Annotated in this window: 49 protein-coding genes, 1 tRNA gene and 3 pseudogenes (1 of these 53 running past the window's edge); 28 read left to right on the plus strand and 25 right to left on the minus strand. The window is 73.1% G+C overall.

Translation table 11 applies throughout. From position 1 onward, the window contains the following. A pseudogene (locus EAO77_RS29890) lies at positions 1-281 on the plus strand (hypothetical protein); the annotation flags it as partial. A 261-nt stretch (positions 282-542) separates the two neighbouring features. Here EAO77_RS29890 and EAO77_RS29895 read toward each other — a convergent pair. The 4 genes from EAO77_RS29895 to EAO77_RS29910 all read right to left on the minus strand — a co-directional run bounded on the left by EAO77_RS29895 (position 543) and on the right by EAO77_RS29910 (position 3,742). Continuing rightward, positions 543-956, minus strand: coding sequence for a DUF4259 domain-containing protein (locus EAO77_RS29895; protein WP_147991462.1), 414 nt, complete (start codon positions 954-956; stop codon positions 543-545). Positions 957-1,128: 172 nt separating this feature from the next. Beyond that, positions 1,129-1,929 (minus strand): ABC transporter permease, encoded by an 801-nt coding sequence (locus EAO77_RS29900; protein WP_147991463.1) that lies wholly within the window; start codon positions 1,927-1,929, stop codon positions 1,129-1,131. Positions 1,930-1,934: 5 nt separating this feature from the next. After that, positions 1,935-2,774, minus strand: coding sequence for an ABC transporter permease (locus EAO77_RS29905; protein WP_261994191.1), 840 nt, complete (start codon positions 2,772-2,774; stop codon positions 1,935-1,937). After that, a complete protein-coding gene (locus EAO77_RS29910) occupies positions 2,771-3,742 on the minus strand; it encodes an ATP-binding cassette domain-containing protein (protein WP_147991464.1) in 972 nt (323 codons plus the stop codon). The genes EAO77_RS29905 and EAO77_RS29910 overlap by 4 nt, the downstream gene beginning before the upstream one ends. Positions 3,743-4,223: 481 nt before the next feature. Here EAO77_RS29910 and EAO77_RS29915 point away from each other — a divergent pair, with 481 nt between their 5' ends. From EAO77_RS29915 to EAO77_RS29940, 6 genes are all read left to right on the plus strand, one after another. Beyond that, on the plus strand, positions 4,224-5,126 hold the full coding sequence (locus EAO77_RS29915; protein ID WP_147991465.1) for an ABC transporter ATP-binding protein: 903 nt from the start codon (positions 4,224-4,226) through the stop codon (positions 5,124-5,126). Continuing rightward, positions 5,123-5,908 carry an ABC transporter permease gene (locus EAO77_RS29920; protein WP_147991466.1) on the plus strand — a complete coding sequence of 262 codons (786 nt, stop codon included), beginning with the start codon at positions 5,123-5,125 and terminating at the stop codon, positions 5,906-5,908. The genes EAO77_RS29915 and EAO77_RS29920 overlap by 4 nt, the downstream gene beginning before the upstream one ends. Positions 5,909-5,934: 26 nt before the next feature. Then, positions 5,935-7,233 (plus strand): sensor histidine kinase, encoded by a 1,299-nt coding sequence (locus tag EAO77_RS29925; protein WP_147991467.1) that lies wholly within the window; start codon positions 5,935-5,937, stop codon positions 7,231-7,233. Further along, positions 7,223-7,876, plus strand: a complete 654-nt coding sequence (locus EAO77_RS29930; RefSeq protein WP_147991468.1) for a response regulator — start codon at positions 7,223-7,225, stop codon at positions 7,874-7,876. Before EAO77_RS29925 ends, EAO77_RS29930 begins: the two co-directional genes overlap by 11 nt. 259 nt (positions 7,877-8,135) lie before the next feature. After that, the gene (locus EAO77_RS29935) at positions 8,136-8,762 is read left to right on the plus strand and encodes a DUF6000 family protein (RefSeq protein ID WP_147991469.1); all 627 of its coding nucleotides are present in this window, start codon (positions 8,136-8,138) and stop codon (positions 8,760-8,762) included. 137 nt (positions 8,763-8,899) lie between these two features. Beyond that, complete coding sequence (locus tag EAO77_RS29940; protein ID WP_410088738.1) at positions 8,900-9,463, plus strand: AAA family ATPase; 564 nt, start codon at positions 8,900-8,902, stop codon at positions 9,461-9,463. A 27-nt stretch (positions 9,464-9,490) separates the two neighbouring features. Here the strand turns inward: EAO77_RS29940 and EAO77_RS29945 are convergent, their stop codons facing one another. Next, positions 9,491-9,985 carry a MerR family transcriptional regulator gene (locus tag EAO77_RS29945; protein WP_147991470.1) on the minus strand — a complete coding sequence of 165 codons (495 nt, stop codon included), beginning with the start codon at positions 9,983-9,985 and terminating at the stop codon, positions 9,491-9,493. 28 nt (positions 9,986-10,013) lie between these two features. On the opposite strand from EAO77_RS29945, the gene EAO77_RS29950 reads away from it, so the two are divergent. Next, the gene (locus tag EAO77_RS29950) at positions 10,014-10,790 is read left to right on the plus strand and encodes a methyltransferase domain-containing protein (RefSeq protein ID WP_147991471.1); all 777 of its coding nucleotides are present in this window, start codon (positions 10,014-10,016) and stop codon (positions 10,788-10,790) included. 177 nt (positions 10,791-10,967) lie between these two features. Here EAO77_RS29950 and EAO77_RS29955 read toward each other — a convergent pair whose 3' ends face one another. Further along, positions 10,968-12,086 (minus strand): fatty acid desaturase family protein, encoded by a 1,119-nt coding sequence (locus tag EAO77_RS29955; protein ID WP_147991472.1) that lies wholly within the window; start codon positions 12,084-12,086, stop codon positions 10,968-10,970. Between the two features lie 7 nt (positions 12,087-12,093). Further along, a complete protein-coding gene (locus tag EAO77_RS29960; protein ID WP_261994193.1) occupies positions 12,094-13,149 on the minus strand; it encodes a ferredoxin reductase in 1,056 nt (351 codons plus the stop codon). Positions 13,150-13,235: 86 nt separating this feature from the next. Here EAO77_RS29960 and EAO77_RS29965 point away from each other — a divergent pair, with 86 nt between their 5' ends. Together EAO77_RS29965 and EAO77_RS29970 are read left to right on the plus strand one after the other, a co-directional pair. Beyond that, positions 13,236-14,375 carry a PucR family transcriptional regulator gene (locus EAO77_RS29965; protein WP_147991473.1) on the plus strand — a complete coding sequence of 380 codons (1,140 nt, stop codon included), beginning with the start codon at positions 13,236-13,238 and terminating at the stop codon, positions 14,373-14,375. A 112-nt stretch (positions 14,376-14,487) separates the two neighbouring features. Continuing rightward, complete coding sequence (locus EAO77_RS29970) at positions 14,488-14,826, plus strand: thioredoxin family protein (RefSeq protein ID WP_147991474.1); 339 nt, start codon at positions 14,488-14,490, stop codon at positions 14,824-14,826. Between the two features lie 152 nt (positions 14,827-14,978). Here EAO77_RS29970 and EAO77_RS29975 read toward each other — a convergent pair whose 3' ends face one another. Next, on the minus strand, positions 14,979-16,010 hold the full coding sequence (locus tag EAO77_RS29975; protein WP_261994194.1) for a hypothetical protein: 1,032 nt from the start codon (positions 16,008-16,010) through the stop codon (positions 14,979-14,981). Positions 16,011-16,408: 398 nt separating this feature from the next. Here EAO77_RS29975 and EAO77_RS29980 point away from each other — a divergent pair, with 398 nt between their 5' ends. Both EAO77_RS29980 and EAO77_RS29985 read left to right on the plus strand, forming a co-directional pair. Then, positions 16,409-16,861, plus strand: coding sequence for a hypothetical protein (locus EAO77_RS29980; RefSeq protein ID WP_147991476.1), 453 nt, complete (start codon positions 16,409-16,411; stop codon positions 16,859-16,861). Positions 16,862-17,096: 235 nt separating this feature from the next. Then, a complete protein-coding gene (locus EAO77_RS29985) occupies positions 17,097-17,615 on the plus strand; it encodes a TspO/MBR family protein (RefSeq protein ID WP_261994195.1) in 519 nt (172 codons plus the stop codon). A gap of 30 nt (positions 17,616-17,645) precedes the next feature. On the opposite strand, the gene EAO77_RS29990 is transcribed toward EAO77_RS29985, so the two are convergent. Further along, on the minus strand, positions 17,646-19,193 hold the full coding sequence (locus EAO77_RS29990) for an FAD-dependent oxidoreductase (RefSeq protein WP_147991478.1): 1,548 nt from the start codon (positions 19,191-19,193) through the stop codon (positions 17,646-17,648). 364 nt (positions 19,194-19,557) lie between these two features. Between EAO77_RS29990 and EAO77_RS29995 the strand changes: the two genes are divergently transcribed. The 7 genes and pseudogenes from EAO77_RS29995 to EAO77_RS30025 all read left to right on the plus strand — a co-directional run bounded on the left by EAO77_RS29995 (position 19,558) and on the right by EAO77_RS30025 (position 30,351). Beyond that, a tRNA-Trp gene (locus EAO77_RS29995) sits at positions 19,558-19,634 on the plus strand. Positions 19,635-20,093: 459 nt separating this feature from the next. Further along, the gene (locus EAO77_RS30000; RefSeq protein ID WP_261994196.1) at positions 20,094-21,320 is read left to right on the plus strand and encodes a cation:proton antiporter; all 1,227 of its coding nucleotides are present in this window, start codon (positions 20,094-20,096) and stop codon (positions 21,318-21,320) included. Between the two features lie 786 nt (positions 21,321-22,106). Continuing rightward, positions 22,107-22,226, plus strand: a pseudogene (locus tag EAO77_RS40525) (RING finger family 4 domain-containing protein); the annotation flags it as partial. 1,833 nt (positions 22,227-24,059) lie between these two features. Then, entirely contained in the window at positions 24,060-25,478 is a 1,419-nt protein-coding gene (locus tag EAO77_RS30010; RefSeq protein ID WP_147991480.1) for a family 2B encapsulin nanocompartment shell protein, read from the plus strand. 263 nt (positions 25,479-25,741) lie between these two features. Continuing rightward, on the plus strand, positions 25,742-27,085 hold the full coding sequence (locus tag EAO77_RS30015) for a family 2 encapsulin nanocompartment cargo protein terpene cyclase (RefSeq protein ID WP_222723710.1): 1,344 nt from the start codon (positions 25,742-25,744) through the stop codon (positions 27,083-27,085). After that, entirely contained in the window at positions 27,016-27,981 is a 966-nt protein-coding gene (locus tag EAO77_RS30020; protein WP_410088736.1) for a geranyl diphosphate 2-C-methyltransferase, read from the plus strand. Before EAO77_RS30015 ends, EAO77_RS30020 begins: the two co-directional genes overlap by 70 nt. Before the next feature lie 804 nt (positions 27,982-28,785). Then, complete coding sequence (locus EAO77_RS30025) at positions 28,786-30,351, plus strand: polysaccharide lyase family 1 protein (RefSeq protein WP_147991482.1); 1,566 nt, start codon at positions 28,786-28,788, stop codon at positions 30,349-30,351. 202 nt (positions 30,352-30,553) lie between these two features. On the opposite strand, the gene EAO77_RS30030 is transcribed toward EAO77_RS30025, so the two are convergent. From EAO77_RS30030 to EAO77_RS30050, 5 genes and pseudogenes are all read right to left on the minus strand, one after another. Beyond that, positions 30,554-31,198 carry a TIGR03086 family metal-binding protein gene (locus tag EAO77_RS30030; RefSeq protein ID WP_147991538.1) on the minus strand — a complete coding sequence of 215 codons (645 nt, stop codon included), beginning with the start codon at positions 31,196-31,198 and terminating at the stop codon, positions 30,554-30,556. Next, a complete protein-coding gene (locus EAO77_RS38975; protein ID WP_187283476.1) occupies positions 31,185-31,766 on the minus strand; it encodes a hypothetical protein in 582 nt (193 codons plus the stop codon). Before EAO77_RS38975 ends, EAO77_RS30030 begins: the two co-directional genes overlap by 14 nt. A 137-nt stretch (positions 31,767-31,903) precedes the next feature. After that, positions 31,904-32,548, minus strand: a complete 645-nt coding sequence (locus EAO77_RS30040; protein WP_147991483.1) for a TetR/AcrR family transcriptional regulator — start codon at positions 32,546-32,548, stop codon at positions 31,904-31,906. A 22-nt stretch (positions 32,549-32,570) separates the two neighbouring features. Continuing rightward, positions 32,571-35,420, minus strand: a complete 2,850-nt coding sequence (locus EAO77_RS30045; protein WP_261994197.1) for a LuxR family transcriptional regulator — start codon at positions 35,418-35,420, stop codon at positions 32,571-32,573. 720 nt (positions 35,421-36,140) lie between these two features. Further along, positions 36,141-36,308: pseudogene (locus tag EAO77_RS30050) on the minus strand (Lrp/AsnC ligand binding domain-containing protein); the annotation flags it as partial. Positions 36,309-36,338: 30 nt separating this feature from the next. On the opposite strand from EAO77_RS30050, the gene EAO77_RS30055 reads away from it, so the two are divergent. From EAO77_RS30055 to EAO77_RS30075, 5 genes are all read left to right on the plus strand, one after another. Further along, on the plus strand, positions 36,339-37,031 hold the full coding sequence (locus EAO77_RS30055) for an HAD family hydrolase (protein WP_147991485.1): 693 nt from the start codon (positions 36,339-36,341) through the stop codon (positions 37,029-37,031). Between the two features lie 264 nt (positions 37,032-37,295). After that, entirely contained in the window at positions 37,296-37,790 is a 495-nt protein-coding gene (locus tag EAO77_RS30060; protein WP_147991486.1) for a DUF2617 family protein, read from the plus strand. Beyond that, positions 37,787-38,203: a DUF4247 domain-containing protein gene (locus EAO77_RS30065; RefSeq protein WP_147991487.1), complete on the plus strand. Its 417-nt coding sequence runs from the start codon at positions 37,787-37,789 to the stop codon at positions 38,201-38,203. Before EAO77_RS30060 ends, EAO77_RS30065 begins: the two co-directional genes overlap by 4 nt. Before the next feature lie 82 nt (positions 38,204-38,285). Beyond that, a complete protein-coding gene (locus tag EAO77_RS30070; protein WP_147991488.1) occupies positions 38,286-38,723 on the plus strand; it encodes a DUF350 domain-containing protein in 438 nt (145 codons plus the stop codon). Between the two features lie 5 nt (positions 38,724-38,728). Next, positions 38,729-40,324, plus strand: a complete 1,596-nt coding sequence (locus EAO77_RS30075) for a polyamine aminopropyltransferase (RefSeq protein ID WP_147991489.1) — start codon at positions 38,729-38,731, stop codon at positions 40,322-40,324. 30 nt (positions 40,325-40,354) lie between these two features. Here the strand turns inward: EAO77_RS30075 and EAO77_RS30080 are convergent, their stop codons facing one another. Continuing rightward, complete coding sequence (locus tag EAO77_RS30080) at positions 40,355-41,263, minus strand: EamA family transporter (RefSeq protein ID WP_147991490.1); 909 nt, start codon at positions 41,261-41,263, stop codon at positions 40,355-40,357. An 80-nt stretch (positions 41,264-41,343) separates the two neighbouring features. On the opposite strand from EAO77_RS30080, the gene EAO77_RS30085 reads away from it, so the two are divergent. After that, complete coding sequence (locus tag EAO77_RS30085; protein WP_147991491.1) at positions 41,344-42,336, plus strand: LysR family transcriptional regulator; 993 nt, start codon at positions 41,344-41,346, stop codon at positions 42,334-42,336. 154 nt (positions 42,337-42,490) lie between these two features. Here the strand turns inward: EAO77_RS30085 and EAO77_RS30090 are convergent, their stop codons facing one another. Both EAO77_RS30090 and EAO77_RS30095 read right to left on the minus strand, forming a co-directional pair. Then, on the minus strand, positions 42,491-43,312 hold the full coding sequence (locus EAO77_RS30090) for a siderophore-interacting protein (RefSeq protein ID WP_187283477.1): 822 nt from the start codon (positions 43,310-43,312) through the stop codon (positions 42,491-42,493). 113 nt (positions 43,313-43,425) lie between these two features. Continuing rightward, complete coding sequence (locus tag EAO77_RS30095; RefSeq protein ID WP_147991492.1) at positions 43,426-45,387, minus strand: acyl-CoA dehydrogenase; 1,962 nt, start codon at positions 45,385-45,387, stop codon at positions 43,426-43,428. Positions 45,388-45,582: 195 nt separating this feature from the next. Between EAO77_RS30095 and EAO77_RS30100 the strand changes: the two genes are divergently transcribed. Both EAO77_RS30100 and EAO77_RS30105 read left to right on the plus strand, forming a co-directional pair. Beyond that, entirely contained in the window at positions 45,583-46,809 is a 1,227-nt protein-coding gene (locus EAO77_RS30100) for a metallophosphoesterase (RefSeq protein WP_147991493.1), read from the plus strand. Between the two features lie 201 nt (positions 46,810-47,010). Then, positions 47,011-47,544 (plus strand): EF-hand domain-containing protein, encoded by a 534-nt coding sequence (locus tag EAO77_RS30105; protein WP_147991494.1) that lies wholly within the window; start codon positions 47,011-47,013, stop codon positions 47,542-47,544. A gap of 47 nt (positions 47,545-47,591) precedes the next feature. On the opposite strand, the gene EAO77_RS30110 is transcribed toward EAO77_RS30105, so the two are convergent. The 4 genes from EAO77_RS30110 to EAO77_RS30125 are packed head-to-tail and all read right to left on the minus strand — an operon-like array spanning position 47,592 to position 51,850. After that, positions 47,592-48,578, minus strand: a complete 987-nt coding sequence (locus tag EAO77_RS30110) for a class I SAM-dependent methyltransferase (protein WP_147991495.1) — start codon at positions 48,576-48,578, stop codon at positions 47,592-47,594. Next, entirely contained in the window at positions 48,575-49,681 is a 1,107-nt protein-coding gene (locus EAO77_RS30115) for an NAD(P)-dependent alcohol dehydrogenase (protein ID WP_147991496.1), read from the minus strand. The genes EAO77_RS30110 and EAO77_RS30115 overlap by 4 nt, the downstream gene beginning before the upstream one ends. Continuing rightward, a complete protein-coding gene (locus EAO77_RS30120; RefSeq protein WP_147991497.1) occupies positions 49,678-51,087 on the minus strand; it encodes an aldehyde dehydrogenase family protein in 1,410 nt (469 codons plus the stop codon). The genes EAO77_RS30115 and EAO77_RS30120 overlap by 4 nt, the downstream gene beginning before the upstream one ends. A gap of 7 nt (positions 51,088-51,094) precedes the next feature. Continuing rightward, positions 51,095-51,850 carry a (5-formylfuran-3-yl)methyl phosphate synthase gene (locus tag EAO77_RS30125; RefSeq protein WP_147991498.1) on the minus strand — a complete coding sequence of 252 codons (756 nt, stop codon included), beginning with the start codon at positions 51,848-51,850 and terminating at the stop codon, positions 51,095-51,097. Between the two features lie 477 nt (positions 51,851-52,327). Here EAO77_RS30125 and EAO77_RS30130 point away from each other — a divergent pair, with 477 nt between their 5' ends. Continuing rightward, positions 52,328-53,206, plus strand: coding sequence for a MurR/RpiR family transcriptional regulator (locus EAO77_RS30130; RefSeq protein WP_147991499.1), 879 nt, complete (start codon positions 52,328-52,330; stop codon positions 53,204-53,206). A gap of 80 nt (positions 53,207-53,286) precedes the next feature. On the opposite strand, the gene EAO77_RS30135 is transcribed toward EAO77_RS30130, so the two are convergent. From EAO77_RS30135 to EAO77_RS30150, 4 genes are all read right to left on the minus strand, one after another. Beyond that, a complete protein-coding gene (locus EAO77_RS30135) occupies positions 53,287-54,576 on the minus strand; it encodes a cyanophycinase (RefSeq protein ID WP_147991500.1) in 1,290 nt (429 codons plus the stop codon). Positions 54,577-54,708: 132 nt separating this feature from the next. Beyond that, positions 54,709-55,926, minus strand: a complete 1,218-nt coding sequence (locus EAO77_RS30140) for a M20 family metallopeptidase (protein WP_147991501.1) — start codon at positions 55,924-55,926, stop codon at positions 54,709-54,711. Next, positions 55,923-56,687: an amino acid ABC transporter ATP-binding protein gene (locus tag EAO77_RS30145; protein ID WP_147991502.1), complete on the minus strand. Its 765-nt coding sequence runs from the start codon at positions 56,685-56,687 to the stop codon at positions 55,923-55,925. Before EAO77_RS30145 ends, EAO77_RS30140 begins: the two co-directional genes overlap by 4 nt. After that, positions 56,684-56,825, minus strand: the end of a protein-coding gene (locus EAO77_RS30150; RefSeq protein ID WP_147991503.1) for an amino acid ABC transporter permease. It continues 824 nt past the right edge of the window; only the last 142 of its 966 coding nucleotides appear in the window; the start codon falls outside the window, past its right edge; its stop codon occupies positions 56,684-56,686. Before EAO77_RS30150 ends, EAO77_RS30145 begins: the two co-directional genes overlap by 4 nt.

Here is a 56,825-nt window from a genome sequence, read left to right on the forward strand (position 1 = left end):
CCGAGTTCGCCGACTGCGTTGCCCGGACCACGGCTCATCTCGAGAAGCAGCAGGCGAAGTACGTCGTCCTCGAGACCGGGGAGATCGTCTCGCTGACGGACGACGACCCGGCGGCGAGCGTGCGGCGTCTGGCGTCCGACGACATCCCCGACGCCGTCGCCCGGGCCGAGGCGGCGATCGCCGGCCGGAACGACGACTGGCTGGCAGCCGTCCGAGCCGACTGGCAGAAGCACTTCGCGTCCTTCTACAGCGAGGCGCTCTACTTCTCCTTCCCCGGCTGACGGGCCCGCGGCGTCGCGGCCGCCCGGCAGCAACTCCCCGCCGGGCGGCCGCGCTGCGACGCGTCGCGCCATGTCCGGGACCGCTTCGAAGGCGGTCTCCTCAACGACGAACTCCCGCTGAACGGCGGCACGACACCTGTCGCCGGACGCCGGGGAACGAGGTGGGGCGAGTCCTGCGGCAGGCCGGTGCCGTCGTCACATCGGAGCAGTCGGGAGGGAGCCCACGCCGGGTGTTGCATCCCGGCTGCGCACTCCTGCCTCTCATGCGCCGAGCTGCCCTTCGTCCTGAGCCGTCCGGCCCGGCGTCGTACGCCCGGCGGCTGCTTCGGCCAACTCGTCGAACGTACGGTTCAGCACCGACCGCCGGTCCTCCTTGAAGCCCGGCGTGGGCTCCAGACCGTCGATGGTCCGTTCCCAGACGTCCATGAAGGCTCTCTTCCATTCCTCGACCACCCCGGCCTCCGGCAGGTTGCCGTGTGCGTAGCCGGCCTGGGCGAGGACGCGCAGCAACTCCAGGTTGCACGGCACGGCGACACCCCAGTACTCGTCGGGTTCCACGACGACGGGATCGCCTGCCATGGCCTCGGCGACTTCGGTGACGAGCCGGTCGACGACCGCCGACAGGTGATCCAATGCCGTGTCGCTCTCGAAGTTCCCGCTGCCCCATGTGCCCACAAGGTCTCCTTCGACGGGTGCTGCCGTGTCTTCGGGTCATCGAACCAGTCCGGTGTGACAGTGCCGGCCCGACACCATGACGCCGTGACGAGGCGAGGGCGGGGGAGCGGCATGCCCCTCGTCCCGCCGGTGGAGCGGAGCGTCGTGCCCTTCGGCGGGCCCGGCGGCCCGCTCAGTGCCCGCTGCTCTCGTAGTGGCGGGACTGCCGCTCCCAGAAGCGGTACGCGGCGTACATCAGCAGGACACCGATGCCCGGAGCGCCCCAGGCGAGCCACTCCGGCACGGCGAGTTCCTCCTCCCGGTCCATCAGCACGGTCGCCGGCAGATAGGCGACGAAGGCCAGCGGGAAGACGAAGGTCAGCCCGAAGCCGGCCACCGGGCCGAAGATCTTCAGCGGGTAGTTGCCGAAGTCGCTGAAGATCATGTCGATGGCGAACTTGATGGGGGAGACCCTCTTCATCCTGAAGACCAGTGCGGAGGCCGCCAGTTGCAGCGAGCCTTCCACCAGCGCACCGCCCACCACCGCGAGCAGGAGGAAGCAGACGGCCCCCACCGACCAGTCGACCGGCGCGGCGGCCGAGGCGATGCACAGCAGAACCACCCCGCCCGCCAGGTCGCCGAGCGAGCTCAGCCGCACCCTGCGGGTGAGGAGCTGCACCAGAGGCGACACCGGACGCACGAGATAGCGGTCGTACTCTCCCTCGATGACGACCTCGTCGACATGGACCAGCTGGTGACCGGGGAGCAGCCACAGGCCGTGGGCGGTGAGCCTCATCCCGTAGAGGAACGCGATCTCCCCCAGTCCCCAGCCGCCGACCTGGCCGAAGCGGTCCAGGACCGCCCAGATGAAGGCCAGCCCCACGCCCTGGTAGAACAGCCCGCCGATGATGTTGATGAACAGGTTCCCCCGGTACTGGAACTCGGCGCGGAACGCCGCACCGGCCAGCAGCAGATAGACACGCGGACCTCGCATCGCCCCTAACCCCCCTGCGACATGACGCGGTGCCGGGCGCGCGACCAGACGAACGCGGCCAGTGCGCCGAGGCCGACGATCCACACCAGCTGGACGCCGAGGGCGGCCGCGATGCCGACGCCCTCCACCTCGCCCAGGTAGACGGCCGCCGGCGTGTACGCGGTGGCCTGGAAGGGCAGCCATTCCGCGGCCGCCCTGACCGGGCCCGGCATGAACCACAGCGGGACCAGGGCCCCGGAGAAGAACTGTGCGACGAAGCGGTAGGCCATGAGGGCGCCGCTCACCTCCAGGGTCCAGAAGGAGACCATGCCGAGCAGCAGCCCGAGCAACTGGTTCACGAGCAGTGCCCCGATCAGCGCCACGGGGTAGGCGAACCCCGCGGCCGCCGATGCGGGCGCCCGGCCCGCACCGATCAGCAGCGCGAACGGCAGCGCCACCACCAGGACCGGCACCGCGGCCGAGGCCCACCCGAGCTGGCCGGCGAGCATCTGCCCGGGAAAGCCGATGGGCCGCAGCAGGTCCACGGCGACCTTGCCCTCCCGCACCCGCTGGTCGATGGGCGAGGACCGCCACGGGCTGACGAGCTGGTACTGGAGCGTGGTCAGCGTCGCGTACGCCGTCATCGTGGTGAGGGTGAGTCCGTCCACCTCCTCACGGCCGTCGTAGAAGGCCCTCCACACCACCGTCAGCAGCCAGATCTGGAGGAGCATCATCACGAAGGACGACAGATAGGCCGTGCGGTAGGTGAGAGCGGCGCGGAACTCCATCCGGGCGCAGGCGAGATGGGCCCTCAGCCGCGTCCTGGGCAGCTGCTTCGGGGTGGCGCGGGCCGGCGGCGCGATCATCCGCGGTCCGCGTAGATCCGGTGGATGACGCTCTCCAGCTCGGGTTCCACGATCGACAGATCGGTCACCCGGTGCTCCGCCAGTACCGCGGCCACCAGCTCGGCGGGCGGTGTGCGGACGGGGTCGAAGCGCAGCCACACCTTGCCGCCCTCACGGCGGACGACCTCCGCACCCTCGACGCTCTCCAGCCGGTCGGTCTGCACCACGAGTTCGCGGTGCGGGGCGTAGCGGGTCTTCAGCTCGTCCACCGCGCCGTCGTAGGCGACCTTCCCGTGGTCGATGAGGATGATCCGCTCGCAGAGTTCCTCGACGTCGTCGAGGTCGTGGGTGGTGAGGACGACCGTGGTGCCCGACTCGCGGTTCAGGTCCCCGACGAAGGTGCGTATCCGCTCCTTGGCGATGACGTCGAGGCCGACGGTCGGCTCGTCCAGGTAGAGGATGTCCGGGTCGTAGAGCATCGCGGCGGCGAGGTCGCCGCGCATCCGCTGGCCGAGGGAGAGCTGGCGGACGGGGGTGTCGAGGAACGGGCCGAGGTCGAGCACCTCGCCGAACTGCCGCTGCTTCTCGCGGAACCGCGCCTGCGGCACGTCGTAGAGACGGCCGATCAGCCAGAGCGAGTCGCGCAGGGGCAGGTCCCACCAGAGCTGGCTGCGCTGGCCGAAGACCACGCCGATCCGGCGGGCGTTGCGGGACCGGTCACGCCAGGGCGTGGCGCCCGCCACCGTGACCGTGCCGGACGTGGGCACGAGGATGCCGGTGAGCATCTTGATGGTGGTGGACTTCCCCGCCCCGTTGGGACCGAGATAGCCGACCATCTCGCCCTGCCGGACCTCGAAGTTCACGCCGTCGACCGCACGCTTGACGGTCTGCTCCCGTGTCAGCAGCGTGCGGATGCCCGCGAAGGCCCCCTCCTGCCGTTTCGGTCGCCTGAACTCCTTGACGAGGTCAGCCACCTCGATGACGGGCATGTGTGCCTTTCCGGAGCGGGCGGGGCCTTGTGGGGCCTGGTCGAGCAGAGAGTGTGCACACGGAGGCTTGGTCTAGTCCAATCAATTTCCGTGAGGCGGCGCAGCCCAGCCCTTCGGCGAGGGTCCGGAGCCGCCACGGGCCTCGGCGGGTCCGCGGGCTCGGGAGACGCATGGTCCGCCGCCGCGCTCGCGTCGGCGCTTCTTCCTTGCGCGTCCTGAGGCCGCCGGGAGGACCCGACGGGGCAGCCCCGACGACCGCTTCGCCCCGCGGGAAGCCGGGGCGAGGGGGGCTGCGCCCCGCGTCGAGCCGCAGACGGACGCCGGCGGAGGCGGGCCCCGGCTCTCGCTGAGGGAACCCCGAGGCGACGTCAGGGTCGTAAGGGTTGTGCGGTGGAGGGCGTAGGGGAGTCAGCCGATCGGCTGCCCTCATGCGAGCGCGACGGGTGATGTACCGGCCCGCCCGTCCCGGCACCGTGGGGGCATGGCTCTCATCGAAGTGAACGACCTGCGCAAGAGCTACGGCGGACGCCCCGTCGTGGACGGCGTCTCCCTCGCGGTGGAGGAGGGAGAGATCTTCGGGGTCCTCGGCTCCAACGGCGCCGGCAAGACCACCACCGTCGAGTCCGTCATGGGACTGCGCGTTCCCGACGCCGGCACGATCCGCGTGTGCGGGCTGGACCCGGTCGCCGACCGCGCGCGGATGACACGCGTCGTGGGAGCACAGCTCCAGGAGAGCGAGCTGCCGGGCAAGCTCACCGTCGCCGAGACACTCCGGCTGTACGCCGCCTGCTACCCCGACCCCGCCGACTGGCGCACCCTGGCCGCGCGCCTCGGCCTGGAGGAGAAGCTCGACACTCGTTTCGCGCGGCTGTCCGGCGGCCAGAAGCAGCGGCTGGCCATCGCGCTCGCCCTGGTCGGCACCCCTCGGATCGTCCTCCTGGACGAGCTGACGACCGGCCTCGACCCGGCGGCGCGGCGCGAGGTGTGGTCGCTGATCGAGGACGTCCGGGCGAGCGGCGTCACCATCCTCCTCGTCACGCACTTCATGGAGGAGGCACAGCGGCTGTGCGACCGGGTCGCGGTCTTCGACCGGGGGAGGATCGCCGCACTGGACACCCCGTCCGGTCTGGTGGCGCGGTCCGCGGGCGGAACCGTCATCTCCTTCACTCCCTCCCGCCCGCTGGAGGAAGACGCCCTCGCCGCCCTGCCGGGCCTCGCCTCCGTTGCCCACCACAAGGGAAGGATCACCCTCGCCGGAACCGACGAGACCGTCAACGCGGTGATCGGCCTGCTCGTCCGCGACCGGGTGAGCGCCCACCAGTTGCGCGTCACCGACTCCACCCTCGACGACGCGTTCCTCGACCTGACGGGAGCCGGAGCATGAGCGCCGCCACCACACCTCCGGCACCTTCCCCCACCACCGCGCCACGACCCGGGCGGGCCGTGCTGCGCGCCGAACTGCTCCTGTTCGTCCGCGAGCCGGGCTCGGTGTTCTGGGTCATGGCCTTCCCCACGCTGCTGCTGGTGATTCTCGGCCTCATTCCGTCCATGACGGAGCCCAAGGACGAGATCGGGGGCCTGTCCACCGTCGAGGCCTATGTGCCGGTCGCCGTGCTCCTTTCGACGATCATGGCCGGTCTGATGGCGATGCCTCCCGTGATCGCCGGCTACCGCGAGCGCGGCATCCTGCGCCGGATGTCCATCACCCCCGTGCGCCCCACCGCCGTTCTCGGTGCTCAGGCGGGACTGCACGCCGCCGCCTCGCTGGTCTCCGCTGCGCTGACCCTCGCGGTGGGCCGCCTCGTCTCCGACGTCGCCCTGCCGGGCCAGGTCGCGGGCTACCTGCTGACGCTGCTGCTGGCGGTGGTGTGCGTGCTGGCGCTCGGCGCGCTGATCTCCGCACTGTCCTCCACCGCGAAGACGGCCCAGGCCGTCGGTCTCTCCGTGTTCTTCCCTGCGATGCTCGCAGCCGGCGTCTACATGCCCGTCCAGCAGATGCCCGACCTGATGGCCGGCATCGTGGAGGCGCTGCCCTTCGGCGCCGCCGCCCAGGCCCTGAACCAGGCCGCCGCCGGTGACTGGCCGGACGGGATCCACCTCGGCGTGCTGGCACTGTGGACGCTGGCGCTGTCGGCGTCCGCCGCGCGCTGGTTCCGCTGGGAGTGACGAACGTGTCACGTGCGCCGGGTGCCATGGCCGACACTGAGGGCGTGGCACCCCACGCCTTCCCCCCGGTCACCGAGTCGCAGGCCGCGCACCGGACGCCGCCGCGGTTGCTCCTGCGCTTCGGCCCTCCCGTCCTCCTCGGCGTCGGACTGGCGCTCTCCGCCGCGACCTCGTCCCTGATGGGCATGGACCGCGCCGACTGGCTGGCGGCGGGGACGCTCGCCGTCGCGGCGCTCGTCCTGCAGCTGTGGTGGGACCGGGTGGCCCGCAGCCGTCCCGGCCCCGGTGCGGCCGGCGCCGCGTACTACGCACTGCGCTCGGCCCTGGCGTTCGGCCTGGCCTGGATCAACCCGTTCTGCGGCTTCTACGCCGCGGTCGGATGCTTCGACACCGAGCGTCTGGTGCCCCGCCGCTGGGTACCCCTCGGCCTGCTGGCCACCGCCGTGACGATCGCCGGCGCGCAGATCGGGGGTCTGCCGCCCGGCGACACGGGGAGCTGGGTGTTCTACTGCATGCTGGTCGCCACCAATACCGGCATCTTCCTGACGGCCCGGCAGGATGCGGAGAAGGAGGACGACCGCGCCCGCAAGCGGCTGGCGACCATCCGCGAGCTGGAGCACACCAACGTCGCTCTGGAGCGGGCCCTGGGGGAGAACGCCGCCCTGCACGACCAACTCCTGCTCCAGGCGCGGGAGGCCGGGATCGCCGACGAGCGCCGCCGGCTCGCGGCGGAGATCCACGACACCGTCGCCCAGGACCTGACCGGCGTCATCACCCAGCTCCAGGTCGTCACCGACACCCGGGAACTGGACGCGGCCCGCGCCCACGCCGAGCGAGCCCTGCAACTGGCCCGCCACAGCCTCGGCGAGGCACGCCGGGCCGTCGCCAACCTCGCGCCCGTCGCGCTGGCCGAGGACGACCTGCCCGAGGCGTTGAAGAAGACCGTTGTCCGCTGGTCCGAACGCACCGGTGTGCACGCCGAGTTCACCCTCACCGGCTCCGACGGTCCGCTGCACGAGGAGGTGCAGGCGACGCTGCTGCGCATCGCGGCGGAGGCGCTGTCCAACACGGCACGCCACGCCAGGGCCACCAGGGTCGGCGTGACCCTGTCCTACATGGGCGAGGAGGTCGTGCTCGACGTGTGCGACGACGGCCTCGGCTTCGACCCGTCCGCCCTGCCGGAGCGCGACACCGCGTCCGGATTCGGTCTGGAGGGCATGCGTGCCCGCGCGGAGCGGCTGGCGGGGGAACTGACCGTGGAATCGGAGCCGGGACTGGGCACCGCCGTGTCCGCACACGTACCGTCGGTGCCCTGTGAACGCTGAGAACGACGGGCCGATCACCCTGCTGATCGTCGACGACCACCCGGTGGTGCGCGACGGTCTGCGCGGCATGCTGGAGCCCGCGGACGGCTTCACCGTGCTCGGAGAGGCGTCCGGCGGCACGGAAGCGGTGGAGATGACGCTGCGCATGGACCCGGACGTCGTCCTGATGGACCTGCGCATGCCGGCCGGCAGCGGCGTGGAGGCCATCGCCGAGCTGACCCGGCGTGGCGCACGGGCCCGCGTGCTGGTGCTCACCACCTACGACACCGACTCCGACACCCTTCCCGCGATCGAGGCCGGGGCGACGGGTTACCTGCTGAAGGACGCGCTGCGCGACGAGCTGCTCGCGGCCATCCGGGCGGCGGCGGAGGGGCGCACCGTGCTGTCCCCGGCCGTCGCCTCCCGCCTGGTCACGGCGGTACGCCGCCCCGCCGCGCCGCCGGTCGACGACACGCTCTCCGCCCGGGAGCTGCAGGTGCTGGAGCACGTGGCGCGCGGCGCGTCGAACCGGGAGGTCGCTCGTGGGCTGTTCATCAGCGAGGCGACGGTCAAGAAGCACCTGACCCACATCTACGAGAAGTGGGACGTGAGGGACCGGGCCGCGGCGGTGGCGGCCGCGTACGAGCGGGGCATCCTCGGCTGACGGCTGACGGCTGACGGCTGACGGCTGACGGCTGACGGCTGACGGCTGACGGCTGGCGCCTGGCGGCTGGCGGCTGACGCGTCGACGTGGTCGGCGTGTCGCTGGATCCCGCTGGCGCAGGGACCGGCGAAGGGCCGGGAAGCGTGCCGGCCCCCGCGCCGCGCTTCGACGCCCCCGTGACGGGGCCACGTTCGGCGGGTGACCGAGGCGACGGAGAAAACCGCTGGTGAAGCGGCCACACCCGGGACAGGATGCGGCCATGCGTTACCCCGCCGATGACCCTGAACTGCACGCCGTCGTCCGCCGCTTCGTCACGCCCGGCAGGCGCTACCTCAAACTCGGCGGCCCGCTCGCACGCATGCCCGAGCCCGAACGCACCACGTTCCTCAGGGACCTCGGCGAGGCCGCAGCCGCCATCACGCCCCCCGAGCTCGCCCTGTTGCTCGAAGGCGGCTGGCGCGAACGCAGGACCGCAGCCTGGCTCATCGCCGTCGCACGACGAACCGAGTTCCGCGAACTCCTCGGCGAGATGCTGCTCGCCAGCGAAGTCGGCTTCGCCGGCACGGCGTACTGCGTCACCTTCGCCACGTTCGCGACCGACGCCGACGCGGACCTGCTGGCCGCCTACCTCGATCGCTACCTGCGACGCCCCGACCTCTACTACGACCAGCCGGCCGCCATGGGCGCGCTCCTCCACCTCGACGACGGACTCGGCGCCGGTCGGGCAGCGCGATTCCTGACCCCCGACGGACTCTGGCAGCAGTGGATGGACGGTCCGCCCCGCAAACGGCACCACACCACGCCGGACAACTATCGGCAGGCCGTCAGGGAGCTCTGTGCCTTGGTGGACGAGAGTGCCCGGCACCGCCCCGGCGAGAAACGATGACATCGCTCCCGAGGCACCGACCCGCCGCACGGCTCCGCCCGCCGCACGCCTCCGCAGCTCGCACGGCTCCACTCCTCGCACGGCTCCGGGAATCCGCCCCCCGAGGGGCGCCGGCCCTCGCTATCGTGCCGGGTGTGGTGGGAACCGACGTCACGGATGCGGTGGGAACCGAAGACACGCGCCTGATCGTGGTCCGCGGCAACAGCGCGTCGGGCAAGTCGTCCGTCGCGGCCCGCCTGCGCGAGACGTTCGGCCGCAACCTCGCGATCGTCGGCCAGGACAACCTGCGCAGGACCGTGCTGCGCGAACACGACCGGCCCGGTGCCGCGAACATCGGCCTGATCGACCTCACCGCGCGCTACGCCCTGGAGAACGGCTTCCACGTCGTCCTGGAGGGCATCCTGTACGCCGACCGCTACGGCACGATGCTTCAGGAACTCGTGCGCGCGCACCGCGGCGTCTCCCGCTGCTACTACCTCGACGTGCCCTTCGCGGAGACGGTGCTCCGGCACGCGACGAAGCACGATGCCGCATACCTCCGGCAGGTCACCGAGGAGCACCTGCGCGACTGGTACCGGGAGAGGGACCTGCTGCCCGGCGCCCTGGAGACCGTCATCGATGCCGCCGCCACGCTGGACGACACGGTGCAGCGGATCCTGCGCGAGAGCGGCCTGGACGGAGTGCTCCCGATCGACCGCTGACGAGGTCGACACATCGGCGTCCGGGCCTCAGGGAAGAAAGCCCCGTGACCGCTGCCGTGTCCCTGCACGCGCGGCCCGCGGCGGCACCTGCGGGACGTCCCCGCCGCCGGCCGTCATCCGCTCCGTCACCATCCGGCGGAAGGTGGGGCAGGTGTCGAGGTCCTCGTGGGGGCAGTCGATCGCACAGTCCAGGAGGTCGAGCGCGGCCTGTGCGGCGGCGATCCGCGCCCGGAGCGCCTGCGCCTCCGTCCGCAGCACCTCCCGGCGGTCCCGGGTGTCGTCCGCCGGGTCGACGAGCCTGCGGATGGTCTCCAGACCGAGTCCCGCCTCCTTGGCGCGCAGGATCACGGCCACCCTGGCCGCGTCCTCGTCGCCGTAGCGGCGGCGTCCTGCCGTGTCCCGCTCCGGTCCCAGCAGGCCCTTGGACTCCCAGTGCCGCAGGACGTGCGTCGCCAGCCCGAACCGTCGCGCCAGTGCGCCGATGCCCATCGGCGCGTCCGCGCCGGTGCCGCTTGACTTCATGTCGGCATTAAGCCGGACGCTTGCGGGCATGGACAACCACTTCGCCGGGACGACCGGTGACCTCACGCCCCCGCCGGCGCTGCTGACCGTGCTCGACACCCTGGACCGTCTGCCGGAAGCCGTGCGGCTGCGCGAACGCGGCTACGGCCTGCTGGCCGCCGCCCGCGGCGCTCGCGTCGTGGACGCGGGGTGCGGCGGCGGCCTGGCCGTAGCCGAACTGATCGCCCGCGGGGTCGCGGCGGAGGGAGCCGACCTCGACACGGACATGGTGGCGACGGCTCGTGCACGCGTCCCCGCGGGCACGTTCCACGTCGCCGACGTGCGCCGCCTGCCCTACGAGGACGGCGAGGTCGACGGGTACCGGGCGGACAAGCTCCTGCACTCCCTGCCGGAACCGGCCGCGGCGCTCGCCGAGGCCCGCCGGGTGCTCGCACCCGGCGGGCGGGCCGTGCTCGTCGGCCAGGACTGGGACACCGCCGTCGTCGACTGCGACGACGGGTGCCTGGCACGCGCCGTCGTCGCGGCCCGTGCCGATCTGCTGCCCAGCCCGCGCGCGGCGCGCGCCCACCGGGCCCTGCTGCTGGACGCGGGCTTCACGGACGTGGTGGCCGAGGTGCACACCGCCGTCCTCACCGCACCGGCGCTGGTCCCCCTCGCCACCGGCCTGGCCGGCGCCGCTCTGGCCGCCGGCGCCATCGGCGAAGCGGACGCCGAGCGCTGGACCGCCGAGCAGCACCGACGCGCCGCGGCGGACCGGTTCTTCATGGCCGTGCCGTTCTTCCTGACGGCCGGAACCCGCCGCTGAGGACGCCGAAGGCGCCCCCCCCGCGGGACCTGGTGTCGCGGGGGCGACGCGGATCCGTGTCCGGGGCGCTCGGCCGGCCCGCGGCCTCCGGGCCGCGGTGGATCACCCTCCGCGACCGATCCCACCGGGCCCGGTGGTGCCCCGGTGCGGCCCGAGGACCCGAACCCCCACCGGGAATCAGGCCGCGACGAGCTCCTGCTCACGGTCCGGCGTCCGGACCTCGGCCTTCCTGTTCGGCAGCGAGAGCCGGACGACCTTGTGCCACGCGGAGAACACCTGCTTGGGCAGCGGCCCGGTGACGTACTCCAGCTCGTACTTCTCGAACAGCGCGCGCACCTTCACCGCGACCTCGGCGTACCGGTTGCTCGGCAGGTCCGGGAACAGGTGGTGCTCGATCTGGTGCGACAGGTTGCCGGTCATGAAGTGCATGGCCTTGCTGCCGCTGATGTTCGCCGAGCCCATCATCTGGCGCAGGTACCACTGGCCGCGCGTCTCGCCCTTGATCGACCTGCGCTCGAAGACCTGCACGCCCTCGGGGAAGTGCCCGCACATGATCACGGAATGGGACCAGATGTTGCGGACCAGGTTCGCGGTGAACGTGGCGGCGAGCGTGCTGAGGAACGACGGGCCCGACAGCAGCGGATGGACCACGTAGTCCTTGAGCACCTGCTTGCGGATCTTGCGGCCCACGGCCCTGGCCCGCGCGCGGAACTCCGGGTTGTTGCGGCGGCGCCTGTGCAGGTTCTTGCCGAGCTCCAGGTCGTAGGCTGCGATGCCGTACTCGAAGAAGCAGGCGTTGAGGAAGTTCCACAGCGGCTGGCCGAGGTGGAACGGGTGCCACTTCTGGTCCTCGTCGACGCGCATGATGCCGTAGCCGAGGTCGTTGTCCTTGCCGATCACGTTGGTGTACGTGTGGTGCAGCTCGTTGTGCGAGTGCTTCCACTGGTCGGAGGGCGAGACGTGGTCCCACTCCCAGGTGGTGGAGTGGATCTTCGGGTCTCGCATCCAGTCCCACTGGCCGTGCAGGACGTTGTGGCCGATCTCCATGTTGTCCATGATCTTCGCCACGGACAGACCGGCGGTGCCGAGCAGCCATGCGGGCGGGAAGAACGAGAACAGCAGCACACCCCTGCTGACCAGCTCGAGCTTGCGCTGCGCCGCGATCACCTTGCGGATGTAGGCGGCGTCCTTCTCGCCGCGGTCGGCGATCACCTCGTCGCGGATCGCGTCCAGCTCGCGGCCGAGCTCCTCGATCTGCTCCGCGGTCAGGTGGGCGGTGGGGTCGATGGCGGTCAAGGTGCTCCTACCGTTCGATGTCGCAGGGGCCCGCCGCGGCGGACACGCAGGTCTGGATGAGGACGCCCGGCTCGGCCTCGGTGATCTCACCGGTGCGCAGGTCGCGGACGGCGCCCGCCTTGAGCGGAGTGACGCAGCCGAAGCAGATGCCCATGCGGCACCCGGATGGCATGAGCACGCCGGCATCCTCGCCGACGTCCAGCAACGGCGTGGCGCCGTCGGCGTCGACGGTCCTGCCGGTGGTGCTGAACGTGACCTCGCCGCCGGCGCCGGCGACGACGACGCCGGGGCGGAAGCGTTCGGTGTGCAGGCGCCCTTGCAGGCCGTGCCGGCTCCAGTGCTCTTCGGCGGCGTCGAGCAGGCCCGCGGGCCCGCAGGCCCAGGTCTCGCGCTCGGCCCAGTCGGGCACGAGTGCGTCGAGACGGGCGATGTCGAGCATGCCGTCCGTGGCGGTGTGCACCTCGGTGAGCCGCAGCTTCCCGTCCGCGACCAGGTCGTGCAGTTCGTCGCGGAAGATCACGTCCTGCGGCCGTGGCGCGCAGTGGACCATGACGACGTCGTCGAACACGGTGTCGCGCAGCATGCCCATCACGGGCGTGATGCCGCTGCCGGCCGTCAGGTAGAGCACCTTGGCGGGCTTGGCCTGCGGCAGCACGAAATCACCGGTCGCCTGGTCGAGCTGGACCAGCGTGCCCGGTTTCGCCCTGCGGACCAGGTGGTTGCTGACCTTGCCGTCCGGGATCGCCTTCACGGTGATCGTGACGCGGCCGTCCCGGCGGTCCGCCGGTGAGGTGACCGAGTAGGCACGCCACAGGCGCACCCCGTCGACGTCGACCCCGATCCGCACGTACTGACCGGCTGTGTGGCCGCGCCAGCCCCGTCCCGGCCTGATCACGATGGTCGCGGCGTCCTGCGTCTCGGGGTGCACGGCCTCGATGCGCCCCCGCAGGTCGGCGCCCGCACGCAGCGGGCTGACCAGGTCGAGGTAGTCCGACGGCAGCAGGGGCGTCGTGACCATCTCCAGCAGTTTCCACGCCCTGCTGCGCAGGGCTGTACTCGTCATGACTCCAGCTTGCTGCGCCTCAAGGCGTAAAGTCCTGACCGCAGGACGTGAATCTGATCGCCCGAATTGTTCGCAGGGAACAAAAAATGAGTCATGCAATCCAGAGGGCCAGCGAACTGGCCCTCGATGAGACGACGGTCACCGCACTTCGGGCCGAGCTGAAGACCACCGCCGACGAGGTCGTCCAGGCGATCATCGACGAGGTCCCTCCCTACGCCAACGCCCTGTCGGGCCACATGGGCGCCACCATCCGCCGAGCCGTCCGCACCGCGCTGGGGCACTACCTGGACCTCGCGAGCGGGAACGCCACGGGCGGCGACGGCGGTGACGCGGCCTACGAACTGGGCCGCGGCGAGGTCCGCGACGGCCGTTCCATGGACGCCCTGCTCAGCGCCTACCGCGTCGGCGCCCGCGTGGCCTGGCGATGCCTGGCAGCGGGTGCCGTACCCGCAGGTCTGCCCGCCGCCGAGGTCGCCAAGTTCGCCGAGCTGACCTTCGCCTACATCGACGAGCTCTCCGCCGCGAGCGCCGCGGGCCACGCCGACGAACTGGCCGCCCGGGGCAGGGCCCACGAGCGCCACCTGGAGCAACTGGCCCGCGACCTCCTCGCGGGCGCGAGCCCGGACGTACTGCTGGCCTCCGTCCAGCGCGCCGGCTGGCAGCCCCCGGTCTCGCTGACCGCGGTCCTGCTGCCGGCCGCCCAGGCCTGGCCCGCCTACCGCGTGCTCGACCCGAGCACCCTCGTCCTCGACGATCTGCCGGACGCCACCGGTGTGCTGCTCGTCCCCGATGCGGACCGATCACATCTCCTGCGGCAGCTGACCGACCGCACCGCCGTGGTCGGCCCGGCCCGGCCATGGACGCGTGCGTCCGCCTCCTACGCGCGAGCCGTACGCGCGCGCTCCCTCTCCTGCGGGATTCGCGACACCGAGGACCACCTGCCCGCACTGGTGCTGAGCGCCGACGCGGAGGCGTTCGCGGACCTGCGTGCCCGAGCTCTCGCACCGCTGCGGACCCTGCCCGCCGCGACCGCGCGGCGACTGGAGGAGACGCTGCGGGCGTGGCTGCTGCACCAGGGCAGGCGGGAGGAGGTGGCGGCGGAGCTGTTCGTCCATCCCCAGACGGTCCGGTACCGGATGACGCAGCTGCGGGAACTGTTTCCGGACCTCGCATCGCCGCACCGCGTCCTCGAACTGACGCTGGCGGTCGGTCTTCCGGTCGGTTGACGGGCCGCTGGGCCCGGGAAGGCGGCTTTTCTGTCGTCATGGAGGGCGCTGTTCCGGCACGAGCCCGAGGGATGATGGGGAGGGAACAACGGACGTCAGGTCAGGAGCTGCCATGGTGAAGCGGGTTCACCGACCCCGTGAGGACGCGGAGTTCGATTTCATCCTCCGGATGAGCAGAGTTCCGGTCCTCGCCTGCTTCACCGGGACATGGCCCAAGGCGGTCGAGCCCTGCCGGGAGATGGACCTCGTCGTGGGTGGCGTCGCCGACGACTACGCGGGCCGCCTGACGGTCGTCCGCGCCGACATCACGCGGTGCCCGGCCGCAACCGAGCGATACGGGATCACCGGAGCCCCGTCCTGCGTCCTGCTGAAGGAGGGAGAGGCGGTGGCACACGGCACCGGGCCCATGACGAGCCCCGAGGTACGGGAATTCCTGGACGGCCACCTCTGAGCGACCGCTGCGGCACGTGACCGTGACGCCCGTCAGGTCTCGCCTGCGGGAGCTGCGCCCCCCCCGGGACGCCTTGGGGCCGAGACACCCTCACACGTCGCACAGTGCCGTCCGGCGTGCAACCCCTCGATTCACCACCGCAGCCCGGTTGCTCAGAACAGGGAGTCCCAGAGGGCCGTTTCCGGGTCGGGTTGTTCAGGGTGGAGCATGCAGCGTCTGCAGCGCAGGAGCCCTGGTTCACCGGCACCGGAGGCGGCGTTCATCCACGGCAGGGTCTGCATGGCCCGTGCGCGCTCGTCGTCGGCGAGGGTGTCGACAGTCCGGCGGAGGTCCTCGGGTGCGGATCGGTCGGTGAGGCAGAGCCAGCCGACCGCCGCCGCCAGGCGCGCTTCGGCGGCCTCCGCCCGGTCGTTCCACCGTTCGCGCAACCACGCGAGGGCCGGCGGGTGCGGGTGGGCCCGGGTGATCTCGGCGGTGGCCAGGAGCAGGGCCGCGCGGACCATGGCGTCACCTTCGGCGGCCGATCCGGTGGTCAGAGCGGTCCGGATGACGCGGTCGGGGTCGGCCGCGGTCGCCAGGGCGTAGGCGGCGTCGACGCGGACCGTGGGGTCGGAGTCCGCCAGGAGGGGCAGCAGCGCGGAGCTGTGCGTGGTGATCGCGGCTCGGGCGGCGGCCACCGACCAGCCGGCCGGGTAGCCGGTCACCTCGTAGCCGTAGTCGTCGTGGCTGTCGGCGGCGTCGCGCCGGGGGTCGTTGCGGTGGAGGAGGAACTCCTCGCGGGAGGCGACGCCGTGGTGCCGGGCACGGGCGGGCCCGGAGAGTACGGCGAGGGCGGCGGCGCGGTGTGGGTGGTGGGGGTCGATGGCCAACGGGACGAGGAACGGCACGGCGAGGGCGGCGGCGGCCCGGCTGTCGTCGGCGCACAGGCCCCCCAGCACCCGCGTCGCGTCCGCGCCCGTTTCGCCGCCGTCACGCAGCGACCGAACGGCGTCTCGGGCCTCGTTCCCATGGGGGAAGTTGCCCCATGGGACGGCATCGAGGTCCGGGCCCCGACGGGATGCGGGCAGTATGCCGGCCACCACCGCCCGCACGTCGAACGGGCCGCCCGAGTACGAGGCCAGAGCCGCCCCGTCCACCACGTCCCGGCACATCGCGAACGTCGGATCGGTCCGCCAGTCCGTCACACCGTCACCCCCACCGCCGAACCTTCGTGACGTGATCATGCCGGTTCCGGCGGCCCACCGGAAGCAAGGCGGCGGTCACGGTCCCGGCACACGCGGCACCAACACTTCCCGGCGCCGCCGGGGAGCGTCCCAGCGGGCGAACATGCTGCCGTTTCACCTGGTCGAGCGGGTTTGGTGCCCTCGTCTTTTCGGCTCGTCCGCAGAGGGCATGCCAGTGATGCGCGGCACGATCACACCCCCATCACTTGCCGCAGTCGCCCCGCCGATGCCGCCCCGTACGGGGCGAGGCGGGCCTGCGCTGCTCCGCACGGCCGTTCCGGGGACGGCACAACGCCGCGCCCGCCCCCGTCTTTCATCGGCCGCAGCGGGCAGCGCCGCGGCGACAGAAGGAGCATCACATGGCACCCATCACCCAGATCCGGGCACACGTCCAGACCGCAGACGTCGGCGGAGCCGGCAGCGACAGCTGGATCTACCTCGGCGTGGGCGGCAGGGAGTTCCTGCTGGACCTCCAGGGCCGCAGCGACACCGGGCGCGCGGCGGACGACATCTACTACTTCGGCGAGGGCACCAACGCCGACAACGCGGAGTACAACGACCCCCGAGCACCCCAACTGGACACCGACGACCTGATCCACTTCCCCGTCTACCTGCGGATGGAGACCTCGGGCAGCGAACCGCCCTGGTGCATCGAGTGGGTCTCGGTGACCGTCAATCCCGAAGGCCGCGACGCCCGCCGCTACACCCACCCCAGCCTGCGCCCCCACAGCGAGACCGGTCGCATCTGGCTGGACGACAGGTCCGGAAAGGCCCTGTACCTGCGGCCCTCCGGCGGCCTCCACGACGACTGAACCGGCACGACACCGCCCAGGCGCCGGCGCCCTGAGGTCCTGGACGTCGGGGTCAGGCAGTGAACAGCGGGGCGGGCGCTTCCCCCGGGCGACGACGGGGGAGGGCCCGCCCCGCCACATCCGGGGGTGGACCGACCCGAGGCAACGTCGTCTCCCGCTCGGCATGGTTGCGCGGCCACCGGGCACCCGGCCGTCATCCGCGCCGGTACGGCGCGTGCCACGCTGGGAGGAAACGGTGACCGACACCGCGCACCGAACACCCCGCCGTCCGCGCCACGCCTCGCGGTGGCCGCTGCTGCTCCTGCTGCTCCTGCTGCTCGGCCTGTGCTACGCCGTGGCGGCCGTGGGTGCCGTTGCCACGGGCGATGCCGGCAGTACCTACGAGTCGCTGGACCGTCCCGCCTGGGCCCCGCCCCCATGGCTGTTCGGTCCCGTCTGGACCGTGCTCTACGCGACCATCGCCTTCTCGTTCTGGCTGGTGCTCCGTCGCTGCCCGCTCAGGGACGTGCGTCCCGAAGCCTTCGCGTGGAGCGCCCAGCTCGCCTTCAACCTCGCGTGGACCCCCCTGTTCTTCGCCGCGGGGCAGTACGGTCTCGCGTTCCTCGACATCTGCTTCCTTCTCGCCGCACTCGGAGCGACGATCGTTCTCTTCCGGCGCCGCAGCACAACGGCATCCCTCCTGCTCGCGCCCTACGCCCTGTGGGCCGTCTACGCCGCGGCGCTGAATCTCGCCATCTGGCAGCTCAACACCTGATCGCAGGTGCCCCACCCGACAGCGGGGCGGTCATGCATCGAGGGACGGGTCCCGCTTCTCCAACGGGCGGACCGCAGGGCCTTGCAGCACCGTGCCGTCCACGCCGAACCGGGATCCGTGGCAGGGGCACTCCCACGCGACCTCGGCCTCGTTGAAGGCAACCAGGCAGCCGAGGTGGGTACACCGCGCCGACACCGCGCTCACGGTGCCGTCGGGGGCGCGGTAGACCGCGCAGGGGCGGCCGTCGACGCGGACCACCGTGCCCGTGCCCGGCGCAACGTCCTCCGCGCCGCCCGCGGACCCGGTCCTCAGCCGATCGCCGACGAAGTGCTTGGCAACCTCGGCCTGCTGGCGGAGGAGTGAGGGCGCCTGCTTGAGCGTGCTCGCCATGCGGCACGGGTCGTGCAGCCGCGTCCACGGCAGTTCCTCGCCTGCACCGGTCACCAGGGACGCGAGCAGCCGCCCGGCGAGGACTCCACCGGTCATGCCCCAGCCGCCGAAGCCGGTGGCCACCCAGGTGTGCCGGGCGCCGGGATGGAATGCTCCGATCAACGGAACGGTGTCGCTCGGGTCGTTGTCCTGGGCTGCCCACCGGTAGGCGGTGGCCTCCACCGGGAAACGTTCGTGCATCCACGAGTCCAGCCGACGGAAGGCGGCGTGCGGGTCCCCGGTCCCGGGCGTGAAGCTCTCTCCCGTCACGACGAGCAGCCGGCGTCCCGCGTCGAGTGGGGCGGAGCGCACCGAGCGCTTTCCCTCGTCCTCGGTGATGTACATGCCGCGCGGCGCCTCGTGCTCGGCGATCGGCGCGGCGACCACGAGTTCGCGGCGCGGTGACATCCGGGCGAACAGCAGAGCGCGGTCGAAGACGGGGTAGTGCGTCGCGACGACCACGTCACGGGCCACGACCTGCGACCCGTCCTCCGTGGTCACCCGGCACGGTGACCCCTCCGACAGATCCGTCACCCGGCTCCTCTCGAAGACGCGCACCCCCCGCGCGGTGAGTTCCCGGACCAGGGCCAGCAGGTACTTGCGCGGGTGGAACTGCAGTTGGTCGGCGAGCCGGACGGCGCCGGCCTTCGCGAACGACAGCTCCGTCGCCGCCACGTACTCCGCGGGGAGCCCCGCGTCGGCAGCGGCACGGGCCTCGGCCTCGAGCCCGGGGCGCGATGCGGGTTCCGTGCCGTATGCGTAGGCGTCGGCCCGCTCCAGATCGCAGTCGATGGACAGTTCCTCCACCACGGAGGCGAGACGTTCCACCGCGTCGCGCTGGGCGGCCGCGTAGAGCCGCGCCGCGTCCCTGCCGTGAGTCCGGGCGAGGTTCCCGTAGACGAGGGAGTGCAGAGCGGAGACCTTCGCCGTGGTGTGCCCGGTGACGCCCGCGGCCACGCGGTCCGCCTCCAGCACCACGACGCTCCGCCCGGATCCGACCAGCTCCCAGGCGGTGCTCAGCCCGGCGATGCCGGCGCCCACGACGACCACGTCCGCCGTGGTGGTCCCGCGCAGGGGCGGAAAGGAGGTCTCCGGGGTGCTGAGCATCCAGTAGGAGCCCGCCTGGCCGGGGAGCGAGGGAACGGTCATGAGGGCCTCCGCGAATCGGTCCCGGGACACTGTGCTCGGCGGGTGCCCGGCCGCAGGCATTCCACACGCTCCGGCCGGCGCGGCCGCGTCGCGCACGGGCGCCTGCACCCGCGGCGCCGGGGTCACCCGGGGGCGGGACGGCTGAGGTGCTCCCACGGCCGGTACTGCTCGGCTCGGGCCCGTCCAGGGCGCCCGTCGTGGCCGACGACGCCGTCCCTTCCGTACCCACCGGCCGCACCGTGCTGCGGCACGCTGTCCGCGCCGCGGGACAGCGGGGCGTACCCGACGGGCCACGGTGCCGGCGCCGCGCCGAAATTCACGTGGCATTGCCTCCCGCCACTGTGGGAAGCTTCTCGCACACCGAAGGGGTGTAGCTCAGATGGCCAGAGCGCCGGTCTCCAAAACCGGATGTCGCAGGTTCGACTCCTGTCACCTCTGCCATGCCGGGCCTTCGCACCTCGCCGGTCCACACCATGCTCCACAACCCGGGCCCACTCGCCGGTGACGCCTGCAAGGACGCAAGCGGGAGACGGACGAGCGTTTCCCGCGTCAGCGTCAAGCAGGCCGCCGAGCGGCCACGCGCTGCCGTCGCCGTGTCCTGACGTTCGCGCTCGGGCACGGCGTCGCATCCGGGGAACGAGGTGCGGAGGCGCACGGCCGAAGACGACAACGACCCCGGGGCACCAGGGGAGTCCGGTCTGTGACACATGGCTGATCCAGAATGTCAGGCGGTCATCGACCGGTGCCTGCTTCCGTGCGTCCGGCGCAAACCGGTATGGCCCGCGCACCTCGTGCAGGGCCGTTCGGGGGCGGGCGGCGCGGCCGTCGGCGTGCTCCCGGGAGGCGATACGCCTGCGGCACTACCGTGCCTGCGTCAGCCGCTCCCCTCCGAAAGCACCGATGCCGTTGCTCGCCGTCACCGTCATCACGGCCGTGCTGCTCGCCTGGTGCGTCCTGTCGCACCGGCTCGCGCGCTGGAGCATCACCGCACCGATCGCCATGGTCGCCGCCGGGATCGCTCTCACCAGCGGCTCGGACCCGGCCCTCGTCTTCGACTTCGGCGACATGGCCGGGTTCGAGCACGCGGTCGAAGTCGTCCTCGCCCTGCTGCTCTTCGTCGACGCGACCGAGGTCCCCTCGGGGGCCATCCGACGCCAGCGCCGCGTCGTGGTCCGCCTCCTCGGCGGTGCGCTGCCCCTGACCCTGGCCGCCGCCTTCCTGACCGCGCTTGCCTTCTTCCCCGACCGGCCCGGCTGGGTCCTGGCCGTGCTGGCCACCGTCGTCGTCCCGCTCGACCTGGCACCCACCGCCGCGGTGGTGCGCGACCACCGCATCCCGGCCCGGCTCCGCGAGGTGCTCAACGTCGAGGGCGGCCTCAACGACGGCATCGTCTCACCGGTGTTCCTGCTCTGCGTGGCCGCCGCCGCGGAGGTCCACACGGCAGGCGACGACTACGCCGAGGCGGTCCTCGACGCCGTCGGCGCGGCGGCCTGGGCGCTCGGCGCCGGATCGCTCGTCGGCTACGGGGCCGGGTGGCTGCTCCGCCGGTCCTGGGCGAAGGGCTGGGCGCAGCCGGCGGCGATGCGTCTGGGCGTGCTGAGCGTGCCCGTCGCCGCCTACACCCTGTCGTCCGCCCTGGGCGGCAACGGCTTCGTGGCCTCCTTCGTGGCCGGTGTGTGCATCGCGCCCGCGATGCGGCACATGCCGGAGAACGCCGTGGAGATGACCGACGACCTGGTCACCCTCCTCACGCTCGCCCTCTGGTTCCTCTTCGGGCAGATCGTCACCGACGAGTTCTGGGACGGCTTCCACCTCTCGGTCGTCCTCTACGCCCTCCTCGCCGTCAGCCTGGTACGGATCGTGCCCGTCCTGCTCGTGCTCATCGGCACGGACCTGCCCCTGAGCGACCGGCTGTTCCTCGGCTGGATGGGGCCCAGGGGAGTGACCTCGGTGGTCTTCGGGCTGCTCGCCGCCCTGGAACTGCGCGGCGGGAGCGGGGGCGACTTCATCTCCCGCGTCATGGTCATCACCGTCCTGGTCAGCATCGTCCTCCACGGCCTCAGCAGCGAACCCCTGGCCCGCCGCTACGCCCGCAACCGCCGCGCCACACCGGCGCCGACCGCCTGACGGCCTGCCCGGCCTCTGACGTGCCCGCCGGCCGACCTGGCGTCCGTGCCGGGCTGAGCCGCACCCAGTTCCGGGCCGCCCCCGAGCGCGCCGGTCGCCACCACCACGTCGCGCAGATCGAGGGGCTCGACGTCCGCGACGACGTCGCCGATGCGCCGTTGCTGAACGGGGAGGTCCCCACGGCGGCGCGGCGAACCATCCGACGCCGGGACCGCGCTGCCGGAAATACGGATGATCGTCGGGCGGGCCGGGTGCTACGTTCACCCTGCGCGGGGCGGCTCCCGAGTGTGCTTCCTTCTCATACTCTTCTGATGAATCAGCGTGCTCACTTCCCGCCCCGCGCATCACCCGGCTGTCCGGGAGGGGGAGAGAACCAGCGTGTCCCGCAGCAGAACCGCCCACACCACGGCCATCACCGAGCCGGCGCGCCCGCGCAGCCTCGCCACCGTGCTGCTGACGCGGCGCGGCGCTGTCTACCTGCCCGCCCCCGGTGCCGGGGCGAACCCCGCGGGGGAGACCGGCGCGGCCCTGATCGAGGCCGATCTCGTGCAGCGCGGCTACCTCGTGTCGACCGGCCTGCGACGGGCGTTCGCCGCCGTCGACGCCCGCACCCTCGGGGACGCGGGCCGGGCTCTGCTCGCCGCCGTCGACCGTGACCTCGGCGCGCACCGCGACCATGTGCCGCTCCTGCGGGGATTTCCGGACACGGTGCCGGAGGACACGTACCGGCACTACGTCGAGCGGGTCCTCGGCATCCTGTTCCAGCAACCCCATCAGCCCTGCGTGGTGTGCGGCACGGAGGGCTCCGTCGTCCCGGTCTCGCCCTGCGCGCACCTCGTCTGCGGGGCGTGCTTCGACGGCGCGGACTTCTCCGCCTGCCCCGTGTGCGAGCGCCGCATCGACCCCGCCGACCCTTTCCTGCGCCCCGCACCGCCGCGCCGGCGCCTGTTCCGGCGCGCCGCCGAGGCGCCGCAGCGGCTGCGGCTGCTCTCCCACGGCGGAGACCTGACGGCATGTCGGGCGGACGCCGCGCTCGAACTCGACGCCCTGCTGGTGCGCACCGGCGCGCTCTCGCCGCAGGACGCCGACGACCTCGACGCCCTGCTGGCCGCCCGCTCCCGCGACGACCTCGACCGTCTTCCTTCGCGGGTTCCGGGGAGGGAGACCAAGGCCCGCCTGGTGTCCTGGCTCCTCGACGCGCCCGGTACGGACCCCGCCCACCCCTGCGTCGCCGCGGCAGCGGCCCGGATCGACACCGCCACCGATGTGCTGCGTGTCCTGGTGCTGCGCTCCGGGGGCGACCCCGGGCTCGTCGACATTCCCCGCTTCTGCCGGACCCCCCGGCCGCTGCGGCGCGTGCTGCTGTCCGTCCTCGACACCCTGGACCCCGCACAGGCTGCCGAGGACATGCGACGGTACCGGCGCGCCTGGATCCACGCCGCGGAGCGTCTCCACCCCTTCGAGCAGGCGGACCGCTTCCCCCGGGCCGCCCTGGCCTTCGCCGCCCTGCGCGGCACCCCGCTGACCGACGACGGCCTGTCCGCCGTCCTGCGTCGCACGGCGGCAGAGCACGGCGGCATCGACGCGACGGGCGCGTCGGTGACGGCGCACCGGTGGAGCGGCCGCGTCGAAGCAGCCCTGGCCGCCCGCGACGTCGACGGCGCGCTCGCTCTGCTCAGGAGCCGTCCCGGTGAGCTGGTGCGCCGCGTCGACCATCTGCTGCGTCTCGCGGTCGAAGCCGACCGGTCGGACGCCGACCGGTCCGACGCCGACCGGTCCGACGCCGACCGGTCCGATGCTCACCTGCGCGGCGCCGACCGGCCCGGCGCGGAGGCGGGCGCCCGGCGCGCGCGGGCGGTCGTCCGCGCGCTGGAGCACGCCGCGACCTCGGTCGCGCCCGCCGTTCTGCTCTCCGCGCTGGGCTCCCTGCGGGTCCGCGACCGGGAGCACACGGTGCGCGTGTTCTTCCCCAAGGCGGGCGCCGCGAAAACGCACGTCACCGACGACGACAGGCCGGTGCTGCCGTCCGCCGTCACACGGTCCGTGACCGAGGTCCTCACGGCGGAGGTCCTGCGCCGGGCCGGCCGCGGTGCCCCGGTCGGCGTCGCCGTGGTGGACGCCGCCCTGGACGGGGTGATCGCGCCGTTCACCGAACGGACCGCGTCCCGTGCCCTGGTGACCCTCCCGCGCGGCAGTGAACTCGCGCTGCCCGACGGCCGGTCGCTGCGGCTGTTCCTGACCTGGACGGAGAGCGAGGCCTCCGGCCGGACCGGCATCCGCAGGCATCCGCAGCAGCCAGCGGGAGGTGATCTCCTGCATCTGCGGCGCGGACTTGGTCGTCGACGCGAGGTTGCGGGCGGCCGCCGTGCTCAGGCGATCGGCCTGCGACGACACGTCCGCCTCCGGCGGGCGACCATCCCCACCCTCGCGTGCGGGCCGGTGCGGAGTGAACACAGCCGGCTGCCCGGGAGCCGCCCGGACGCGCTCCGGGCGCGTACGGGGCGCGCTGTTGATCGGATCATCTCCGCGTGCCTCGTCGCACGGATAAACCGACCGCGGAACAAGATCACTGCATCGAGGTAATGCAGATGGCCTCAGGCCGTGAGCAGGGGTCACGGGCCGTTACTGTTTTCCCGGGATCCAGGCGAATTCCCTGAATTTGGCCGCCTTTTCCTCTTTCCTCCGTCGGTGCACACGTCTGTGCCCAGCGAACACCCCCCGCGAAGGAGACCTCGTCCGATGACAGTTGAGACCGACCAGGAAGTGCGGACGGAGCAGCAGCTCCAGCAGCAGTCCAGCCTGAGCACGGCGGCCGCCCGCAACCTCGCGTCGACGACCAAGTCCGCGCCGCAGATGCAGGAGATCACCTCCCGCTGGCTGCTGCGGATGCTTCCGTGGGTCGAGGCCAAGGGCGGTTCCTACCGGGTGAACCGGCGGCTGAGCTACACCGTCGGCGACGGGCGCATCGAGTTCCTCCAGGACGGCTCCGAGGTCCGGGTGATCCCCCGCGAGCTCGGCGAACTGGCCCTGCTGCGCGGCTTCGAGGACGTGGAGGTGCTCAGCGCCCTCGCGGACCGCTGCGTCCAGCGCGAGTTCCGCGCCGGGGAGGTTCTGGTCGAACGGGGCGCCCCCGCCGAGCAGATCCATCTGATCGCCCACGGCCGGATCAGCCAGACCGCGGTCGGCAAGTACGGCGACGAGGTCACCGTCGCGACCCGCGCCGACGGCGACCAGTTCGGCGAGAACGCCCTGCTGGACACCGACGCCACCTGGGACTACACCGCCACCGCCGAGACCGCGGGCACCCTGCTCACCCTGTCCCGGAGCGACTTCGCGTCGGTGCTCTCCTCGGCGCCGAGCCTCCAGGAGCACATCCAGAACTTCAGCTCGCTGCCCCAGCAGCGGCAGAACCGCCACGGCGAGGCCGAGATCGCGATGTCGGCCGGCCACGTCGGCGAGGCCGTGCTGCCGGGCGCCTTCGTGGACTACGAGCTCCGCCCGAGGGAGTACGAACTCTCCGTCGCACAGACCGTGCTGCGGGTCCACACCAGGGTCGCCGACCTCTACAACGGCCCTCACAACCAGACCGAGGAACAACTCCGGCTCACCATCGAGGCGTTGCGGGAGCGCCAGGAGCACGAGCTGATCAACAACAGGGAGTTCGGCCTTCTCCACAACGCCGACTTCAAGCAGCGCCTCCAGCCCCACTCGGGCCCGCCCACCCCGGACGACCTGGACGAGCTGCTCTGCCGCCGCCGCGGCACCCGGCTGATGCTGGCCCACCCGCGGACGATCGCCGCGATCGGCCGTGAGTTCAACGCCCGCGGACTGTACCCGGACCACGTCGACGTCGGCGGGCAGCAGGTCCCGGCCTGGCGCGGGGTGCCGATCCTGCCCTGCAACAAGATCCCCATCAGCAAGGAGAGCACCAGTTCCATCCTCGCGATGCGTACCGGTGAGGACAACCAGGGCGTCATCGGTCTGTTCCAGACCGGCCTGCCGGAGGAGTACGAGCCCGGTCTGTCGGTGCGCTTCATGGGCATCAGCGAGCAGGCCATCATCTCGTACCTGGTCAGCACCTACTACTCCGCCGCGATCCTCGTGCCCGACGCGCTCGGTGTCCTGGAGAACGTGCAGATCGCCCGCAAGCGGGACTGACCCCCGCCGGTAGGGGCCGCGCGGCTGCCGCAGGGGCGCCGTGCCGGTGAAGGGTGAGCCAGGTGCCCCTGGCGCGGGGGCGCCCGGATCCGGTAGTGCCACCCCGGCGCGGGCCGGCGACGCCCGTGCCCGGCCGGGCTGCCGAACGTGCGGCAGCCCGCCGACCGCGCGGCCCGCGCCCCCGTCCGCGGCGCGGACGTCGCGTCCCGGACGAGGGCGCGGGCCCGCAAGCCCTCACCCCCCACCTCAGCAAGGAGTCACGGATGCCCGATCCCGGGCCCTCCCCCCTTCCGCCGGGCCTGCCCGTCGGCCCGGGCGGCCATGTGCTCCCCGAAGCGGGTCGGGCCGACGGGCAGGCCCGGCGGAAGGGGGGCCCCGCCGCCCCCGAGGCGCGGCCCGCCGCGCCCTGGGCGTTCCCCACCACGGGAGCCGTGCCGGCGCCCCCGGCGCCGGACGCCGGCCGTCCCGCCGCACCCCCGGAGCCGGACACCGGGACGACGGCGCGGGCCACCCCTGCCCTGGCCCGGATCCTCCGGGGCCCCAGCGGTCTCGGCACCGAGAGCCTCCGGCTCGCCGCCCCTCCCGGCAGGACGCCGCGGCCCGCCGCGTCCGCGACCCCGGCGGCGGACGGTCCCGCCGTCCCCGGCCTCTACCACCACCCCGTGGCGGAGCCGGACCCCGCGCGGGTGGAGGAGGTCAGCCGCAGGATCAAGGACTGGGCCGTCGACGAGGTCCGGCTGTTCCCGGACGAGTGGGAGGGCGAGTTCGACGGCTTCTCCGTCGGGCGCTACATGGTCGCCTGCCATCCGGACGCGCCCAGCGTCGAGCACGTCATGGTCGCCACCCGCCTGATGGTCGCGGAGAACGCCGTCGACGACTGCTACTGCGAGGACCACGGCGGTTCGCCCATCGGACTCGGCGGCCGGCTGCTGCTCGCCCACACCGCGCTGGACCCGCTCCACACGACCGGGGAGTACCAGCCGCAGTGGGCCGAGTCGCTGCACGCGGACGCCCCCCGCCGCGCCTACCGCTCCGCCATGGAGTACTTCGTGCGCCAGGCCACGCCCTCGCAGGCCGACCGGTACCGGCACGACATGGCGCGCCTGCACATGGGCTACCTCGCGGAGGCCGCCTGGGCGCAGACCGACCACACCCCGGAGGTGTGGGAGTACCTGGCCATGCGGCAGTTCAACAACTTCCGGCCCTGCCCCACCATCACGGACACCGTCGGGGGCTACGAACTCCCGGCGGACCTGCACGCGCAGCCCGCCATGCAACGGGTCCTCGCGCTCGCCGGGAACGCCACCACCATCGTCAACGACCTGTACTCGTACACCAAGGAGCTGGCATCGCCCGGCCGGCACCTCAACCTGCCCGTGGTGATCGCCGACCGCGAGGGCCTCTCCGAGCGGGACGCCTACCTGAAGGCGGTCGACGTCCACAACGACCTCATGCGCGACTTCGAGGCCGAGGCCGCCGCGCTGGCGGCCGCATGCCCCGTCCCGACCGTGCTGCGCTTCCTGCGGGGAGTGGCCGTGTGGGTCGACGGCAACCACTACTGGCACCGCACCAACACCTACCGATACAGCCTGCCCGACTTCTGGTAAGAAACGGATTTCCTGTGACCACCGAACTCACCACCGCCAACGGCACCTCCGCCTTCGTCCCCGCCCCGGCCTCGCCGTACCAGGGGGACATCGCCCGGTACTGGGACCAGGAGGCCAGGCCCGTGAACCTGCGCCTCGGCGACGTGGACGGGCTCTACCACCACCACTACGGCATCGGCGACGTGGACCGGGCCGCCCTCGGGGACCCCGGGGACGCCGCGTACGACAAGAGGCTGGTCGCGGAGCTCCACCGCCTGGAGTCGGCCCAGGCGGAGGTCCTCCTCGACCACCTCGGGCCCATCGGGCGCGACGACCTGCTGGTGGACGCGGGCTGCGGGCGGGGCGGCTCGATGGTGATGGCCCACCAGCGCTTCGGCTGCTCCGTCGAGGGTGTCACCCTCTCGGCCAAGCAGGCCGACTTCGCCAACCGGCGCGCCCATGAACTCGGCATCGAGGACCGGGTCCACGCCCGCGTGTGCAACATGCTCGACACGCCCTTCGAGACCGGCCGGGCCGCCGGCTCGTGGAACAACGAGTCCAGCATGTACGTGGATCTGCACGACCTCTTCGCCGAGCACTCCCGTGTCCTGGGCGTCGGCGGACGCTACGTGACCATCACCGGCTGCTGGAACCCGCGGTACGGGCAGCCGTCGAAGTGGGTCTCCCAGATCAACGCCCACTTCGAGTGCAACATCCACTCCCGCCGCGAGTACCTGCGCGCGATGGCCGACAACCGTCTCGTGCCGCAGGCCGTCGTCGACCTCACCCCGGACACCCTCCCGTACTGGGAGCTGCGGGCCACCTCCTCCCTGGTCACCGGGATCGAGGAGGCGTTCATCAACTCGTACAAGGACGGCTCCTTCCAGTACGTGCTGATCGCCGCCGACCGCGTCTGACGCGCACCCGCGCCCGGCGGCCCCACCGAACCGGTGGGGCCGCCCGCCGTGCACGTCCCCGATCCGCCGCCCCGACCGGGCGTCCTGCCGGGCCGGGCCCGTCCTGCCGACGGGTCCGGCCCGGCGGTGCGTGCCGGGCCCGGTCCCGCCGGGCGGCCGTGTGTGCCAACCGCCGTCGGCGGAGGCGCCGGTGACGCCGGCTCACTCCTGGTGCCCGTCGGGCGAACTCCTCGTCCCGGGTGCGTCCAAAGCCTTGCCATCGCAATGCGGGACCTCTAGTGTCGCCGCCAGCAAGCGCTTTCCCCGTGGGGCGGGGAACGCTGCGCCCAGTGCGTCCGTCGCGGTGTCCATGGTGATCCCGCGTGCCGGCCGCCACCGATTCCGGCACGGGCCTCTGCCCGGGAAGCCGACGCGTGGGACCCGTGGGGCGGGCCCTGACGCCGACGCACCGTGCCGTCCGCCGCGGAACGTGCGGCGACGCGACCTCTGGAGAAGCGGCCGGTCAGGCCGTCGCCCAGGGCTGCCGTCGCACCGTCGGCGCCCTCGCCGCCGGGTCCGTCCGACCGGCGGATCCTGCGACGGACCGGCGGGGACGTCACCGCGGCCGGGTGCCGCCGACGCATGCCCTCCACCGTGCCGTCGGCCACCCGGCGCGGACCGGCCGCGCCTAGATCCGGCCGGAGAACGACCGGGGACGGGGCGGCAACCACACCGGCCACCAGGAACCACCACGGTATGCAGCAGCAAGCAGCACCCCCTTCGACCGACCACACGAACCATTCGACACACAATCGGGAGACCACGATGAGGCGACCAGTCGCACTGCGACTCTGTGCGGGGCTGGCCACGACGGCCGTTGCGGCGGCGGCCGGTGTGATGCTGACGATGCCCACCGCGTCCGCGGCGACCGGTGGCGTCACCGGCTACGCGACGCAGAACGGCGGGACGACCGGTGGCGCCGGCGGGCAGACCGTGCGCGCAACCACCGGCACCGCGATCCACCAGGCACTGTGCGGCCGGGCCAGCAGCAGCACCCCGATCACCATCCAGGTCGAGGGCACGATCAACCACGGCAACACCGCCAAGGTGTCCGGCGAAAGCTGCAACACCGCGGCCGGGGTGATCGAGCTGAAGCAGATCAGCAACGTCACCATCGTCGGTGTGGGCAACGGCGCGGTCTTCGACCAACTCGGCATCCACATACGCGAGTCCAGCAACATCATCATCCAGAACGTCACCGTGAAGAACGTCAAGAAGTCGGGCTCGCCCACCTCCAACGGCGGAGACGCCATCAGCATGGAGAGCGGCGTCCGCAACGTCTGGGTCGACCACACCACCCTGGAGGCGTCGGGCGGCGAGTCGGAGGGCTTCGACGGCCTCTTCGACATGAAGGACAACACCCAGTACGTGACGCTGTCCTACAGCACGCTGCGCAACTCCGGCCGCGGCGGCCTGATCGGGTCCAGCGAGTCGGACGTCTCCAACGGCTTCATCACGTTCCACCACAACCTGTACGAGAACATCGACTCCCGCGCGCCCCTGCTGCGCGGCGGCGTCGCCCACATGTACAACAACCACTACCTGCGCCTGAACGAGTCCGGGATCAACTCCCGTGCCGGGGCCCGCGCCAAGGTGGACAACAACTACTTCGAGGACTCCAAGGACGTCCTGGGCACCTTCTACACGGACGCGGCCGGCACCTGGCACGTCAGCGGCAACGTCTTCGACAACGTCACCTGGTCCGCCAAGGGCACCGACAACAACCCGGCCGGCCCGGACGTGAAGTCCACCACCACCGTCAGCGTCCCGTACTCCTTCGGCCTCGACCCGGCCAACTGTGTGCCGGACGTGGTGAGCCGGACGGCGGGCGCGAACAAGGGCCTCCAGGTGTCGGACGGCAACTGCACCCCGCAGACGCCGAACCCGACCGAGCCGACGCCCACCCCGACCGAGCCCACCGAGCCGCCGACCAGCCCCTCGCCGACCCCGACCCAGCCCAGTGGCACCAACCTGAGCCTCACCGCCGGCGCCGACGGCTCCAGCAAGGCGGACGGCACCAGCTACGGCAACGTCCGCGACGGCAACCTCGGCACCCACTGGTCGCCTGCCGGTGCGACCGGATCCGTCTCCGTCAAGTGGGGCTCCGCCACGACCGTCTCCAAGATCGCGATCAAGGAGGCCTCGGGCTCCGCGGGCAGCATCAAGGGCTGGCGGGTCCTCAACGGTGACACCGGGACCGTCCTGGCCTCGGGCACCGGTGTCGGCAGCGTGATCTCCATCCCGCAGACCTCGGCCCGCAAGTTCACCTTCGAGATCACCGGCTCGACCGGCACGCCGAAGGTCGCCGAGTTCGAGACCTACGCGGGATAGCGGTCGCCCGTCCAGGACCTGCGCGGGACCAGGGGCCCGGGGCGTGAGCCGCAGGTCCGGGCGGACGGCGTCGTCGCCGGCCCGCCGTGACGAGGGCTCCCGCCACCCGGGTGCGGGTGGCGGGAGCCCTCGCCGATGCCGTCCGCCCGCGCGGGCGGCATCGACGCATGTGACCGTGCGGGCGGACCGCCGCGGACGCCGATCAGTGGTCGCCGGCGCCCGCTTCCCGGGCGGAGGCGGCGAGCGCGGGGGTCCAGCCCGGCACGCGCCCGAGGGCCGCGAGCGCCCGGTCGAACGGGCCGGCGCCCGGGGCGGGCGGCACCGCGGGGCCGAAGAGCGCGTCCTCGTCGAAGCGGCGCGCGTCGTCGGGGACGCGCAGCGCGATGCGCAGCACCGCCTCGGCCGCCGTCCCGCCGGGGGAGAAGCCCACCCCGAGGGTCCTGGCGACGTCCCAGGCGTGGACCGTGTGGTCGAGGAAGTGGAATCCGATCGCGACCCGCCCGGGGAAACCCCGGGCGGGGTCGACCTCGGGAAGCACGAACTCCCGTTCGCCGACGCCGTCCTCGGCGAACGCGGCGATCACCTCGGCGGCCGCCGCACGGTGTGCGGCCACCGGGTCGTCCGTCCGGTGCACCTGCCAGACGGACCGTCCGGCGCCCTCGCCGCGGGCCGCCGCGGCGAATCCGCGGTTCTGAGCCGTCATATGGGCCACCAGTCGGCGCAGCGTCCACCCGTCGCAGGGAGTGGGGCGGGCCAGGTCGCCGGGCTCCGCGAGGGACAGCAGCCGCACCGTCTCCTTCACCGCGCTCCGGTCCAGCGCGCGGATGTCCGTGTCATGCGTGTCCATGGGTGCTCCTCTCCGCGGACCGCCGCCCGGTGCGCCGGGACGGCCCGGGGTCCGTGTCCGGCAGAAGCCGGCGGTCGATCAGGCCGTCCAGGTGGTCCTTGAACGCCTGGTTGGGGCCGGGGCGCGCATCGTCGTGACCCGGCCAGGGGCGGGTGCCGCGCAGGAGTCCGAGGGCGGACTCCAGGATCTCCCCGTGACACCGGGGCCCGGCCTCCGTCCAGGTCGCGGAGCGCAGGAGGCCCCGGTCGCGGTGGGTGCGGACGATGCGCCGGTGGTCCGGGCGGGCGACGAACGCCAGGAGGTCCTGCGCCGTCCACCACACCGAGACCGAACCGCTGCGCGGCCGGACGGGATGCGGGTCCAGCCACAGCCACATGCCGGCCGACCCCGTCGTCCGCGGCCAGGTGCGGCGCAGACGGAGGCCGGCCAGCGCGACGGGAAGGGTGTCGGCGCGGCGGTGCGCGACGAACTCGGTGACGCTCACGAGGACCTGCCCCGTCCCCGTCGCGTCCGTCGTGCCCCCGGCGGGGCCGGGCTGCCACGGGGTGGTCCAGATGGTGCGGGGCATGGTCTGCCGCCTCCGATGGTCGGGGTGATCCGTGCGAAACAATGTATGCGAACGGTCGTGCTTATTTATGCACCGGTCGAGGACATGGCCGAAACTGATCGCTCCGGGGGGAGTGGTTCACGCGGGCGCCGAGCCGGTCACACCCCGGCCGGGAGGCGGGCGCTGCCGGTGGCCGCCTCCCGCAGCCGCGCGAGGATGCCGGACGCCGCCCTCCCGTACCCCGACGGGTCGCCGTCGAGGACGGAGGCCGTGTTCGCCGCCTCCAGCAGCGCGGCGATCTCGAAGGCGAGCTGGGCGACGTCGGCGTCCTCCCGGAGCTCACCCGCCCGCCGCGCGTCGGCCAGCGTCCCCTCCAGGAAGAGGTGCCACTGCGTCCGCGCCGCGGCGACCGCGTCGCGGACCCGGCCCTCCCGGGAGGCGTACTCCGCCGAGACGAAGGCGAAGAAGCACCCGCCGCGGAAGACGCGCTCCCGCGAGTACGCGAGCCAGCCCGTGCACAGACGCCACACCCGGTCCGTGCCCGGCGGCAGCTCCGCGACGGGCTCCACGACATGGTCGAGGAAGATCCGGCCCGCCGCGCGGACGGTGGCCAGCTGGAGGTCCTCCTTGGACCCGAAGAGCGCGAACACCCCGCTCTTGCTGAGCCCCAGCTCGGTCGCCAGACGCCCCAGGGACAGCCCTTCGAGGCCCTCGACCGAGGCGATGTCGACGGTGCGCCGCAGGATCAGCCGCCGGGTCCGGTCCCCCCGCTCGATCCGCCCGTCCGTCCGCACGTCTGCCATGTGCAGCAGTCTAGTGACGAGGTCAGCTGTTGAGCGCCGTCGCCAGCTGCGCCCGCGAACGGACGTCCAGCTTCTGGTAGATGCGCGTCAGACGGGCCTCCACCGTCTTCACGCTCAGATACAGCTTGGCCGCCGCCTCCTGGTTGCTCGCGCCCTCGCCCACCAGCCGGGCCAGCCGCAGCTCCGCGTCGGTCAGGCCCGACAGCGCGCCGCCGGCCGCCGCGGCCGGCGCCTCCGCCGCGACCGCGGGAGTCTCCGACGCCAGCGCCAGCCAGGGCACCGCACCGACCCGCTCGAAGACCGTGGCCGCCTGCTGGAGGGCGTGCGCGGCGGCCGAACGCCGGCGCCTGCGGCGCTCGACGCGGGCGAGCGTGATCAGCGCCCTGCCGTGCTCCAGTGGCAGACCGGCCGCCTCGAAGCCGGCGCCGACCTCCCGCAGCAGCGCCGCGGCCTCGTCCGGACGCCCGCCCGCCGCCAGCCGTACCGCGTCCGCCCGGTCGCAGCCCAGCAGCACCGTCGTACGGCCCAGCCGGTGCGCCACCGGCCGCACCCCGTCGAGCACCGCCGCGGCCTCCGTCAGACCGTCGCACGCCACCAGGGCCTCGGCCAGCTCCTCGTGCCAGCGCAGCATCGAGGGGTCGACCGCCCCCTGCCCCCGCTCGCTCGCCTGCACGCGCCGAAGGGTCTCCAGCGCGTTGGAGACGTCCCCGACGAGCAACTGCACCCGGCCGAGCGCGTAGAGGCTGCGGGAGAGGAACACATGGTCGCCCTCCTCCTCCGAGGCGCGCACACTGCGCCGGGCGTAGCTCGCCGCCCGGGCGAAGCTGCCGCCCGCGGTCTCCGCGAGAGCCAGCGCGTACCAGGCGGGGCCGGGGGAGAGGCCCGCCTCCAGGGTGAGGGCGAGCGAGCGCCCCGCGTGGGCGAGCGCGTCGGCGCACCGGCCCTGCCGGGCCTCGACCTCGGAGAGCGTGCGGAACAGCTCGATCGCGTCCTCGACCGGGCCGCGCCGCTCGACCAGCGGCAGCAGGGTCGCCAGCTGCGTCCGCGCCTCCACCAGCCGGTCGTCGAACAGGGCATGACGGACCGTCAGGATCTGGGCCGCATTGCGCACCCCCAACGGCCGCTCCACCACCTCCAGGGCGCGGGCACGGGCGAGCACCCCCTCGGCGTCCGGGGCGCCCAGGAAGCGGTCCATCCGGGCCTGCACGGTCAGGGCCTTGGCCGCCGTGCCGTCGTCCCCGGCCGATCCGGCGAGCTCCGCGGACTCGACGGCGGCCGCCCGGGAGCGCACCGGGTCGCCGTCGGCCAGCACGTACTTCATCGCCAGCCGCAGCAGCACGGCGGCCCGCAGCGCGGTGTCGCCCTCCGAGTCCTCCATGGCGTGCGCGTAGATCTCGTCGAGGCCCGCGAGCCCCTGGCCGGCCGTGTCCAGCACGGCGAGCCGGGCGCGGACCCGGTCCGCGGGCGCCGCGTCGCGTGCCAGCAGATCGGTCGCCGCGCGCATCGCCAGGTCGGCGCGGGCCGCGCGGGCCCCCTCCTCGGCGGCCTCCACCAGCCGCGTGATGCGCCGGTCCCCGTGCAGCCCGGGTGTCGACTCCGCGGCGAGCATGGCCAGTTCGGCCGCGAGGGTGGTGTTGCCCCGACGGCGCGCGGTCTCGACGGCCGCCGACACCTCCGCGGCCAGCCGCTCGTCGGGGACGTCGGTGGCGAGCGCCCGGTGGCGCACGGCCTCCACCGGATCGTCCACGACGAGCGCGAGCGCCGCGTGCCCGGTGCTGCGCTCCAACCAGCAGGCGTCGTGGACGAGCGTGGACGGCAGCACACCCGCGGAGAACGCGACCGTGCCGTCCTCGGTCAGCCGGATCAGCGAGGCGCGCTCGGCGGCGGCCAGATCCGCCTCGGCGCTCGGCCGGCCGGCCCGCCGGATCAGCGACGCGGACGGGCGCAGCGCCAGCGCGGCGAGCAGCAGGGTCTCCCGGACACCCTGCGGCACCGCACCGAGCAGCCCCCGGGCGAGGTCGCGCGCCCGGCCCGACAGCGACAGCGCCTCCGCGTGGTGCACAGGGGTCCTGGCGTCCGCGAGGGACCGGCCCACCGCCAGCGCCAGCCGCGGGTTGCCGCCGCTGGCCTTGTGGATGCGGCCCGCCATCCGGGACGGCAGCCGGTGGTGGATGAGCAGCTCGGCGATCTCGTCCGCGTGCAGCGGGGGCACGTTCACCACATCCGCCTCGGACGGCTCCCACAACGGGGTGATCCCCGGCACGGCGGGTGCGCCCTCCTCCTGGTCCGGCGGGTAGGCCGCGGGGGTGTCCACGGCGAGCGCGCGCAGGGCGGGGGGCGCCAGGTGCAGGGCGAAACGCAGCAGATCGGCACTGGCCGGATCGATGTACTGGACGCCGTCCAGGACCAGCAGCGCGGGGCCGCGCGCCGCGAGACGCCGCAGCACATGGGCGAGGGCGAGACGCAGCGCGACGGGGTCGCAGCCCTCCTCGGGCATCGGCGCCTCACGGCACAGCATGGCGACGGCGGCGCGCTGCGGGCCGGGGAGGCCGTCGAGGACGCCGGCGCCGGGCTCCTGGTCCGGCTCCTGGCCGTGCTGCCGGCCGGAGGCCGAGGCCGACGCCGCGACGGAGGCGATGAGCGCGGCGGCGGCCGCCCCCGGGATGTCGCGGTCGGCCGGCAGCGCGGCCAGCCAGAGCACCGCCTCGCCGCGGGCCTCGGCCCGCGCGGCGACACCGAGCACGACCTCGGTCTTGCCGACCCCGGGCGGGCCGGTGAGCAGAGCGCGTCCGCCGGTGGCCAGAACGCGGTCCAGGCGGGCCAGCAGCTCCGTGCGCCCGACCGGCGCGGCGCGGTACTCCGCCGGTCCCATCGGCCCACCACCACCTTCCGGCGTGCGCGGGCCCCCTGCCCGTTCGAGCAGAGGATACGAACCCTGCCGCGCGCGTCCAGGCCCGTTGTCCGGCATACGGACAGGTCTGGACTTGCCTCCAGCGCGGAGTGAGAGGTTCCGCTGCGGCTCGCACGGCTCTGACCAGCGAGGACGCCCTGCCGGGCGGGTGTCGGGAGGGCCGGGGGCGGCCGATGGTGTAGCCGGGGTCACGCGGTGCGGATCTGCTCAGTAGATGGCTGGATCTCGCTGTCGCGGGCTGCGGTGACCGGTGGGGCGGGGCCCGGAGCCCGGTCGGGGTGCGGGCGTGCGGCGCGGGAACCGTGGTCGTTCAGCGTGGGGGCTGCGTCCCACGATTCCCCCGGGCCGGGTGAGCCCGCGCGCCGCCGCTCGGCACGTCGGCCCTGGGTGGGGCCGACACCGGACGTCCGTCCGTCGTGCACCTGACGGGCGGGGCGGGGACCTCGCGGGCCAGGGCGTCACGGGGACGTCCGCTACGGCAGACAGTAGGAAACGCGGAGGTGAACGCGATACGGGGAAAACCCTTGTCGCGGGTGGCGCTTGGAGGGCGTTCGGCTGAGGTTGCCGGCCGCGTGCGGGCTCGGCGGTGGGCGCACCCCCGCTGCGCGGGGGTGTCCTCACGCCCCGGAGGAGTCGGCGTCGCCCGCCGACCGGGCGGCAACCACGTACAGGGCAGTGCGTCCGGCCCACCGACTCGACCAGCGGCAGCACCCGGTACGCCACCCGCTCGCGCAGCGCCATCTCCGTGCGGGTGCGCACGACGCCCGGCAGGCTGATCAACCGCTGGACCACGTCCTCCAGATGCCCGTTGTCCCGCGCGGCGACCCGGGTGAGCAGGTCTCCGCCGCCCCCGGACCGAGGGTTGGCATGCTGGGGGCCATGAGCACCTCATCCGCCCCCGCGGTGGTCTTCGACCTCGACGGCACCCTCGTGGACAGCGAACCCAACTACTACGAGGCGGGGCGCAGGCTGCTCCAGGCCCATGGCGTGGACGGCTTCGACTGGGAGGAGCACACCGCGTTCATCGGCATCGGCACGCGCGAGACGCTGGAGGTGCTGCGCGCCCGGTACGCGATCGACGCCTCGCTGGAGGATCTGCTGGCGGGCAAGAACCGGCTGTATCTGGAGCTGGCGCGGCAGTCGACGGCCGTCTTCCCGGAGATGCGCCGGTTCACGGGCCTGCTGGCGGCGGCGGGGGTGCCCATGGCGGTGGCCTCGGGCTCGTCGCGGGCGGCGATCGACGCCGTCCTCGCGGGCACCGGCCTCGACGCGCACATCCCGGTGGTGGTCTCCGCCGAGGAGGTGGCGCGGGGCAAGCCGGAGCCCGACGTCTTCCTGGAAGCGGCACGGCGGCTGGGCGCCGCTCCCGCGGACTGCGTGGTGGTGGAGGACGCGCCGCCGGGCGCCGCCGCGGCGCGCGCCGCGGGCATGCGCTGCATCGCCGTCCCCTATGTCGCGGCGACGGCGGACGACCCGGCTTTCCTGGCGGCGGACCTCCGGTTCCCGGGCGGCCAGGGGGAGTTCACCGCCCGGGCCGCTTTCGACTGGCTGCTCGGCGACGGCGGGCGCTGACGGGTCCGGGGCCCGGACGCCAGGGGCGGGGAGCGCGCAGCGCGCGCGGGAGCCGCCTTCGGGCGCGCGCCGACGCTGTGCCATACTCGGCGCGCTCACTGCCCGTTCCATGTCGTGGGGATCACCGTTGAAGCCCGAGTCCGCCGTCGTCGGCACCGGATGCGCCGCCGGCACCCGAGCTGTCCCCACCTGGGCGGATGTGTCCGGATCATGCGCTGTGCGCCGCTCGTCCGGCGGCCGCCGGGGCTGCGAGGCCGACCGCGCGTGAACGGCATAGCACTGACGACCCCTTACCTGGACACGGACGCGGATCAGCTCTCCTTCTCCCTGGATCAGGGCCGGCTCGACGCACTGGCCGTCAGGGAGGTGTCCGTCGGCGGGACCGGGGTCCAGCTGCGGCTGCTGGGCGCCTCGCACCAGGTCCTCGCCGGGCCCGTCTGCGAGACGGTGGCCTGTCTGCCGGGCGTCGCGGGCGGCCTGCCGGCTTCCGCCGCACGGGAGTTCGAGGGCTGGACCTACCGCTTCGGCGCCCTGGTCGAGCGGCTGCCCGGGGACCGGTTCAGCGAGCGGGTCGCGTGGATCCGCGAGCGTTCCGACGGCGAGGCGGCCGCGCTGTACGGCATTTTCCCCGGCTCCCCCGAGGCCGTCACCGCCCTGTGCGTCGAGCGGAACGGTTCCGGCCTGAGCTGGCGCACCTGGCACACCTATCCGCAGAGCCGCCAGATCGTGGCGACGCACACCCGGCTGGAGGCCCGATGAAGACCGCCCGAATCATCAGCGCGACCATACTGGCGGCGGCCGCGCTGACCGCCTGCGGCAGCGACGACGACGACAACGACCACAACGCCGTGCCCTCGTCCTGGATCCGGCAGCAGTACAGCGCCGCGACGACCGGCTCGGGCTACGTCGACACGGTCGACAGGCTGCCGGCCGTGGCCAAGGAGATCGACGGTCACGCCGCCGCCCGGGACCGCATCAGCTCCACCGACGTGGAACTGCTGCGCTACCGGGACGACATCGTCGCGGTCACCCCGCTGGCGAGCGGCGGCAGCCGGATCGAGATAGACGACTACCGCACCGGTTACAACCGCTGGCAGACGCGCATCGGCAGCATGTGGCCCGACCCGGCGAGCAGTTCCTTCCGCGGCGGCGGCCCGGGCGAGGGCAAGTAGCCGCCCGGCCCCTCCGGCCCCGCCCCGCCCCGTTCCGCTTCCTCCGCCCGGACTTCCCGACGACGTACCCGAAAGGCACCCCGTGTCCGAGATATTCGAGTCGGCAGGCATCGCCCTGCTCTACGGCCTGGTCGGCTTCGTCGTGATGGCGGTCGGCTTCATCGCGCTCGACCTCGTCACGCCCGGCAAGCTCGTCCACGTGGTGTGGACCGAGCGCAACCGCGGCGCGGCGGTCCTGCTGGCCGGCCAGACGATCGCCATCGGTCTCGTCATCGACCAGTCCATCCGGGCGAGCGAGTCCGAACAGGGCCTCGACTACGGCCTGTTGAGCACCCTGCTGTACGGGCTCGCCGGTGTGGTCGTGATGACCCTGGTGTCGGTCATCGTCGGCCTGCTGACGCCCGGCAGGCTGGGTCATGCCGTGCTGGACGACAACGGCGACCGCCCCCACCCCGCCGCCTGGGTCCAGGCCGCGATGTACATCGGCACGGCCTTCATGGTCGGCGCCGCCGTCTCGTAGCACCCGTGGGCACCACCACCCCGGCCGCGACGGCTCCGGCCGCCGCGGCCGCACGGCCCGTGCACTCGCGCGGGGCGCGTTTCCTGCTGCTGTTCGCGGTCTTCCTGTGCGCCGCCTGCGGGCTCGTGTACGAGCTGGCGCTGACGGCGCTGGGCAGCTACCTCATCGGCAACTCGGTGATGCAGACCTCGGTCGTCATCTCCGTCATCGTCTTCGCGATGGGCATCGGGTCGCTCGCGGCCAAACCCCTCCAGAAGCGCGCGGTCGGCGCCTTCGCGCTCGTCGAGGGGCTGCTCGCGCTCGCCGGCGGCCTGTCGGTGCTCGTGCTGTACGTGTGCTTCGCCTGGCTGCGCGTCTACATGCCGGCGATGGTGGTCGTCTCGTTCGTCGTCGGTCTCCTGATCGGGGCCGAGATCCCGCTGCTGATGACGCTGCTGCAGCGCATCCGGCGCCAGGAGGCGGGCAGCGCGGTCGCCGACATCTTCGCCGTCGACTACATCGGCGCCCTCATCGGCGGCCTGTGCTTCCCGCTGCTGCTGCTGCCGGTCTTCGGGCAGCTCAAGGGCGCCCTGGTGGTGGGGGGCGTCAATGCGCTGGCCGGGGTGCTCGTCGTCCTGTGGATCTTCCGGCGCCAGACCCGGCGGGTGGTGCGGATCGGCCTGCTGACGGGGATGGCCGTGGTGATGGCCGCGCTCGGCACGGTGTACGTCCTCGCCGACGACATCGAGGTGACGGCACGTCAGCAGCTGTACCGCGACCCGATCATCCACGCCGAGACGACGCCGTACCAGGACATCGTGGTGACACGGTCGACCGCGTTCACCGGGGAGCAGGACACCCGGCTGTTCCTCAACGGCGACCTGCAGTTCTCGTCCGTGGACGAGTACCGCTACCACGAGGCCCTGGTCCATCCGGCGATGTCGGGCGAGCACTCCTCGGTGCTCGTCCTGGGCGGCGGTGACGCCCTCGCGCTGCGGGAGGTGCTGCGTTACGACGACGTCGAGAAGGTCACACTGGTCGACCTGGACCCCGCGATGACCCGGCTGGCCGGTGACTTCGGGCCGCTGCGCGACCTCAACGGCCGGGCGCTCGCGGATCCGCGGGTGACGGCGGTCAACGCGGACGCCTTCAACTGGCTTCGGGACGCGCGCGGACGCTACGACACGGTCGTCATCGACTTCCCCGACCCGGACACGGCGGCGCTGGCCAAGCTGTACTCGGTGGAGTTCTACCACCTGCTGCGGAAGGTGCTGACGGCCGAGAGCCAGGTCGTCGTCCAGGCGGGATCGCCGTTCTTCGCGCCCAAGTCGTACTGGTCGATCGCGGCGACGATCGGCGCGGCGGGCTACGGCACGACCGCCTACCAGGTGGACGTCCCCAGCTTCGGCAACTGGGGTTATGTGCTCGCCCGTCCGGGCGGGGAGGGAGCGCCGGAGCTGCGTCTCGCCGACGACCTCCCGCCGCTGCGCTTCCTCGACGACGCGGTCCTGGAGGCGGCCACCGTCTTCCCGGTCGACCGCCGCCCGCAGAAGGTCCGGGCCAGCACGCTGATGGACCCGGTGGTGCTGGAGTACTCGCGCCACGAATGGAAGAACTACTGAACCGCTGACGGACCCGCGCCCGGCACCGCCTCACGCACGGCGCCGGGCGCCGGTCGCGGGGAGCTGGCCCGCGACGATGGCGGCGAGCGCCAGGGCGAAGCCCGCGAGCTGGACGGGGCCGAAGGTCTCGTCCAGCAGGGCGGCGCCCAGTCCCGCGGCGACCAGCGGCGTGAGCAGGACCAGCACCGCGACGGAGCCGACGGGCAGGGTGCCGATGCCGCGGAACCACAGGATGTAGGAGATCAGGCCGCCGGCCGTGCCGAGCCACAGGTAGCCTGCCGCGGCTCCCGGCCCGATCGCCGGCGGGGCCCCTTCGGCGAGGGCGGTGACCGGCAGCAGGAACAGGCCGCCGGCGGTCAGCTGCCAGCCGGCGAAGGCGGTGGGCCCCACCCCGGCGGGGCGCCCCCAGCGCTTGGTGAGGGTCACCCCGAGCGCCATCGCGGACGCGCCGCCGAGGGCCGCGAGGAAGCCGGCGAGGTCGAACGCGGCGCCGGGGCCGAGCACCACCAGGCCCACGCCGGCCACCCCGGCCAGCCCCCACCCGAGACGCCGGCCCGACAGCCCCTCCCTCAGCAGCGGCACGGCGAGGAGTGCCACGACGAGCGGCTGGGCCGCTGCCACCGTCCCGGCGACGCCGCCGGGCAGGCGCTCGGCGGCCACGAACAGCAGGGGGAAGAGCAGCCCCATGTTCAGCACGCCGAGCACCGCCGCCCTGCCCCACCACACCCCGCGCGGCAGGGTGCGGGTGACCGCCAGGGCGATCAGGCCGCCGGGCAGGGCCCGCAGCAGTGCCGCGAACAACGGGTGCCCCGGCGGCAGGAGTTCGGTGGTGACGGCATAGGTCGTGCCCCACGCCATCGGTGCGAGCGCGGTCAGCAGGGTACGGGGCAGGCGTCCGCCGGGCGCGCGAACACCCGTGGACGCGACGGAACGTGTCATGGGGGCCAGTTTCACCGGGCGGCGATCCATGAGTCCAACACATGCTTGTCAGCCCATCGATCTCGTATCACGATGCATCGATGGAGCTCCAGCAGATGCGTTACGTGGTCGCCGTCGCCGAGACCGGCAGTTTCACCCGGGCAGCCGAGCGGTGCCTGGTCGTCCAGTCCGCGCTGAGTCACCAGATCGCGCGCCTGGAGCGGGAGTTGGGTGCGAGGCTGTTCGAGCGGACCAGCCGCCGGGTGCGGCTGACGCCTGCCGGGACGGCGTTCCTGCCGGCCGCGCGCCAGTGCCTGGACGCCGCCGGACGGGCGGCAGCGGAAGTCGCGGCCGCCGTCGGCGAGGTACGCGGACGGCTCACCGTGGGCCTGATTCCGAGCGTCGCCGCGGTCGACATCCCAGGAGCGCTGCGCGACTTCCACCGCCTCCATCCGGAGGTGCGCATCGGTCTGCGGGTGGGCGCGAGCGAGGAACTGGCCGAACAGGTCCGTCAGGGAGCGGTCGACGTGGCGTTCCTCGGGCTGCCGACGTCGTCGGCGCCGCCGCGGGGCGTGCACGCCCGGGAGCTGGCCCGCGACCGGCTGGTGGCGGTCGTCGCGCCGGACCACGCCCTCGCCGGCGGCCCCGCGGTCGGTCTGCGGAGGCTGTCGCGCGAGGTCTTCGTGGACCTGCCCGCCGGGACGGCCGGGCGGGTCCAGTCCGACCAGGCGTTCACGGCGGCGGGGCTGGTCCGGGACGTGGCCTTCGAGGTGACCAACGCGGACTTCCTGGCACGGCTGGTCGGTCAGGGCCTGGGCATCGCCCTGCTCCCCGCCGCCTATGCCCGCCGGCTCGCCGGCGTCACCACGGTCGAGGTGACGAACGGCCCGGTCCGCGTCGAGTACGCCGTCTGGAGCCGGGCCGGCCACACGCCCGCGTCCCGCGCCTTCTTCGGCCTGCTCGGCATCCCCGCGGGCCCGGGCGACGCCGCCGGCGAGCGGCCGGGCGCCGGCCCGGACGCGGCAGCCGCGCCCGACGACCCCGGCGCGCCGGGCACGGCAGGAGCGCCCGGCGCCGCGGTGGGCAGGGCGTAGGGCCGGGGCGGAACCGCCGAAGGCGGGCGCCGGAGCGGGCGGCACGGGTCCGGGTGCGGCCGGTGCCGTGCGGGTCGGGTGCCGGACGGGACCGGTGCCGGGTGCGGCCGGTGCCGGGCGGGACGGGTGCCGGGTGCGGCCGGTGCCCGTCCGGTCAGGCCGCGTGGCTGGTCTCGTGCTTCCAGAAGCCGGAGAAGGTGATGCGGTCCTTCGGCAGCCCCAGGCGGTGCAGGTGCCTGCGCCCCTCGGTGGCCAGTGCCGACTCGCCGACGACGAAGGCGTATCCGGCGGCGTCGACCGAGGTGTGGCGCAGGAGTTCGGCGAGGGCGGCGGTGCCGGGCACGGAACGGCTGTCGCGGCGCACGACCCAGGTGACCGCCACCCCGGGCGGTGCGTCCATGGTCCGGCGGTCGCCCGCGGTGGGCACCTCCTGGATGACACGTCCGACGGTGTCGCGCGGCAGGGAGCGCAGGATGCCCGCGGTGGCCGGGAGGCCGGTCTCGTCGGCCACGACCAGGACCTCGGTGGCGTCCTCGGGACGGTCGAACAGGATGCCCTGGTCCAGCACGGCGAGCGCGTCCCCCGGGCGGGCCGAGCACGCCCAGATCGCGGCCCGGCCCTCCAGTTCGCCCGTGGGGCCGCAGTGCAGGACGAAGTCGATGTCCATCTCGGCCTCGTCCGCGCGGAAGCCGGCCACGGTGTAGTTGGCGCAGTGGGGCCGCTCGCGCTCGGGGATGGCGAGGTAGGGCTGCCACCACCGGGTCCCGGTGAACTCCGGGAGCCTCAGCGCACCGCGCTGGTGGGGAAGTTGCAGGAAGAGGCGGAACCAGTGGTCGTAGCCCAGCCACGGGAACCGGCCGAGCTCGGGACCGGTGACCGTCACGCGCTGGACGGAGGGGGACATCCGTGCGGAACGCACGACCTCGGCCCGGAACATGCCGGGCTGCTCCGGTGTGAGCCGGTGGATCTTCGCCATGAGGCAAGGTTAGCCTTACCGAACCTGCCTGGGGAGTCCGGGTGCCGATCCCGGTCCCGTTCGCGGTCCCGCCTCCGGCCTCCGTGCCGGCCGGAGGCGGGACCGCACCCGGATCAGCCCACCAGGTCCGGCGCGCGCAGCATCTCCGGCGGGATGCCCCAGGCGTCGACCAGGTCGACGGCGAGGGGCCGGACCTTGCGGCAGAGGTCGCTCACCTCACGGCTGATCGCCTTGGAACGCTGGACGGTCAGCCGGCCGTGCTCCATGAACCAGGCCCGGTCCGCCTCGATCGTCGACAGGGCGAACAGGTCGCACAGCAGCCCGAGCGCGACCTTGTTGCCGCTCTCGGGCAGCGCCCGCACCGCGTCGACGAACGCCTCCAGCACGAGCCGCTCGACGTGGGCGTGGGCGACCGCGATCACGTGGTCCTGCACCTGCGAGAAGACGGCACCGGGATCGCGCTTCTGGTCGATCCCGCGCTTGAGCCGGCGGGCCACACCCGCGAGCATGTGCTCCTCGCGGTAACGGAGCATGGCCAGGTGGTACTCCGAGTCGAGCAGCCCGGCCTCCTGGTCCCACTCGTCGCCGCCGGGAAGCAGGTCGCGCACCCGCTCCAGCAGCTTGTGCGCGGACGTCTTCTCGATGACCGTCCCGACCGCGAGCCCGGTGACATAGCGGACCATGCCGAGCTGGTCGAGATCCTCGAACTCGCTCGCGTAGTGGGTGAGCAGACCCTTGGCCACCAGTTGCAGCAGGACGTGGTTGTCGCCCTCGAACGTGGTGAAGATGTCGCTGTCGGCCTTGAGGGCGGCGAACCGGTTCACGGCGAGATAGCCGGCGCCGCCGCACGCCTCACGGCACTCCTGGACGACCCGGGTGGCGTGCCAGGTGCCGAGCGCCTTGGTGCCCGCGGCCCGTGACTCCAGGCGGCGCCGCGCCTGCTCGTCGTCCGTGAGGCCGGAGAAGACCTCGTGCAGGTGGGTGCGCACGACGTCCTGCGCGAAGTGCAGCGCGTACGTACGGGCGACGAGCGGGAGCAGGCGGCGCTGGTGCAGGCCGTAGTCGAGGAGCAACTGCTCCCGGGCGCCCGGGGATGCCTGGAACTGCCGTCGCCGCGCCGCGTACTTCGTGGCGATCGCGAGGGCGACCTTGGCCACGCCGATCCCGGCGCCGCCGACGCTGACCCGGCCCTGCACCAGGGTGCCGAGCATGGTGAAGAAGCGCCGGTCCGGGTTGTCGATGGGGCTCTCGTAGACGCCGTCGGCGGTGACGTCGGCGAACCGGTTGAGCAGCGCCTCGCGCGGCACCCGCACGCCGTCGAACCGGATGCGGCCGTTGTCGACGCCGTTGAGGCCCATCTTGCGGCCGTCGTCCTCGATCCGGACGCCGGGGGCCACTTCGCCGCCGGTCCGGATCGGCACGACGAACGCGTGCACGCCCTCGGACCGGCCGCCCACCTCCAGCTGGGCGAAGACGACCGCCAGTTCGCCGTGGCGGGCCGCGTTGCCGATGTAGTCCTTGCGCGCCTCGTCGCCGTGGGTGGTGATGACGAACTCCCGGGCACCGGCGTCGTACCGCGCGACCGTGCCCAGCGCCTGGACGTTGGAGCCGTGACCGGTCTCGGTCATCGCGAAGCACCCCATCAGCTTCCCGCTGATCAGGTCCGGCAGATAGGCGTCGTGGTGGCGCGCGGTGCCCAGGTGGAGGATCGCGCCGCCGAAGAGTCCGAACTGCACGCCGACCTTCACCAGCACCGACAGGTCGCCGAAGGCGAGCGTCTCGAAGGCGGCGATCGAGGCTCCGACGTCGTCGCCCCCGCCGTAGCCGCCCGGGAAGCCCATGCCGGTCTGGCCCGTCGCGGCCATCTCGACCACGAGCTCGCGCACCCTCTCGCGGAACGCGTCGACGCCGAGCTCGTCCGCCTCCTCGAGGACGGAGGCGTACCTCACCAGGTTGGTCCGGACGAGATCGCGGATCCCGGCGTACTCGCCGTCGAGCAGCTCGGTCAGCGCCGGGACGTCGACCTCGGGCTCCACATAACCGCTCGCGGCGGTAGATGCGTTGTCAGTAGCCATACCGGCTTGCTACCCCGCCCGGAGACGATCAAGCGATCGCCCCGCGCTCCCCGCCCGGACGGGGCAAGCCCGCCGCGCCCGGGGCCCGGGGACCGCCCGTGCCGGAGCCCCGCGGGCGGGCTCCCTCCGTGACGGCGGACAATGAGGTCCCGGGCCGCGTCGGACACGGCCGAGGAGAACCTCGGGAGGGGAAGCATGACCGAGACCAGCGAGACCCGATCAGCCGCCGGTGAAGCCGGCGGGGCGCCGCGGAGCCGACTCCAGCGCCTCATGCGCCTCCTCCCCCTGATCGCCCCCGTCCTGCTGTGGGCCGTGCCGTGCTGGGTTCTCCTGCACACCGGTCAGCACTGGCCGCTGCCCGTCGCACTGACCGGCACCGCGCTGTTCGCCCTCGGTCTGATCGGTATGCCGCTCGCGATGGCGCACGGCCACGGCCGGCGTCAGCGGGACCGGGCGGCGATCGTCGGTGACACGCTGCTGGGCGGCGTCTGGGTCCTGTTCACCTGGTCCGTCCTCCTCGGCTCCCTGCTGCGGGCCGCCCTGACCGTGGCCGGGGCCGGTGACGGACAGGACCGGGCTCGTATCGTCACCTGGGCCGTCCTCGGCACCACCGCCGTGCTGCTCGCCTGGGGGTACGCCGAGGCCCGGCGCGTGCCGCGGGTGCGCAGGCTCGACGTGGAGCTCCCCCGTCTGGGAGCCGGGCTGGACGGCACCCGGGTCGTCCTGATCACCGACACGCACTACGGTCCGCTCGACCGCGCCCGCTGGTCGGCGCGGGTCTGCGAGACGGTGAACACCCTGGAGGCCGACCTGGTCTGCCACACCGGCGACATCGCGGACGGCACGGCCGAACGCCGTCGCGCCCAGGCCGCCCCGCTGGGCACCGTGCGGGCCACCCGGGCCCGTGTCTACGTCACCGGCAACCACGAGTACTACAGCGAGGCCCAGGGCTGGGTCGACCTGATGGACGAGCTGGGCTGGGAGCCGCTGCGCAACCGCCATCTGCTGGTCGAACGCGGCGGTGACACCCTCGTGGTCGCCGGCGTCGACGACGTCACCGCCGAGTCCTCCGGCCTCGCGGGCCACCGCGCCCACCTCGCCGGGGCCCTCCACGGCGCCGACCCGGAGCTCCCCGTCCTCCTCCTCGCCCACCAGCCCAAGTTCATCGGCCGCGCGGCGGCGCACGGTGTCGACCTCCAGCTCTCCGGTCACACCCACGGCGGCCAGATCTGGCCCTTCCACCACCTGGTCCGCCTCGACCAGCCGGCCCTGGCCGGCCTCAGCCGCCACGGCGTCCGCACCCTCCTCTACACCAGTCGCGGCACCGGCTTCTGGGGTCCGCCGTTCCGTGTCTTCGCCCCCAGTGAGATCACCCTGCTCGTGCTCCGCTCCCCGCGGCCGTCCGCCCCGTCCCGGGGCTGAACGGGCGGCGGGCCCCGCCCTGGAGGGGCGCGGTCGCGAAGGACCGGGCCCTCCCGGCCGCCCGGACCGGACGTCGGCGAACTCACTCCTTCCGGTGGCACAGGCCGCCGCACCGTCACGCTTCCGCCCTCGCACGGTTACCCAGGAGCACGCAGTGAGCCAGGTCCGGGACCCACGGACCGCGGGAGACAGGTGACGGACATGCGAACCGAGGCGGCCGAGCGCATCGAGCTGGTCTTTTCCCTCTTCGACGCCAACGGCGACGGAGTCCTCGACTCCGGCGACTTCGACCTCATGACGGGGCGCGTCCTGGAGGCGGCGGGCGCATCGGACGACGGGGCCAGGGAGGCCGTCCGGGCCGCGTTCCGCCGTTACTGGACGACGCTGGCCACGGAGCTGGACGCCAACGGCGACGGCGTGATCACCGTCGACGAGTTCCGTCCGTTCGTGCTCGATCCCGAGCGCTTCGGCCCCACGATCGCCGAGTTCGCCGAGGCGCTCGCCGCACTGGGCGACCCCGACGGGGACGGCCTGATCGAGCGTCCGCTCTTCGTGTCGCTGATGACGGCGATCGGCTTCGCCGAGCCGAACATCCACGCGCTGTTCGACGCCTTCGGCCCGGACGCCGGGGACCGCATCACCGTGGCCACATGGGCCACCGGCATCAGGGACTACTACGCGCCGGACATGGCCGGGATTCCGGGTGACCGGCTGGTGACCGTCCGGGCCGTCTGACACGGCCCCGGCACGGGCGTCCCCGCGGCCGGCGTCGTCGGCGGAGGTCAGGGGCGGGGCTTGTGCGCGAAGACCCACCGGTTCCCTTCCAGCGCGTCGTTCGGCTCGGGAAGGGGACCACGTCCCTGGATGCGGGTGAAGTCGAAGGGCGTGCGCATCGCGGTGGACCAGCCCTTGGCCGCCAGGTCGCCCGCGGAGTCGGGGCGTGGCCCCGGGTCGAAGAGACCGAGCAGATCGATGCCGATCCGTTCTCGCGTCGCCGTGTAGATCGGGCTGTCGCGGTACGCCAGCAGGTCCTTCTCCAGCTTGGCCTCGAAGGCCAGGGCGCTGCCCCCGGTGGTGAGCCGGTGCACGGTGTCGACGAGATACGTTTCGGCGGGGCCCGGCAGGTAGAAGAGCAGCCCTTCGGCCAGCCAGACGCTCGGGGCGGCCGGATCGAAGCCGGCTGAGGTCAGAGCGGTCACCCAGTCGGCGCGCAGGTCGACCGGCACGGCGACGCGCTTCACCTTCGGGACGGCCCGGAGCCCCGTGAGCACCTGCTGTTTGAAGGCCAGCACGCCCGCCCTGTCGATCTCGAAGACGACGCAGCCGGACGGCAGGTCCAGCCGGAAGGCGCGTGTGTCCAGCCCTGCCCCCAGCAGGACCACTTGGCGGGCGTCCGCACCGACCGACCGGAGGACGAAGTCGTCGAGCACCTTCGTCCGCAGGCCGAAGTAACGGGCGAACCTCCCCCACAGAGGATCGGCGTCCCCGTCCGGGACCTGCTCGATGCGGACGGGCCAGCGGGCGCAGGCCCCGGCCGCGCGCACGAAGTGTTCCGCGTAGATGTCCTGGGCCAGGCTGTCGTGGCGGTGGGTCTCGATCGCGCGTGCGGCGGCGACCAGGAGGGCCGTCAGTCCCACGCCCGTGTCCACGCCTTCCGCGTCGGTCCGCGGCGCCGCCGTGGTGGTCGTGTCCCCTCCGGCGGGACCGAAGGTCGAGGAGGCCCCGCGGGCGGGACGGCGGGGGTCCTTGGTGGTGGCCGTTTCGTTCATCGGTCTCTTCCTTCCGGCAGCAGGACGGGCTTGACCACGCGTCCGGCGTCGCAGTCGCGTTCGGCCTGGTTGATGTCGGCCAGCGGATAGGTGCGGATCAGTTCGTCGAAGGGGAAGCGGCCGGCCTGCCACAGACCGATCAGCCGGGGTATCAGGAGGGCGGGTACGGCGTCCCCCTCGCAGATGTGCCGGATGCTGCGGCCTCGGTCGAGCGTGCCCGGTTCGAGCGGCAGCGCGGTGTGGAGACGGGCCACGAGACCGAGAACGCCGGTGGGGCGCAGTGCGCGGAGTGCCTCGTTGATCAGCGGGGCCGAGGCCGTGGTGTCCAGGGCGTACTGCGCGCCGCCGTCGGTCAGCCGGCGGATGCGCTGGGCCGCCCCGGCCGTCGAGGCGGGCAGGGGGATCGCGCCGAACCGTTCGGCCAGGGAGAGCCGGCCGGGATTCCCGTCGACGGCCACGGTCCGTACGCCGGCGGCGGCGGCCGCCATCACCGCCGCCAGACCCACCCCTCCCGCGCCGAGGACGAGGAGGGTGTCGCCGGGAGCGGCGCGGAAGGTGTTCAGCACGGCTCCGGCACCGGTGAGGAAGCCGCAGCCGAGTGGTCCGAGCAGTTCGAGCGGCAGGGCCGGGTCGACCCGGACGACGTTGCGTGCCGGGACGAGGGCGTACTCGGCGAAGGAGGACTGGCCGAACCATCGGGGGGCCAGCGCTCTGCCCGAGGCGTCGGTGAGGCGCGGCGCGTGCTCCTCGCGCCCTCCGAAGAGGTTGAGGGAGGCGAACGAGTCGCAGTGGGCGGGGGCCGCACCGCGGCAGCTCCGGCACTCTCCGCAGAAGTCGAAGCTCAGCACGACGTGGTCGCCGACACCTGTCGTGCCGCCCACGGCGTCGCCCGCTGCCACGACGACTCCGGCTCCCTCGTGGCCGAGGACCGCCGGCAGCGGGGTGCGGCCGGCCGATCGCCGGACCGCGAGATCGGTCCGGCACATTCCGCACCCCGCGATCTTGACGAGGAGCTCGCCGGCGGCCGGACCGGAGGTCAGAACGACGTCCTCGACCGCGAACCGGTCCTCGTACGAGCGCAGTACGGCGGCTCGGAACCTCATCGTCCTTCCTCCTTCAACCGGTGGACGACGAACGGCCGGAGGTTGCCGTAGAAGCCCCACGGTCCGCCCGCGACACCGACTCCGCTGTCCTTGACGCCTGCGAAGGGCTGGGCGAGGGAGAGTTCGGCGTGGTGGTTGATCCAGGCGGTGCCGCATTCGAGCCGGTCGGCCGTCGCCGCCGCCCGGTCGGGATCGGTGCCCCAGACGGAGCCGCCGAGTCCGAAGCCGGTGCCGTTGGCCGCGTCGACGGCTTCGTCGAGGTTCCGGTAGGACAGCACCGGCAGGACCGGGCCGAACTGTTCCCGGGTCACCACCGGGTCGTCGGGAAGGACGTCGGTGAGAATCGTGGGCGCGAAGAAGTGACCCGGTCCGTCGAGTCGGTGACCGCCGGCCGCCGCCCTGGCGCCGGCCGCCAGGGCCCGGCGTGTGACCTCCTCCACCCGGGCCAGCTGGGGGGCGTTGTTGACCGGTCCGATGCGGGTGCCCGGGTCCAGGCCGGATCCCACGACGACGGTCCTCGCGCGGTGTGCGAGGGCCTCGACGACCTCGCCGTGGAGCCGGGCCGGTGCGTAGACGCGTTTGACCGCCATGCAGACCTGCCCGCAGTTGCGGAAGGCGGCCCAGAACAGACGGTCCGCGATCCGGCCCACGTCGACGTCGTCCAGGAGGACGGCCGCGTCGTTTCCGCCCAGTTCCAGCGTGACCCGGGCGAGCGAGGCCGCCGCCGCTGCGGCGACGGCCCGCCCGGTCGGCACCGAACCGGTGAACGTGACGTGACGGATACCCGGGTGGGAGGCGAGGCGGGCACCGAGGGGTTCCCGGCCGGTGACGACGGTCAGGACGTCTTCGGGCAGGACCGTGGCGAGGATCGCACCGAGCAGCCGGGTGGCGAGGGGGGTGTACGGGGACGGTTTGAGGACGACGGTGTTGCCTGCCGCGAGAGCGGGCGCGAACTTCGCCGCCGCGAGCTGGAGGGGGAAGTTCCACGGCACGATCGCGGCGACGGGTCCGAGCGGGCGCCAGCGGATCTCGCCGGCCACGGGGCGGCCGTCGTCGATCCGGCGGGTACTGGGGGCCAGGTCGGCGAAGTACCGCAGCCGGGCCGCCGTACGGGCGACCTCCGCGCAGGACTCGGACAGGGGCTTGCCCTGTTCCCGGGTGAGCAGTGGAGCAAGGTCGTCGCCGGCCGCTTCCACCGCGTCGGCCGCGGCGCGCAGCCCCGCGGAGCGGGCGGCCGGGTCGGCGCGCCATCCTTTCCAGGCGCGCCCGGCTCGGTCGACCACGCCGTCCAGCTCCTCCACGTGCTGGTCGGGGGCTTCGTCGAAGGTCTCCCCGGTGGCCGGGTCGACGACGGCGAGGCGCGTGGCACGGCGTCCGGGGGCGCGGCCGGCTTCCGGAGTCGGCATCCCCGCGTCAGTCGGCGGCCGGGACGCCGGCGGCATGCTCCCGGGCCTGCCGGTCCATCTCCGCCCGGAAGGCGGCGACCAGATGGGGCCGGATCCTTCCCGCGTTGCGGTCACCGCCCGAGCAGACCGCTCCCCGCACGCCCACGATGTCCGTGCCGATGCGGGTCAGCGGGCCGAGGTCGGCCTGCTTGACGCTGCCCGCGAGGGCGGCGAGCAGACCGGAGGCGTGGGCGCGGCGGACGAACTCCGCGCAGGCGTCCGGCGGCACGTGGTCGAAGAGCCGCGTCCCGTCCTTGACCGCGGTGTCCAGCATGGCCGCGTCGGCACCGGCACGGGCGGCGATGTCCGGCAGGGCGAGCGGATTGACACAGCCGACGCGGTGGGCGTCGGCGTAGCCCGAGGCGACGACGAGCGCGTCGGGGCGGTGATCCTTCACCGCCCGGACGACCGCCCGCATGACCTCGGTGCCCTGCTCGGGAGTGGCGCATCCGTACAGGCCCACCTTGATGTACGTGGCACCGGAGACGGCCGCGCCGAGCGCGGCCTGGGCCACCGTGCCCGGCTTGTACGGCACGTCGCCCACGGTGGCGGACACCGGCTTGTCCGCCGGTACCGCGTCGCGGATCTCCCGGATGACCCAGGGGAAGTTGGCGCCGAGAGAGCCCTCGTCGGGCTTCTTCACGTCGACGATGTCGAGGTGCTCCGCCGCCTTCGCGCAGTCGAGGGCCTCCTCGACGCCGTCCGGGGAGATGAGAAGCAACACCGTGAACTCCTTCCGCCGCGAGTCCGCCCGGCCGAGGACGGGGGACCGCGGATCACTGGTTCATGTGCGGTGCGCTCATCATTTCCGCGGGCCCGTGCGTGTCGGTAGAGCGTGCGGGAACCCCCGGACGGCGCGCGTTCCTAAGCCTGTGACCGGGGGTGCACCGGCGTGAACGGGGCCTGTCGTCCGCGCCGGTGACGTCTCCGCCGGCGAGAGCAACCACGGGGACAGGTGCGGCGGCTACCGGCCGGCCCCCGTCCGTCCGTCGCCTGCGTCCGTCGACGTCCCGCACGGTGCGCACCGCGCGGGACGTCATCCGGGCCCCCTGCCGTGCCGCCCTTCCGGACTGGGCAGATTCCGTAATGGGCGGTACATTCGGTCCCTGAAACTGGCCGATCTGAAACGTGGCGAGCCGGGGAGCGCGGCCTCCACGGCAGCTGTCCGCCTCGGTGATCCGGCCCCGCAGAAGGGAAAGCCATGAGCCCCACGCTGGCCGACGAGATCCGCAGTCGGCTCGGAGAGCTGAGTCCCGCGGAGCGCAAGGTCGCGCGGGTGCTGCTGGCGGGGTATCCGGCCGCGGTCTTCGAGACGGTCGCCACGATCGCGGAGCGGGCGGGCGTGTCGGCACCCACGGTGCTGAGGTGTGCCTCCCGGCTGGGCTACCGGGGCTTTCCCGATCTCCAGGCTGCTCTCCGCTCCGAACTCGACGCCCGCAACGCCTCGCCGATCACCCTCTACACGACCGCGGAGTCGTCGAAGCACGAGCGGACGCAGGCTCCGCAGGACTCCGCCGCCACGCAGCTCGGCGAGCGCTCCTCACTCGTGCGGCAGGCCGTCGCCCAGACGTTCGACGAGGTGGCGGCGCACGAGTTCGAGGACGCCGTCGGCCTCCTCTCCGACCCCCGGCGTCGCGTGCACGTGGGGGGAGGACGGTTCACGCATCTGATGGCCGAGTACCTGGGCCTGCACCTGATGCAGTTCCGCAACCAGGTGAGCTTCCTGCCGCACAAGGACGTGGAGCGGACCTCCTTCCTCACGCAGCTGACCCGGCGCGACGTCACCGTGCTGTTCGACCACCGGCGTTACGAGGCCGACAAGACGCTGATCGCCGAACTGGCCCGCGAGCGGGGCGGCAAGGTCATCGTGTTCACCGACCCGTGGCTCTCCCCCGCCGCCGCCCACGCGGACGTCGTCCTCATCACCCAGGTCTCCTCGGACTCCCCCTACGACAGCCTCGTACCGGCCCTCGCGGTCGTCGAAGCGCTCGTCGCCGCCGTCCTCGACCGGATCGGCGGCAGCGGCCACGAGCGCATGAAGGAAGCGGAGAGGATCGCCCGGCGCACCGGCCTGCTGTGAGCGGATCGTGCGTCGCGGTCCGCAAGGACCAGCAAGGAGCCGGCCCCTGTCCTGGGGCCGGCTCCTTGCCATGCGGTCGGTCAGCGCGGCGCGATGTCGACGCGCAGCGAGAGGAGCGTGCGGGCGTCCGCGCCGTCGCCGGTGAAGGCGGCGAAGCCCCGCCCCTTGGTGAACGTCACGGCGAACCGCGGCCCGCTCTCGAAGGTGGTCGCGGTCGCGCTGTTCTGCGCGCGCGTCGAGGCGAGCGCCCGCGCGGTGGTCCGGAAGGCATACGGGGTGCCGTCGGGGTTGGCCGCCGAGTGGAAGACGTCGGTGGTGACGGGCACGGGTGTCGTTCCGAGGGGGCTCAGCGGCTGCTTGGCCGGATGGACGCGCGGCGTCCAGGTGCGTGCGTCGTACCGGTCCCCGTCCGTGAGGTAGCTGTACCGTGCCCGGCGGAGGGACCAGCCGTCCGCGGACTCGTACGCGCGGGCGTCCCGCAGGTCCAGGACGGCGACGCCGTTCGGCCCGAGGACACTGAGGTGCTCGCGATGGCTGCCCGGCCGGTCGACGACGAGGGCGGTGTTCTCCTCCAGGGCGTAGACACGGTCGTGGCCGGTGTCGGAGGCGAGGCGCAGCGCCCGGCCCTCGCGCCCGTAGGCGCCGGTGTGGGTGTCGACGAGCCCTGACCGGAGGAAGCCGAAGCCGCCCTCGGGGAGGTGGCCGAGGCGCGTCGGATCGTCGTAGTAGCCGGGTGCGCTGCCGTCCCTGAGCCCCTCGTAGGACTCTCCGCCGGTGACCATGTCGGGGCCGGATGCGATCTGGGCGCCCGCGGAGGACCCGGCGACGACGGCGCCTCGGGAGAGCTTGGCGCGGATGGCGGCGAGGACCTTGGAGTCCTCGTGCCGTTCGCCGCGGAGAAGGGTGGTGACGTAGCGGTACTGGTCGCCTCCGCCGAAGAAGAAGCCGGTCATGGAGTCGACCTGGGCGACGACGGCGTCCGAGTCGGCGTCGGCGACGTGGTCGACGTCGAGGGGGATCCACTGGGCGTCCGCGGCGCCGTGCCGCCGGAAGACCTCGGCGTAGTAGGCGCCGTTGCAGGCGGAGTTGCTGCACCGCTCGGGGTCGCCGGCGTGGGGGTCCTGGCTCTCGGGCACGGAGGCGGCCGTGATGATCCCGATGCGGGCGTCGGGGCCGCCGGCCCGCTTGATGATCTCGCCGTAGACCTGGGTGTTGCTCTCCTTCAGGGCTCCGCCGATCAGGACGAGGGACCCCGCCCGGCTCCGGTCCTGCGGTGCGTCGGCGAGGGCGGAGGACTGGACCGAGAGGAGGGAAACGGCGAGGGCGCAGGCGAGGACGGTGCGGCGTGCGGGTGCGGAAGGGGCGCGCATGGTGCCTCCGTTGAGGGGCGGGTGGGTGGCGGGATTGCGGGGGCCGGGGCCGTGGGGACGCCTCCTGGGGCGCCGGCACCGTGCCCCCAGCGGAGGAGAGCGGGGCTTCCCTCCGCTGTGCGCCGGCGTCGTTCAGGTGCGGCCGGCCTTGCCCAGGGAGGCGATCAGGTCGGCGAGGAGGGCGATGCGCTGCGGGACGCCGGCGACGTCGAGCCACTCCTGGGGCGTGTGGTCGGCGCCTCCGACCGGGCCGAGACCGTCGAGGACGGGGACTCCCGTGCCGGCGATGAGGTTGGCGTCGCCCACTCCTCCGGTGGCGGCGGCGCCCAGTTCGATGCCGGTCGCTCGGGCGGCGTTGCGTGCGTGGTCGAACATCCGCCGGGAGGCGGAGGTGTCCTCCATCGGCGGGCACATGTCGAGCTGCTCCACCTCGACCGTGACGCCGGGGACGCCGGGCTGGCCGGCGGCTTCCCGGATGGCCCGGTCGACGCGCTGGATGCCGGCCCTCGTGGCGGCGCGCACCTCGATGCGCAGATCCGCCTGGGGACAGACGATGTTGGCGCGGGTCCCGGCCCGGACGACGCCGACGTTGACGGTCACGTCGTCCCAGTGGCCGTTGAGGGCCTGGAGGGCGACGGTGAGGTGAGCGGCGGCGAGGGCGGCGTTGGCACCGCGCTCGGGTTCGATGCCGGCGTGTGCGGCCCGGCCGGTGACGGTGAGGCGGAAGTCGGCGACGCCCTTGCGGGCGATGACGAGGTCGCCGTTCTCCCGGGCGCATTCGAGGCCGAGTCCGACGTGCACGCCGGCGGCCGTTTCCTCGATCAGCGGCCGGCTGGCGGGTGAGCCGATCTCCTCGTCGGGGGTGGCGAGCAGGACCAGCTCGTCGTACGCGTCGATGCCGAGTTGTCCGAGGATCTCCAGGGCCGTGAGTCCGGCGAGCAGGCCGCCCTTGTCGTCGCTGACGCCGGGGCCGTACGCCGTGGAGCCGTCGATCCGGAAGGGGCGGGCGGCCGCGGTCCCGTTCTCGAAGACGGTGTCCATGTGGCCGGCGAGGAGGATCCTGCGGCCTCCCGCCGGCTCGGGGAGCCTGCCGCGTCGGCGGCCGACGAGGGCGTCACCGGTCCGGTGTCCATCGGGCGTCGGCGGGAAGCGGACGCGTTCCACGGCGAACCCGAGCCGATCGAGTCTGCGCTCGACCCAGTCGGCGACCCGGTTGACGCCGGCGGCGTCGTAGGAGCCGGAGTCGAGGGAGACGAGCTCCTCCAGGTCGCGCAGGTAGCCGGCGTGGCGGGCGCGAGCAAGGTCCAGGAGGTCGTCGAGCCTCTCCTGCCGGCGGGTGGGGGCGGTCACAGGACCTTGGACAGGAAGGCGCGGGTGCGCTCCTGCTCCGGGTCGACGAGCACCTGCCGGGGGTCGCCCGCCTCGACGACGACGCCCTCGTCCATGAAGACGGCGGTGTCGCCGGCCTCGCGGGCGAAGCCGATCTCGTGGGTGACGACGACCATGGTCATGCCGTCGGCGGCGAGCTGCCGCATGACGTCCAGGACGTCGCCGACGAGTTCGGGGTCGAGCGCGGAGGTCGGCTCGTCGAAGAGCATGAGCTTGGGCTGCATGGCGAGCGCGCGGGCGATCGCGACGCGCTGCTGCTGGCCGCCCGACAGCTCGGCGGGGTAGTGGTGCCCGCGGTCGCCGAGACCGACCTGTTCGAGGAGGGCATGGGCACGCTCCCGGGCGTCGGCCCGGGAGACGGCGGCGACCTTGACGGGGGCCTCCATCACGTTCTCGACGGCCGTCATGTGCGGGAAGAGGTTGAAGCGCTGGAAAACCATGCCGATGTCGCGGCGGCGGTCCGCGACCTCGCTCTCGCGCAGCTCGTGGAGCTTGGTGCCCTGCTGGCGGTAGCCGACGAGCTCCCCGTCGACGGTCAGCCGGCCGCCGTCGACCTTCTCCAGGTGGTTGATGCATCGCAGGAAGGTGGACTTCCCGGATCCGGAGGGGCCGAGGAGACAGCAGACCTGGCCGCGCTCCACAGTGAGGTCGATGCCTTTGAGGACCTCCAGATTCCCGAAGTGCTTGCGCACGCCTTCGGCGCGCACCATGGGGGTGCTCATCGGTTCAGCTCCTTGCTGTTCTTGCCGGACGGCTGCACGCTTCCGCCGACAAGGCGCCGGAACGGCGAGACGTGTCCGGCGCGTGCGGTGCCGCGCCCGTAGCGTCGCTCCAGCCATGCCTGGGGCACGCCGAGGAGG

The organism is Streptomyces sp. T39 (assembly GCF_008042045.1).
Lineage (GTDB): Bacteria > Actinomycetota > Actinomycetes > Streptomycetales > Streptomycetaceae > Streptomyces.

Coding starts and splice junctions, on each gene's coding strand:
- EAO77_RS30010 (WP_147991480.1), top strand. CDS start 24,060: ATGACAGTTGAGACCGACCAGGAAGTGCGGACGGAGCAGCAGCTCCAG.
- EAO77_RS29970 (WP_147991474.1), top strand. CDS start 14,488: ATGGTGAAGCGGGTTCACCGACCCCGTGAGGACGCGGAGTTCGATTTC.
- EAO77_RS29980 (WP_147991476.1), top strand. CDS start 16,409: ATGGCACCCATCACCCAGATCCGGGCACACGTCCAGACCGCAGACGTC.
- EAO77_RS30080 (WP_147991490.1), bottom strand. CDS start 41,263: ATGACACGTTCCGTCGCGTCCACGGGTGTTCGCGCGCCCGGCGGACGC.
- EAO77_RS30065 (WP_147991487.1), top strand. CDS start 37,787: ATGAAGACCGCCCGAATCATCAGCGCGACCATACTGGCGGCGGCCGCG.
- EAO77_RS30015 (WP_222723710.1), top strand. CDS start 25,742: ATGCCCGATCCCGGGCCCTCCCCCCTTCCGCCGGGCCTGCCCGTCGGC.
- EAO77_RS29910 (WP_147991464.1), bottom strand. CDS start 3,742: ATGCCCGTCATCGAGGTGGCTGACCTCGTCAAGGAGTTCAGGCGACCG.
- EAO77_RS30090 (WP_187283477.1), bottom strand. CDS start 43,312: ATGGCGAAGATCCACCGGCTCACACCGGAGCAGCCCGGCATGTTCCGG.
- EAO77_RS30030 (WP_147991538.1), bottom strand. CDS start 31,198: ATGGACACGCATGACACGGACATCCGCGCGCTGGACCGGAGCGCGGTG.
- EAO77_RS29945 (WP_147991470.1), bottom strand. CDS start 9,985: ATGAAGTCAAGCGGCACCGGCGCGGACGCGCCGATGGGCATCGGCGCA.
- EAO77_RS29935 (WP_147991469.1), top strand. CDS start 8,136: ATGCGTTACCCCGCCGATGACCCTGAACTGCACGCCGTCGTCCGCCGC.
- EAO77_RS30095 (WP_147991492.1), bottom strand. CDS start 45,387: ATGGCTACTGACAACGCATCTACCGCCGCGAGCGGTTATGTGGAGCCC.
- EAO77_RS30025 (WP_147991482.1), top strand. CDS start 28,786: ATGAGGCGACCAGTCGCACTGCGACTCTGTGCGGGGCTGGCCACGACG.
- EAO77_RS30000 (WP_261994196.1), top strand. CDS start 20,094: ATGCCGTTGCTCGCCGTCACCGTCATCACGGCCGTGCTGCTCGCCTGG.
- EAO77_RS29950 (WP_147991471.1), top strand. CDS start 10,014: ATGGACAACCACTTCGCCGGGACGACCGGTGACCTCACGCCCCCGCCG.
- EAO77_RS30145 (WP_147991502.1), bottom strand. CDS start 56,687: ATGAGCACCCCCATGGTGCGCGCCGAAGGCGTGCGCAAGCACTTCGGG.
- EAO77_RS29905 (WP_261994191.1), bottom strand. CDS start 2,774: ATGATCGCGCCGCCGGCCCGCGCCACCCCGAAGCAGCTGCCCAGGACG.
- EAO77_RS38975 (WP_187283476.1), bottom strand. CDS start 31,766: ATGCCCCGCACCATCTGGACCACCCCGTGGCAGCCCGGCCCCGCCGGG.
- EAO77_RS30045 (WP_261994197.1), bottom strand. CDS start 35,420: ATGGGACCGGCGGAGTACCGCGCCGCGCCGGTCGGGCGCACGGAGCTG.
- EAO77_RS30115 (WP_147991496.1), bottom strand. CDS start 49,681: ATGAGGTTCCGAGCCGCCGTACTGCGCTCGTACGAGGACCGGTTCGCG.
- EAO77_RS30130 (WP_147991499.1), top strand. CDS start 52,328: ATGAGCCCCACGCTGGCCGACGAGATCCGCAGTCGGCTCGGAGAGCTG.
- EAO77_RS29920 (WP_147991466.1), top strand. CDS start 5,123: ATGAGCGCCGCCACCACACCTCCGGCACCTTCCCCCACCACCGCGCCA.
- EAO77_RS29900 (WP_147991463.1), bottom strand. CDS start 1,929: ATGCGAGGTCCGCGTGTCTATCTGCTGCTGGCCGGTGCGGCGTTCCGC.
- EAO77_RS29990 (WP_147991478.1), bottom strand. CDS start 19,193: ATGACCGTTCCCTCGCTCCCCGGCCAGGCGGGCTCCTACTGGATGCTC.
- EAO77_RS30085 (WP_147991491.1), top strand. CDS start 41,344: ATGGAGCTCCAGCAGATGCGTTACGTGGTCGCCGTCGCCGAGACCGGC.
- EAO77_RS30135 (WP_147991500.1), bottom strand. CDS start 54,576: ATGCGCGCCCCTTCCGCACCCGCACGCCGCACCGTCCTCGCCTGCGCC.
- EAO77_RS30100 (WP_147991493.1), top strand. CDS start 45,583: ATGACCGAGACCAGCGAGACCCGATCAGCCGCCGGTGAAGCCGGCGGG.
- EAO77_RS29925 (WP_147991467.1), top strand. CDS start 5,935: ATGGCCGACACTGAGGGCGTGGCACCCCACGCCTTCCCCCCGGTCACC.
- EAO77_RS30055 (WP_147991485.1), top strand. CDS start 36,339: ATGAGCACCTCATCCGCCCCCGCGGTGGTCTTCGACCTCGACGGCACC.
- EAO77_RS30105 (WP_147991494.1), top strand. CDS start 47,011: ATGCGAACCGAGGCGGCCGAGCGCATCGAGCTGGTCTTTTCCCTCTTC.
- EAO77_RS30040 (WP_147991483.1), bottom strand. CDS start 32,548: ATGGCAGACGTGCGGACGGACGGGCGGATCGAGCGGGGGGACCGGACC.
- EAO77_RS29915 (WP_147991465.1), top strand. CDS start 4,224: ATGGCTCTCATCGAAGTGAACGACCTGCGCAAGAGCTACGGCGGACGC.
- EAO77_RS29960 (WP_261994193.1), bottom strand. CDS start 13,149: ATGACGAGTACAGCCCTGCGCAGCAGGGCGTGGAAACTGCTGGAGATG.
- EAO77_RS29965 (WP_147991473.1), top strand. CDS start 13,236: ATGAGTCATGCAATCCAGAGGGCCAGCGAACTGGCCCTCGATGAGACG.
- EAO77_RS30110 (WP_147991495.1), bottom strand. CDS start 48,578: ATGAACGAAACGGCCACCACCAAGGACCCCCGCCGTCCCGCCCGCGGG.
- EAO77_RS30120 (WP_147991497.1), bottom strand. CDS start 51,087: ATGCCGACTCCGGAAGCCGGCCGCGCCCCCGGACGCCGTGCCACGCGC.